The sequence below is a fragment of the Sporosarcina sp. Y1009 genome, from assembly GCF_057669865.1.
Window position 1 is genome coordinate 1 of sequence record NZ_JBYHFO010000016.1, and the last position, 57,671, is coordinate 57,671.

55 protein-coding genes, 2 pseudogenes, 1 riboswitch and 1 other annotated feature (1 of these 59 running past the window's edge) are annotated in these 57,671 nt (G+C 38.1%); of the genes and pseudogenes, 14 read left to right on the forward strand and 43 right to left on the reverse strand.

Annotated elements, in window-relative coordinates; translation table 11 throughout:
- Positions 1-167 precede the first annotated feature (167 nt).
- From AC25Y1_RS15800 to zapA, 10 genes are all read right to left on the reverse strand, one after another.
- Positions 168-1,142, reverse strand: coding sequence for an electron transfer flavoprotein subunit alpha/FixB family protein (locus tag AC25Y1_RS15800; protein ID WP_488148964.1), 975 nt, complete (start codon positions 1,140-1,142; stop codon positions 168-170).
- A gap of 35 nt (positions 1,143-1,177) precedes the next feature.
- Positions 1,178-1,951 (reverse strand): electron transfer flavoprotein subunit beta/FixA family protein, encoded by a 774-nt coding sequence (locus AC25Y1_RS15805; protein ID WP_488148965.1) that lies wholly within the window; start codon positions 1,949-1,951, stop codon positions 1,178-1,180.
- A gap of 27 nt (positions 1,952-1,978) precedes the next feature.
- The gene (locus AC25Y1_RS15810) at positions 1,979-2,752 is read right to left on the reverse strand and encodes an enoyl-CoA hydratase (protein WP_488148966.1); all 774 of its coding nucleotides are present in this window, start codon (positions 2,750-2,752) and stop codon (positions 1,979-1,981) included.
- Positions 2,753-2,778: 26 nt separating this feature from the next.
- Positions 2,779-3,360 (reverse strand): fatty acid metabolism transcriptional regulator FadR, encoded by a 582-nt coding sequence (gene fadR, locus AC25Y1_RS15815; protein WP_488149033.1) that lies wholly within the window; start codon positions 3,358-3,360, stop codon positions 2,779-2,781.
- Positions 3,361-3,455: 95 nt separating this feature from the next.
- Entirely contained in the window at positions 3,456-5,156 is a 1,701-nt protein-coding gene (locus tag AC25Y1_RS15820) for a long-chain-fatty-acid--CoA ligase (protein ID WP_488148967.1), read from the reverse strand.
- Positions 5,157-5,397: 241 nt separating this feature from the next.
- On the reverse strand, positions 5,398-5,811 hold the full coding sequence (locus AC25Y1_RS15825; RefSeq protein WP_488148968.1) for a DUF350 domain-containing protein: 414 nt from the start codon (positions 5,809-5,811) through the stop codon (positions 5,398-5,400).
- A 75-nt stretch (positions 5,812-5,886) separates the two neighbouring features.
- Positions 5,887-8,241 carry an endonuclease MutS2 gene (locus AC25Y1_RS15830; RefSeq protein WP_488148969.1) on the reverse strand — a complete coding sequence of 785 codons (2,355 nt, stop codon included), beginning with the start codon at positions 8,239-8,241 and terminating at the stop codon, positions 5,887-5,889.
- 16 nt (positions 8,242-8,257) lie between these two features.
- A complete protein-coding gene (polX, locus tag AC25Y1_RS15835) occupies positions 8,258-9,964 on the reverse strand; it encodes a DNA polymerase/3'-5' exonuclease PolX (RefSeq protein ID WP_488148970.1) in 1,707 nt (568 codons plus the stop codon).
- 56 nt (positions 9,965-10,020) lie between these two features.
- Entirely contained in the window at positions 10,021-10,560 is a 540-nt protein-coding gene (locus AC25Y1_RS15840) for a CvpA family protein (protein ID WP_488148971.1), read from the reverse strand.
- 7 nt (positions 10,561-10,567) lie between these two features.
- Positions 10,568-10,828, reverse strand: coding sequence for a cell division protein ZapA (gene zapA, locus AC25Y1_RS15845; RefSeq protein ID WP_488148972.1), 261 nt, complete (start codon positions 10,826-10,828; stop codon positions 10,568-10,570).
- Between the two features lie 88 nt (positions 10,829-10,916).
- Between zapA and rnhC the strand changes: the two genes are divergently transcribed.
- A complete protein-coding gene (rnhC, locus tag AC25Y1_RS15850) occupies positions 10,917-11,843 on the forward strand; it encodes a ribonuclease HIII (protein WP_488148973.1) in 927 nt (308 codons plus the stop codon).
- A gap of 45 nt (positions 11,844-11,888) precedes the next feature.
- Positions 11,889-12,458, forward strand: a complete 570-nt coding sequence (locus tag AC25Y1_RS15855) for a hypothetical protein (protein WP_488148974.1) — start codon at positions 11,889-11,891, stop codon at positions 12,456-12,458.
- Between the two features lie 40 nt (positions 12,459-12,498).
- Here the strand turns inward: AC25Y1_RS15855 and AC25Y1_RS15860 are convergent, their stop codons facing one another.
- From AC25Y1_RS15860 to AC25Y1_RS15870, 3 genes are all read right to left on the reverse strand, one after another.
- Positions 12,499-12,951 (reverse strand): DUF6241 domain-containing protein, encoded by a 453-nt coding sequence (locus AC25Y1_RS15860; RefSeq protein WP_488148975.1) that lies wholly within the window; start codon positions 12,949-12,951, stop codon positions 12,499-12,501.
- A gap of 258 nt (positions 12,952-13,209) precedes the next feature.
- Positions 13,210-14,670 carry an Msr family ABC-F type ribosomal protection protein gene (locus tag AC25Y1_RS15865; RefSeq protein ID WP_488148976.1) on the reverse strand — a complete coding sequence of 487 codons (1,461 nt, stop codon included), beginning with the start codon at positions 14,668-14,670 and terminating at the stop codon, positions 13,210-13,212.
- A gap of 353 nt (positions 14,671-15,023) precedes the next feature.
- Positions 15,024-15,641 (reverse strand): CPBP family intramembrane glutamic endopeptidase, encoded by a 618-nt coding sequence (locus AC25Y1_RS15870; protein WP_488148977.1) that lies wholly within the window; start codon positions 15,639-15,641, stop codon positions 15,024-15,026.
- An 86-nt stretch (positions 15,642-15,727) separates the two neighbouring features.
- On the opposite strand from AC25Y1_RS15870, the gene AC25Y1_RS15875 reads away from it, so the two are divergent.
- Complete coding sequence (locus AC25Y1_RS15875) at positions 15,728-16,000, forward strand: DUF2277 domain-containing protein (protein WP_488148978.1); 273 nt, start codon at positions 15,728-15,730, stop codon at positions 15,998-16,000.
- Between the two features lies 1 nt (position 16,001).
- Here the strand turns inward: AC25Y1_RS15875 and AC25Y1_RS15880 are convergent, their stop codons facing one another.
- From AC25Y1_RS15880 to AC25Y1_RS15920, 9 genes and pseudogenes are all read right to left on the reverse strand, one after another.
- Complete coding sequence (locus AC25Y1_RS15880) at positions 16,002-16,940, reverse strand: MBL fold metallo-hydrolase (protein ID WP_488148979.1); 939 nt, start codon at positions 16,938-16,940, stop codon at positions 16,002-16,004.
- A gap of 21 nt (positions 16,941-16,961) precedes the next feature.
- Positions 16,962-18,200, reverse strand: coding sequence for an ABC transporter permease subunit (locus AC25Y1_RS15885; RefSeq protein ID WP_488148980.1), 1,239 nt, complete (start codon positions 18,198-18,200; stop codon positions 16,962-16,964).
- A gap of 305 nt (positions 18,201-18,505) precedes the next feature.
- Positions 18,506-18,862: pseudogene (locus tag AC25Y1_RS15890) on the reverse strand (SRPBCC family protein); the annotation flags it as partial.
- 3 nt (positions 18,863-18,865) lie between these two features.
- Positions 18,866-20,047 (reverse strand): MFS transporter, encoded by a 1,182-nt coding sequence (locus AC25Y1_RS15895; protein WP_488148981.1) that lies wholly within the window; start codon positions 20,045-20,047, stop codon positions 18,866-18,868.
- Positions 20,040-20,480 (reverse strand): MarR family winged helix-turn-helix transcriptional regulator, encoded by a 441-nt coding sequence (locus AC25Y1_RS15900; protein WP_488148982.1) that lies wholly within the window; start codon positions 20,478-20,480, stop codon positions 20,040-20,042. The genes AC25Y1_RS15895 and AC25Y1_RS15900 overlap by 8 nt, the downstream gene beginning before the upstream one ends.
- A 95-nt stretch (positions 20,481-20,575) precedes the next feature.
- Positions 20,576-21,454: a DMT family transporter gene (locus AC25Y1_RS15905; RefSeq protein WP_488148983.1), complete on the reverse strand. Its 879-nt coding sequence runs from the start codon at positions 21,452-21,454 to the stop codon at positions 20,576-20,578.
- Between the two features lie 70 nt (positions 21,455-21,524).
- Positions 21,525-22,433 carry a formyltetrahydrofolate deformylase gene (gene purU / locus AC25Y1_RS15910; protein WP_488148984.1) on the reverse strand — a complete coding sequence of 303 codons (909 nt, stop codon included), beginning with the start codon at positions 22,431-22,433 and terminating at the stop codon, positions 21,525-21,527.
- Between the two features lie 105 nt (positions 22,434-22,538).
- Entirely contained in the window at positions 22,539-23,126 is a 588-nt protein-coding gene (locus AC25Y1_RS15915; protein WP_488148985.1) for a GNAT family N-acetyltransferase, read from the reverse strand.
- 34 nt (positions 23,127-23,160) lie between these two features.
- Positions 23,161-23,514: a DUF1801 domain-containing protein gene (locus tag AC25Y1_RS15920; protein WP_488148986.1), complete on the reverse strand. Its 354-nt coding sequence runs from the start codon at positions 23,512-23,514 to the stop codon at positions 23,161-23,163.
- A 221-nt stretch (positions 23,515-23,735) separates the two neighbouring features.
- Here AC25Y1_RS15920 and AC25Y1_RS15925 point away from each other — a divergent pair, with 221 nt between their 5' ends.
- On the forward strand, positions 23,736-24,197 hold the full coding sequence (locus AC25Y1_RS15925) for a DUF3888 domain-containing protein (protein ID WP_488148987.1): 462 nt from the start codon (positions 23,736-23,738) through the stop codon (positions 24,195-24,197).
- Between the two features lie 57 nt (positions 24,198-24,254).
- On the opposite strand, the gene pheT is transcribed toward AC25Y1_RS15925, so the two are convergent.
- The 4 genes from pheT to AC25Y1_RS15945 all read right to left on the reverse strand — a co-directional run bounded on the left by pheT (position 24,255) and on the right by AC25Y1_RS15945 (position 32,361).
- The gene (pheT, locus tag AC25Y1_RS15930; protein ID WP_488148988.1) at positions 24,255-26,666 is read right to left on the reverse strand and encodes a phenylalanine--tRNA ligase subunit beta; all 2,412 of its coding nucleotides are present in this window, start codon (positions 26,664-26,666) and stop codon (positions 24,255-24,257) included.
- Between the two features lie 12 nt (positions 26,667-26,678).
- Entirely contained in the window at positions 26,679-27,716 is a 1,038-nt protein-coding gene (gene pheS / locus AC25Y1_RS15935; RefSeq protein WP_488148989.1) for a phenylalanine--tRNA ligase subunit alpha, read from the reverse strand.
- A 42-nt stretch (positions 27,717-27,758) separates the two neighbouring features.
- Positions 27,759-27,996 (reverse strand) — a binding site (T-box leader).
- A gap of 399 nt (positions 27,997-28,395) precedes the next feature.
- The gene (locus AC25Y1_RS15940; RefSeq protein WP_488148990.1) at positions 28,396-31,566 is read right to left on the reverse strand and encodes an ATP-binding cassette domain-containing protein; all 3,171 of its coding nucleotides are present in this window, start codon (positions 31,564-31,566) and stop codon (positions 28,396-28,398) included.
- A gap of 30 nt (positions 31,567-31,596) precedes the next feature.
- Complete coding sequence (locus AC25Y1_RS15945) at positions 31,597-32,361, reverse strand: TrmH family RNA methyltransferase (RefSeq protein ID WP_488148991.1); 765 nt, start codon at positions 32,359-32,361, stop codon at positions 31,597-31,599.
- 91 nt (positions 32,362-32,452) lie between these two features.
- Between AC25Y1_RS15945 and sspI the strand changes: the two genes are divergently transcribed.
- A complete protein-coding gene (gene sspI / locus AC25Y1_RS15950) occupies positions 32,453-32,665 on the forward strand; it encodes a small acid-soluble spore protein SspI (protein WP_488148992.1) in 213 nt (70 codons plus the stop codon).
- 54 nt (positions 32,666-32,719) lie between these two features.
- On the opposite strand, the gene treR is transcribed toward sspI, so the two are convergent.
- The 8 genes from treR to AC25Y1_RS15990 form a co-directional block, all read right to left on the reverse strand.
- On the reverse strand, positions 32,720-33,439 hold the full coding sequence (gene treR / locus AC25Y1_RS15955) for a trehalose operon repressor (protein WP_488149034.1): 720 nt from the start codon (positions 33,437-33,439) through the stop codon (positions 32,720-32,722).
- Positions 33,440-33,446: 7 nt separating this feature from the next.
- The gene (treC, locus tag AC25Y1_RS15960; RefSeq protein WP_488148993.1) at positions 33,447-35,105 is read right to left on the reverse strand and encodes an alpha,alpha-phosphotrehalase; all 1,659 of its coding nucleotides are present in this window, start codon (positions 35,103-35,105) and stop codon (positions 33,447-33,449) included.
- A gap of 34 nt (positions 35,106-35,139) precedes the next feature.
- Positions 35,140-36,546: a PTS system trehalose-specific EIIBC component gene (gene treP / locus AC25Y1_RS15965; protein WP_488148994.1), complete on the reverse strand. Its 1,407-nt coding sequence runs from the start codon at positions 36,544-36,546 to the stop codon at positions 35,140-35,142.
- Between the two features lie 18 nt (positions 36,547-36,564).
- Positions 36,565-37,062: a PTS sugar transporter subunit IIA gene (locus AC25Y1_RS15970; RefSeq protein WP_488148995.1), complete on the reverse strand. Its 498-nt coding sequence runs from the start codon at positions 37,060-37,062 to the stop codon at positions 36,565-36,567.
- A 245-nt stretch (positions 37,063-37,307) separates the two neighbouring features.
- Positions 37,308-37,754, reverse strand: a complete 447-nt coding sequence (locus tag AC25Y1_RS15975) for a small multi-drug export protein (RefSeq protein ID WP_488148996.1) — start codon at positions 37,752-37,754, stop codon at positions 37,308-37,310.
- Positions 37,755-37,910: 156 nt separating this feature from the next.
- Positions 37,911-38,885 (reverse strand): ornithine carbamoyltransferase, encoded by a 975-nt coding sequence (gene argF, locus AC25Y1_RS15980; RefSeq protein WP_488148997.1) that lies wholly within the window; start codon positions 38,883-38,885, stop codon positions 37,911-37,913.
- 247 nt (positions 38,886-39,132) lie between these two features.
- Complete coding sequence (locus tag AC25Y1_RS15985) at positions 39,133-40,221, reverse strand: M42 family metallopeptidase (protein ID WP_488148998.1); 1,089 nt, start codon at positions 40,219-40,221, stop codon at positions 39,133-39,135.
- A gap of 233 nt (positions 40,222-40,454) precedes the next feature.
- The gene (locus tag AC25Y1_RS15990) at positions 40,455-41,441 is read right to left on the reverse strand and encodes a diaminopimelate dehydrogenase (protein ID WP_488148999.1); all 987 of its coding nucleotides are present in this window, start codon (positions 41,439-41,441) and stop codon (positions 40,455-40,457) included.
- 123 nt (positions 41,442-41,564) lie between these two features.
- On the opposite strand from AC25Y1_RS15990, the gene AC25Y1_RS15995 reads away from it, so the two are divergent.
- From AC25Y1_RS15995 to AC25Y1_RS16005, 3 genes are all read left to right on the forward strand, one after another.
- On the forward strand, positions 41,565-42,728 hold the full coding sequence (locus tag AC25Y1_RS15995; RefSeq protein WP_488149000.1) for an MFS transporter: 1,164 nt from the start codon (positions 41,565-41,567) through the stop codon (positions 42,726-42,728).
- Between the two features lie 28 nt (positions 42,729-42,756).
- A riboswitch (PreQ1 riboswitch) is annotated at positions 42,757-42,800 on the forward strand.
- Positions 42,801-42,879: 79 nt separating this feature from the next.
- Complete coding sequence (gene queF, locus AC25Y1_RS16000) at positions 42,880-43,377, forward strand: preQ(1) synthase (RefSeq protein ID WP_488149001.1); 498 nt, start codon at positions 42,880-42,882, stop codon at positions 43,375-43,377.
- Positions 43,378-43,392: 15 nt separating this feature from the next.
- On the forward strand, positions 43,393-44,034 hold the full coding sequence (locus AC25Y1_RS16005) for a queuosine precursor transporter (protein ID WP_488149002.1): 642 nt from the start codon (positions 43,393-43,395) through the stop codon (positions 44,032-44,034).
- 320 nt (positions 44,035-44,354) lie between these two features.
- Here AC25Y1_RS16005 and AC25Y1_RS16010 read toward each other — a convergent pair whose 3' ends face one another.
- From AC25Y1_RS16010 to AC25Y1_RS16030, 5 genes are all read right to left on the reverse strand, one after another.
- Positions 44,355-45,056, reverse strand: a complete 702-nt coding sequence (locus AC25Y1_RS16010; protein WP_488149003.1) for a hypothetical protein — start codon at positions 45,054-45,056, stop codon at positions 44,355-44,357.
- The gene (locus tag AC25Y1_RS16015) at positions 45,031-45,585 is read right to left on the reverse strand and encodes a sigma-70 family RNA polymerase sigma factor (protein WP_488149004.1); all 555 of its coding nucleotides are present in this window, start codon (positions 45,583-45,585) and stop codon (positions 45,031-45,033) included. Before AC25Y1_RS16015 ends, AC25Y1_RS16010 begins: the two co-directional genes overlap by 26 nt.
- Before the next feature lie 227 nt (positions 45,586-45,812).
- The gene (gene recQ, locus AC25Y1_RS16020) at positions 45,813-47,594 is read right to left on the reverse strand and encodes a DNA helicase RecQ (protein WP_488149005.1); all 1,782 of its coding nucleotides are present in this window, start codon (positions 47,592-47,594) and stop codon (positions 45,813-45,815) included.
- Positions 47,595-47,678: 84 nt separating this feature from the next.
- Entirely contained in the window at positions 47,679-48,095 is a 417-nt protein-coding gene (locus AC25Y1_RS16025; protein WP_488149006.1) for a hemerythrin domain-containing protein, read from the reverse strand.
- An 88-nt stretch (positions 48,096-48,183) separates the two neighbouring features.
- Positions 48,184-49,011, reverse strand: coding sequence for a DUF368 domain-containing protein (locus AC25Y1_RS16030; RefSeq protein WP_488149007.1), 828 nt, complete (start codon positions 49,009-49,011; stop codon positions 48,184-48,186).
- Positions 49,012-49,222: 211 nt separating this feature from the next.
- On the opposite strand from AC25Y1_RS16030, the gene AC25Y1_RS16035 reads away from it, so the two are divergent.
- Positions 49,223-49,429, forward strand: coding sequence for a helix-turn-helix transcriptional regulator (locus tag AC25Y1_RS16035; protein ID WP_488149035.1), 207 nt, complete (start codon positions 49,223-49,225; stop codon positions 49,427-49,429).
- Positions 49,426-49,908, forward strand: a complete 483-nt coding sequence (locus AC25Y1_RS16040) for a hypothetical protein (RefSeq protein ID WP_488149008.1) — start codon at positions 49,426-49,428, stop codon at positions 49,906-49,908. Before AC25Y1_RS16035 ends, AC25Y1_RS16040 begins: the two co-directional genes overlap by 4 nt.
- Positions 49,909-49,932: 24 nt before the next feature.
- On the opposite strand, the pseudogene AC25Y1_RS16045 reads toward AC25Y1_RS16040, so the two are convergent.
- Both AC25Y1_RS16045 and trhO read right to left on the reverse strand, forming a co-directional pair.
- A pseudogene (locus AC25Y1_RS16045) lies at positions 49,933-50,384 on the reverse strand (DUF1672 family protein).
- Positions 50,385-50,549: 165 nt separating this feature from the next.
- A complete protein-coding gene (trhO, locus tag AC25Y1_RS16050) occupies positions 50,550-51,524 on the reverse strand; it encodes an oxygen-dependent tRNA uridine(34) hydroxylase TrhO (RefSeq protein WP_488149009.1) in 975 nt (324 codons plus the stop codon).
- Positions 51,525-51,829: 305 nt separating this feature from the next.
- Here trhO and AC25Y1_RS16055 point away from each other — a divergent pair, with 305 nt between their 5' ends.
- From AC25Y1_RS16055 to AC25Y1_RS16065, 3 genes are all read left to right on the forward strand, one after another.
- Positions 51,830-53,350: a polysaccharide deacetylase family protein gene (locus AC25Y1_RS16055; protein WP_488149010.1), complete on the forward strand. Its 1,521-nt coding sequence runs from the start codon at positions 51,830-51,832 to the stop codon at positions 53,348-53,350.
- 104 nt (positions 53,351-53,454) lie between these two features.
- Positions 53,455-53,835, forward strand: a complete 381-nt coding sequence (locus tag AC25Y1_RS16060; protein ID WP_488149011.1) for a GntR family transcriptional regulator — start codon at positions 53,455-53,457, stop codon at positions 53,833-53,835.
- Positions 53,832-54,941, forward strand: coding sequence for a DUF1648 domain-containing protein (locus AC25Y1_RS16065; RefSeq protein WP_488149012.1), 1,110 nt, complete (start codon positions 53,832-53,834; stop codon positions 54,939-54,941). Before AC25Y1_RS16060 ends, AC25Y1_RS16065 begins: the two co-directional genes overlap by 4 nt.
- Positions 54,942-55,001: 60 nt before the next feature.
- Here AC25Y1_RS16065 and AC25Y1_RS16070 read toward each other — a convergent pair whose 3' ends face one another.
- Together AC25Y1_RS16070 and AC25Y1_RS16075 are read right to left on the reverse strand one after the other, a co-directional pair.
- Positions 55,002-55,985 carry an NAD(P)/FAD-dependent oxidoreductase gene (locus AC25Y1_RS16070; RefSeq protein WP_488149013.1) on the reverse strand — a complete coding sequence of 328 codons (984 nt, stop codon included), beginning with the start codon at positions 55,983-55,985 and terminating at the stop codon, positions 55,002-55,004.
- Between the two features lie 127 nt (positions 55,986-56,112).
- The gene (locus AC25Y1_RS16075) at positions 56,113-56,397 is read right to left on the reverse strand and encodes a DUF6509 family protein (RefSeq protein WP_488149014.1); all 285 of its coding nucleotides are present in this window, start codon (positions 56,395-56,397) and stop codon (positions 56,113-56,115) included.
- A gap of 728 nt (positions 56,398-57,125) precedes the next feature.
- Between AC25Y1_RS16075 and AC25Y1_RS16080 the strand changes: the two genes are divergently transcribed.
- Positions 57,126-57,671: the 5' end (the start) of a M3 family oligoendopeptidase gene (locus AC25Y1_RS16080; protein ID WP_488149015.1), read on the forward strand. Its footprint extends 1,152 nt past the window's final position; only the first 546 of its 1,698 coding nucleotides appear in the window; the start codon lies at positions 57,126-57,128; the stop codon falls past the right edge of the window.

Sequence of the window (57,671 nt, forward strand, 5' to 3'; positions counted from 1 at the left end):
GTTGACGCGTATGAGGGCGGCGACTCCCGCGGAATTAGCGAGACATCCGAGACCCTGGACTGAGCGTAGCGAGGGAAGCGTCCGCCCGGAACGCAAATCAACGGTCCAAAAAAACCGACTACCTGAATAAATCATCCAAGTAATCGGTCTAGTTATAGTTTACTAATTTAATTCGCTTGTAACTTCTTAACTTCTTCAATCATTAACGGAATAACTTCAAATAGGTCTCCGACAATTCCGTAGTCTGCGACTTTAAAGATTTCTGCTTCTGGATCTTTGTTTATCGCCACGATGATTTTAGAGTTGGACATACCAGCCATATGTTGAATCGCACCAGAAATTCCGACACCAATATATAGATCAGGTGTGATTACTTTACCTGTTTGACCAATTTGCAGTGAATAGTCACAGTAGTCTGCATCACATGCTCCGCGTGAAGCGCCAATTGCGCCGCCGAGTAAATTAGCAAGTTCTTGTAACGGCTCAAAACCTTCAGCACTGCGTACGCCTCGCCCGCCTGCTACAACTACTTTTGCCTCTGACATGTCAACGCCTTCAGTTGATTTTCGAACGACTTCCGCAATAATCGTGCGCAAGTCTTTAACATCAACCTCAACAGAAGAAACATCACCTGAACGGCTTTCATCTTTTTCTAGTGTGGAAACGTTGTTTGGTCTGATTGTAACAAAAAGTAGACCTTCTTTCGTTTTCACTTTTTCAAATGCTTTACCTGAATAGATCGGACGGATAAACACGGCATCGTCATCTTCACCTTCAATTGCTGTAACATCTGAAATGAGTCCCGATGCTAGTTTACTAGCGATTTTAGGAGACAAATCTTTTCCTAATGCTGTATGACCGAAGACAATTGCATCCGGACTTTCCTGTTCATATACCGCCATAAAACCTTGACTGTAGCCATCTGATGTATATTGTGTTAAATTTTCATGTTCAACTGTAACCACTCGGTCTGCACCGTAGTGGATCATTTCTGATGATAAAGATTGTACCGCATCACCTAGTAATACAGCGACAACTTCCCCGCCACCTGAAATTTGTTTTGCAGCAGCAATCGCTTCAAACGAGACATTTCGTAAAGCACCTTCGCGTGTTTCCCCAAGAACTAATACTTTTTTAGACATTTTCTTGTCCCTCCCAATTACATTATCTCTGTCAATTAAATTACTTTTGCTTCATTTTTAAGCAGATTGACTAGTTCTTTTACTTGGTCTGCAATGTCACCTTCAAGAACACGACCTGCAGCTTTTGCAGCTGGCAAGAAAATTTCAATCGTTTCTGTTTTTGCTTCAACATCATCTTCGTCGAGATCCAAGTCATCTAATTCGAGCTCTTCAAGCGGCTTTCTCTTCGCTTTCATAATCCCGGGTAGTGACGGATATCGCGGTTCGTTTAACCCTTGTTGTGCAGTCACTAAAAGTGGTAGGGCTGTTTCAAGCATTTCAGAATCCCCCTCAACGTCACGGACAATTTTAACATCTGTCCCATCGATTTCGAGTTTTGTAATTGTCGTCACATAGTTTATGTTTAACAGCTCTGCAACACGTGGCCCAATCTGTCCTGAACCGCCGTCAATTGCAACGTTTCCTGCGAGAATTAAATCGGCATCTTTATCTTTCAAATATTCAGCAATGATTGTCGCAGCTGAAAACTCATCTAAGACATCAACATCATCTTCTGTATTAATAAGTACTGCCTTATCTGCACCCATCGCTAAAGCGGTACGAAGTTGTTTCTCTGCCTCTTCATCACCGATTGTCACGACAGTTACTTCACCACCATGCTCATCACGAACCGTAATCGCTTCTTCAATTGCATATTCATCATATGGATTGATGATAAACTCTGCACCATCATCTGCAATTTCACCATTTTTAATGGTAATTCTTTCCTCTGTGTCGAATGTGCGCTTAACTAAAACAAAAATGTTCAATTGTAACGACCTCCTCAGCTTTTTTCATCATTTTCCTTTGAAAATCGGTTCTCTTTTTTCTAAAAATGCTTGAATTCCTTCTTTTGCATCGTCAGAAACAAATACTTCACCAAATGAATCCGCTTCTGCCTTTACCCCTGCATAATAGGATTCTGGCTTAGAAAACTGTAACATTTCCAATGCTGCTTTCACGGCTACTGGACTTTTCTTTGCAATTTTTTGTGCGAGTTCGATCGTCTTAGAAAGCAACTCTTCTTCTGGATATGCTTGATTGGCTAATCCATACTGTGCTGCTTCTAGACCCGATATAGGTTCGCTCGTCAGCAGCATTTCTGCTGCTTTCGGCATGCCCACATACCTCGGTAATCGCTGCGTACCCGAAAAGCCAGGTATAAGGCCAAGTTGTAGTTCCGGCAGTCCTAGTTTTGCTGTTTCTGAAACAATGCGTAGATGGCACCCCATAGCTAATTCAAGGCCTCCGCCAAGTGCCGCACCGTGAATAGCGGCAATGACCGGTTTATGAAAGCGCTCTAACCGTTCAAAAACAGCTTGCCCACTTGCAGAGAGTTTAGAAAACTCTTCACCAGAAGTCACCTCTGTAAACTCTTTAATATCCGCACCTGCCGAGAAAAATCTTCCTTCCCCGTGCAATACAATGACTCTTATTGAATCATCATCTTGAACCTGATCTAAAAGTGCATCCACTTCTAAAATCAAAGCTCGCGATAATGCATTGGCAGGTGGACGATTAATTGTAGCAACCGCAACACCATTTTCAACTTGTACTGTTAAAAACTCCATTTCTCCCATTCCCCTTTACTACAGATTTAAGCTCTCATCCCATTTAAAAGAAGTTTATGTACTTCTGAGGATAGTTTCATTAAATCATATTTTTGATCATTCATCACCCAAGAAGTAATTGTTTCATCAATTGTTCCAAACACCATTTGCCGTCCTAGACGAACATCAAGCGTGCTATCTAACTCACCATTTTTAATACCTTCTAATAAAATGACATCCAGCAAATCAAGGTATTCTTTCAGCACTTCATTGATTCGAAGGCGTAACTTTTTACCTGATTGCCTAAGTTCTAATTGAGTCACAATTGCGAGGTGGCGATCATCGTGAAGAACGCGAAAATGGTTCGTTATCATTCTCAACAGTCTTTCAGATGTATCCAAATCTTCTTCTACAATCTCTTGCAAATTTGATGTAAATATCCCCATTTTCTCCCTGAATACAGAGATTAAAATATCTTCTTTATTTTTAAAGTATAGGTAAATTGTACCGTCAGCAACGCCTGCTTCTTTCGCGATTTTTGAAACTTGGGCTTGATGGTAACCATTTTCAGCAATTACAATAACTGCAGCATCGATAATTTGTTTATATTTTGGACGATCACGTTTCACTTTTTTCATCACCACCATAAATAAAGGATATGAATGAGGATTCATTCATACCCTTATAATAATAGTTATTCTTTATTTAGTCAAGCATTACCTGGTTAACTAACTGTCTGTTCACTCATTTTTTTCTTTTCCTCTTCAATTAGCGTTCTACGCAAGATTTTTCCGACTGTTGTTTTCGGCAATTCATCACGGAACTCATAGAATTTTGGAACTTTAAATGCTGCAAGTTCTGAACGACAGAATTTGTCTAATTCCTCTTCAGTGACAGTAGCTCCCTCTTTTAAGACCACGAAAGCTTTAACAGTTTCACCTCGGTATGGATCTGGAATCCCAGCGACGACACATTCCATTACATCTTTATGCTCATATAACACTTCTTCTATTTCTCTTGGATAAATATTAAAGCCACCAGCTATAATCATATCCTTTTTTCTGTCTACAATATAGAAATATCCCTCTTCATCCATATAACCTAAATCTCCAGTTAAAAACCAACCATCACGGAATGTGTTTTCCGTATCTTCAGGCTTATTCCAATAGCCTCTCATAATTTGAGGTCCTTTTACGGCGATCTCCCCTATTTCACCTGGGGCTACTTGTTCATTTGAATCTGGACCTAAAATACATGCATCTGTGTCAGGCCATGGGACACCAACTGACCTTTTCACTCGATCTTCTTCTCTAGCCCAAACGAAATTTGCATGTGTTACAGGAGAAGTTTCCGTCAATCCATATCCTTCAACAAGTTTACCACCTGTAATTTCTTCAAACTTTTTTTGAATTTCTATAGGCAATGCTGCTGATCCACTGATACATGCCTTAATCGATGACAAGTCATACTTGGCAATATCTGGATGGTTTAATAGTCCAATATAAATTGTAGGTGCTCCTGGAAACAACGTAGGTTTTTGTTTATCAATTGTTTTCAAAGTTGAGTCAACATCAAACTTAGGCAGTAAAACCATCTTATTAGACATCATGACAGTTAAAACAAGCACTGTTGTCATTCCATAAACGTGGAAAAAGGGTAGGACGCCAAGTACAGTTTCTTCTCCTTCTTTCGAGTTATACAACCATGCTTTACACATCGTCGCATTCGCGATTAAATTTTTATGTGTCAACATAACACCTTTTGGTGGGCCGGTTGTACCACCCGTGTATTGAAGTAGCGCAACATCTTCCTTAAAATTAAACGATGTACGGATAGGGTCTGCTTTAGCGATTTTCATAATCTCCGTAAACAAATGATTAATGCCACGATGTTCAACTTTTACGACTAACCCGTATTCCTTCTTTTGAATAAATGGGTAAATGACATTTTTGGGAAATGGCAGATAATCTTTTATCCCCGTGACAATTACATGTTCTAATGATGACTCCTTTACAACATTTGAGACTCTTGGATATAAAATATCGAGCGTCAGTATTGCTTTGGCTCCTGAATCCGCCATTTGGTACTTTAGTTCTCGTTCCGTATATAGCGGATTTGTTTGGACAATCACCGCACCAATGTAGAGAATACCAAAATATGCGATGGCATTTTGAGGGCAATTCGGTAACATGATCGCTACCCGGTCTCCCTTTTCGATTCCGATTGACCGCAAATAATTAGCAAACTTTAAAGCAGAATCATTGAATTCTTTGTAGGAAATGTCTTTGCCCATAAAGTGTATGGCAGTTTTATCTGGATAATTAGTAGACGCTTTAGTCAAAAATGCCTGCAAAGGAATCTCCTCGTAATCCAAAGTCTTCGGTATTTCCGGTGGATATAATTCTAACCACGGTTTCGTTGTCATAGTAAAACCCCTTTCACTTCCTAATTTAGAATATTCCTATACTTCTTATTATAGACGTAAACGTAAGCGCTTACAAATATATTATTAGTTTCATAGTATATTAATAAAAGAAAGTGCCTTAACCTATCAATTGAAGGTTAAGGCAACGTTTATTTATAAAGCCAGAAAATCCCGACTAGGATGAATAGCACACAAGCAACCATTAAAATTTTCGAAAGTTTTTCCATGTTTTTTTAGTCTCCTATGAAATACTCGCGCCAATAACAAATGATAGGCCCACAGAAATGGTAAGAGAGATGAATCCAACCGATCGATTATCTGCTTCGATTTCCTTATCCACATTGAATTTAGGTGTTAAGAACTCAAATAGTATGTAGGCGAAAACAAGCAGTCCAAATCCGTATAATCCCCAACCTATCATTTCAAGAAGTGAATTATGTCTTGAAATAGAATAATGAAAGATGTTTGCAACACCAAAAATTTTACCACCCGTCGCAAGTGCAACGGCAATATTCCCTTTTTTTATTTCTTCCCAATTATTGTATTTCGTTACGAGTTCAAATAATACCATCGTAACAATAATACAAAGTACGACGACACTGAAATATCCAGCCGTTTCTACCAGTGGATTACTCCAGAAACCGGATTTTTGCATAGATGATGGCCCTCCTGTGTAAATGCATTACTCTCCTATACGGTCATCGTTAGAAAAAGGTTTCATTTTTATAAATTATTTTAATTCCACAACTGTAACGCCGAAACCGCCTTCTCCCGCTTCCCCGAAGCGATAGCTTTTCACACGAGAATGACTTTTCAAATATTGCTGGACGCCTTGTCTTAAAGCACCCGTTCCTTTTCCGTGAATAATAGATACTTGATGATAATTAGATAATAAAGCATCATCGATATATTTCTCCGTTTTGTAAATGGCATCTTCATACCGCTCACCTCGTAAATCTAGTTCAAGTTTTACGGCAGTTCGCCCACGAATAGATGTCGTTGTTACAGGTTGTTTTTCTTTTTTAGGCTTCACATATTCAAGACCAGCTTCTTTAATATTCATTTTCAAGATCCCAATTTGAACGATCCATTCCGTGTTCGAATTTTTTTCAAGAAGTGTCCCTTTTTGTCCGTATTGCAGCACTTGTACTTCATCCCCGACTTTCAATTGTTGTTCAACTGATTTCGTTTGGATTTTCAAGTTTTTTTGTTCTTCCGGGGTTGCATCTTCCAAACGTTTTCGGGCATTGATGAATTCATGTTCTTTCACATTCGCTTGAGCGTTCAGTTGCATCGCACGTAAATCAGAAATGACTGCTTCCGCCTCGCGTTTTGCATCTTCTACAAGTTTTCTTGCCTTTTCTTTTGCTTTTTCTTCTAGTTTTTCTTTCATTTGATCAAAATTTGCTAGCTCATCTTTTAGTTCTTTTTTTAATCGCTCTGTTTCAAGTAATATTTCATGCGTCTTATCTGCATCTTTTTCTGATCTGACACGACTTTCTTCGAGGGAAGCAATCATCGATTCGACTTCGCCGCGGTTCGTTCCCGTAAATGTTTTCGCACGCTCAATAATATGTTCACTTAGTCCGAGTCGAAGAGAAATTTCAAAAGCATTACTTCGGCCAGGCACACCTATTAGTAAGCGGTATGTCGGACTTAATGTATCAATATCAAACTCTACACTCGCATTTGCAATACCAGGACGATTATACCCGTACGCTTTTAACTCAGGGTAATGAGTGGTTGCCATAACACGCGCACCACTACCGTGTACTTCGTCTAAAATGGAAATCGCCAGTGCGGCTCCTTCTTGTGGATCAGTCCCAGAACCTAACTCATCAAATAAAATCAACGACTTATGATCATATTTCTTCAATATATCAACGATGTTTACCATTCTAGACGAGAAGGTACTTAGGCTTTGTTCAATGGATTGCTCATCGCCAATATCCGCATACACTGAATCGAAGACAGCTACTTCAGATCCGTCTAATGCTGGAATCGGTAATCCAGCCTGTGCCATTAATGTGCATAAACCAACCGTTTTTAGTGTAACTGTTTTCCCACCCGTATTCGGTCCCGTAATAACAATCGTTGTAATATCAGTACCGAATTCAATATTATTGGCCACAGCTTCTTCAACTGGAATCAGTGGATGTGTAGCTTTTGCTAGACGAATTCTACCTTCAGTATTTACTTCTGGTTTTGTGTATTTATTAACCGTTCCAAATTTCGCTTTTGCTAAAATAACATCAATTTCAGACAAAATCGCGACCAGTAAGAAAAGATCATGTGCAACTTCTTGAACAGCAAGAGATAATTCGATTAAGATCCTTTCAATTTCCTCTTGTTCTTGCATCTTAAGGTTTCTAATCTCATTATTCGCTTGCACAACTGCATCTGGTTCGATGAAAAGTGTTTGGCCAGAAGAAGACATATCATGAATGACCCCACCATAATGCGAGCGGTATTCAGATTTCACTGGAATGACGAATCGGTCATTACGAATCGTTACAATTGCGTCTGACAGCATTTTCGCTGCGTTTTTTCCTCGTGTATAGCTTTCAAGTCTTTCTCGAACACGGCTTTCCTGTGCTCTTAAACCTTGGCGAATTGTTCGAAGCTTAGTAGACGCACTATCGACAACATGTCCATTATCGTCAATTGCGTGATTAATCTGATGCTCTAACCCTGTCACGACTGGCATTGCTTCCTTTTTCGCGATAAAATGCGGAATCGTAATATCTTCATCCGCATCGACCGACTCGATAAAAGTCCGCAGAATGCGACTTGCTCGAATCGTATTAGAAATTTCCATTAATTCATAAGCACTTAGCATGCCATCCATTTGGGCACGTTTTGCATGCGGACGTATATCTTTAATACCGCCCATCGGTACATTGCCACGCACTCGAAATATTGCTAGGCCTTCATCCGTTTCTTCTAATAACTGAACAACTTTTTCATAATCACTAATAGGGACCAATTTTTCAATCTCAGATCGTCCCGCGGAAGATGTACAATGTTCAGCGACTAATTCTCTAATTTTATCGAACTCAAGTGTTTTTAAGACACGGTTTTCCAATGTCTTACACTCCCCTTCACTTATCTATTATCTCAGAAATAAATCTCTCGAGTGGCCATGTATTTACAACGTTATCTTTTTTCAACCAAGCTTTTTGTCCGTAATTCACACCGGTTTCCATAAATCTTAGCGAATCAATGGCATGTGCATCCGTATTGATAGCAATCTTTACACCGGCTTCTTGCGCTTGAATTAAATATTCTACAGCTAAGTCTAGTCGATGCGGATTTGCATTTAGTTCTAAAATTTTATTATATTTTTTTGCCCATTCAATAAGTTGACCTACGTCTGGATTATAACCATCTCGTTGTCCAATAATGCGACCCGTCGGATGTGCGATCATATCAACATGCGGATTTTTCATCGCAGTATGAAGACGTTCCATAATCTGTTCCACAGGTTGGTTGAAACTAGAATGGATTGAGGCAATCACAAAATCAAGTTCACTTAATAACTCATCATCAAAATCAAGGGTTGCATCTGGTAATATATCCATCTCAGTACCACAAAACAGCTCAATATCGTCATACTCTTTATTTAACGCGCGAATTTCCTTAATCTGTTCCCGAACTCGTTCCGGCGTTAAACCATTCGCTACACGTAAAAATTGCGTATGATCTGTAATGACAATATGTGAGTAACCCATTGCTCGGCAGGCTTCGACCATTTCACGAATAGAATGTGCCCCATCTGACCAAGTGGTGTGCATATGCAAATCTGAACGGATTTCTCCGATTGACACAAGGCCCGGTATTTCATCAATTCTATCCAATTCTTTACCATTTTGTCTTAATGTTGGTGGAATGAATGGTAAACCGAAATGTTGGAAGAATTGTTCTTCTGTTTCAAACGTCAACATATTTCCATGTTCATCTTCAACACCATACTCACTAATCTTTTGCCCTTTTGCCTTGGCTAATTTACGAAGTGCGACGTTATGATCTTTAGACCCTGTAAAATGATGGATAGCAGTTGCAAATTCTGACTCTTTCATAAAACGAAAATCAGCATCGATCGGATCTTCCACATCTAATGTGACTGATAATTTTGCATCCCCGCCAGCAATCGTTTCTAAGACTGGTAAAGAAGCGAGTAGTTTTTCACGAACAACTGACGGCGTTTCAGTCACGAGTATGAAATCGACATCGCTACTTTCCTCTTCGGTTCTGCGGTAACTTCCCGCTACTGAAAACCGTGTGATTTCTGGGATTTCAACTAACACGTCTTCAACCATTGCAACAATTCTTTCCATTTTCCAATGAGGGAATTTCCCTTGTCTCGTACCAAAGGCTTCAATTCCAGCTAAAATGTTTTCTTCCGTCTTTTTTCCAAATCCTGGAACTTTACGAATCGCACCTTCTAAACATGCTGTATGGAGTGACTCTAGTGAATCAATGCCAATGGTTTCATGAAGTTTTGCAATTCTTTTGCCACCAAGGTTCGGTATTTTCAAAAGTGGAACAAGGCCCTTAGGTACAGTTTCTTCTAATTCAATCAGAAGATCTGACTCCCCTTTTTCCATTAAATCAGTAATGACAGCTCCCGTGCCTTTTCCAATCCCTTTTAGCTTTAAAATATCGTCCATTTCAGACAAACTTCTTGGATCAAGTTCCAGAATATTTGCTGCGCGTCGAAAAGCCCCTACTTTAAAATGGTTCTCCCCTAGTAATTCCATATACAATGCAATTTTTTCAAACGTTTGAATGATTTTCTTTTTATTCACCAATATTCCTCCCGTTCCTCGAAAAAACTTCCCTCCTATATTGAAGGGGGAAGTTTTTAGCTTTTATAAATATACCACCATTTTTTTACCGTTTCTGAAAACCACGGTGTATGCTCAAACATCGTTCCTGCAAGAACCGATTTCCCAATAAAGGTTTGGATAAACTCAACAGGGATCATAATAGCTAGGTATAACACGAGGAAAATGAGAATATAAAACTCAACAAACCCTAGTACTGCTCCTAGTATTCTTGCAATGAAACCTAAGACTGGTAAAAATTTCAAAAAATCAAACATTGACGCGATAAGTTGCAAACCAAATTTTACTACGATAAAAATAAGGAAAAATGCAAGTAAGTTATAAAATGTTTGATCAAAATCTAGTTCATTTACAACAAAAGATAATTTCGAATTCGCGTTTACCTCAGGATAAGGAATCCATAAAACAAATTTTGCAGCAAGTTGTTTGTAATATTTAAATGCAATGACTAAAGCTATGATAAAGCCAGTCATATGTATTGCTTGGACGATTAATCCACGGCGAAACCCTGTAATGAGTCCCCCCAATAGGAGAAATATAATGAGTAAATCTAGCATGTAGCAGTCAACCCTTCAGCTTTTTCAATTGGACTTCCATTTGTTCAACTTGTTCTTTTAATTTAAGATAATCGTGTACACTATTAACAGCAGCTAGAACCGCAATCTTTGTGCTATCAAGATTTGGATTATGCGAACTGATTTCCCTCATTTTATCGTCTACGATTGAGGCAACTTTACGCATATGCACACTTGATTCTTTACCAACCATTTTGTACGTTTGGCCATAAATGTCAACGGCAATCCGTGTTTTTTCTTTATCTGCCAAGGACTGGACACCCCCTGTGAAACTATGTTTATAATCATACCATGAAATGCGCTTAATTGTGAATTAAGTCGAAAGGAAGTTGTGAAATATGAGCAATCAAGTGATACAACTAAATACTGATGAGATGAAGAAAGTAATCAACCATTATACAACTGTTAAGATTACACGAAATGCACCTGGCGTGATCTTTGCCGCAAAAATGCCTGACACTTCAATTACCGCTTATAAATCTGGGAAAGTATTATTCCAAGGCGCGGGTGCTGACCGAGAGGCTGCACGTTGGGGCACGCCTACTGTTACAAAACCATCGACCGCTAAAGGTGATAAGCTCCCTAGTGATTTTGCTAATCTATCTGTTCTTGGTTCTGACGAAACTGGAACGGGGGATTTTTTCGGACCCGTTACAGTAGCAGCTTGTTTTGTTCGTGCTGATCAGATTGAACTTGTGCGTGAACTCGGTGTGAAGGATTCAAAGCAACTAACTGATGATATCATGCGAAACATTGCGCCTGATTTACAAGCAACGCTGATTCATAGTGTACTTACTTTAGGCAACGAGAAGTATAATGACGTACAACAACAAGGAAACTCTCAAGGGAAAATTAAAGCACTGCTTCATAATCAAGCACTCAAGCATGTCCTTCGCAAATTGAATGGTGAAAAACCAGAATATATATTGATTGATCAATTTGCTGAACGCGGAGTTTATTATAATTATTTAAAATTAGAACCGGAAATCATTCGTGAAAATGTATTGTTATCGACAAAAGCAGAAGGACTTCATTTATCTGTCGCAGCAGCCTCTATAATTGCGCGTGTGGCGTTTCTTGAAGAAATGGACAGAATGAGTCAGCTGGCTGGCATAACCTTACCCAAAGGAGCCGGCCCACGTGTTGACGAAATTGCCGCCCGTATTTTATTGAAAGACGGTGAAGTAGCGCTGAGAAAAATGACAAAATGGCATTTTGCGAACACACGAAAAGCCCAGCAAATCGCAAACAAAAAAAGATTGTAACTTTTTTCAGAGGTAGTCGTTCTAATCTGAAAAGGGGCTGGTTTTATGAAAAAAATGATTTATATCGTTATGCTAGCATTTATATTAGTTGCATGCGGAACAACCAACAATAATAGTGGTCCGGCGATGAAGGATTCCCTTCCACCCACCGAGAATGAGGTAAAAGAAGGCGATTTTGTCTATCGTATTGCCACGGAGAAAGATGTTTATAATGAATTTGGTGATTTAGCGATTTTTGCTGAGTTAACGTATGTAGGTGATCTTGAATCGATTGATATTTATCATGCTGAATCTGCTTTTCACTTTCCATTTATTGAAAGAACTAGAGAGTTTGATGTTGGGTATGCCATGAACGAGCCACTCCTTACAACAACGCTTAAAAAAGACGAACCTTTCCGTCAAAAGTACTCGTTTGCAGGTGGATACAGCGATCAAGATTCCAAAGAATTTCAGCAGTTTGTCAATACAATCATTGATAAAGGTTTCCCTGAAGGTGAATATATTGTAAATGGTTCTGCCCAGTTTTATACGGCCGATCCATCAGCTGTCTCCGATAATGAAACTTTTCATCTAGAGGCTTCGATTGGGTTTAAAGTAGTGAAAGCTGTGAAATAGTAAGAAAAAAATCGCTTCGGCAATACACCGAAGCGATTTTTTACTTATTTTCTTCTAACCAAACATTGAGGACATCATCCTCAAAATTGTTGAGGACAAACCATCTTTCCTCTTCCGTTGTCATGATGCCATATGCTTCACCAATTGTTCCACCTTGCAGCCGCCAAATCGTGTTGTGGTCTTTATCCACTCGACTAAAGTCGCCTTCTTTCCACCGGCTCGCGATTTGCAGAAGAACATTTTTGTCTTCGAACTCACTCGCTTGAAGCAAATTAAAAATGATACCAATATTTCCTTGAACCATGGGTGTGGCTCCCCATTTTTCATTGGCTTGGATCTTTTGATGTGTCATCCGATGCATGTAAGACATCACTTCTGATTGGGGTGAGTGCTTGCTAAGAAGTAAGTCAGTCTTAGCGCCAGTTATCTTTTTCGAATGAACTGACTCCCCTTTTGCAATTTCTTCCTCACTTGCATCGACTTTTTCTATCATTTTTTCTTGCTTAAAATACCAATTCCCACCTACAGCGATTCCGCCAACAAAAAGAATTGCAGCAAATATGATTAGAAGTTTCTTACTGATGATAATTCTCCTCCGTTTACACTAAAACATTTTAGTATCCGAACTATAATCTTCGATGTTCCTTTGCAATTTCCCTTGTTAACAATAAAATTCGAAAAAATAATTTATAAATGCTGAAGCCGCCAAGTATATTTTAGCATGACTTGGCGGCTTTCGTTCAGATAGACTCTATTCGTCTATTCGTTTTAATTGTTTTTCAAAAATTTCATATTGAATGTCTGCTACATTATTTGTAAATGCTTGGTCATGAGAGACAAAAATAATCGTACCTTCATACCCTTTTATAAATTGCTCAAGTGCTTCAATTGCCTGAAGATCTAAAAAGTTATTTGGTTCGTCTAAGAGTAGAATATTGTATTCCCCTAGAAAAAGACGACAAAGCTGTAAACGAATAGCTTCTCCGCCGCTTAATGATTTTACGCGCTTTTGTAAATCGGTCCCAACAAACTGCATCGCATGCAAAACACTTCTTAAAAAACCTTCTTCATGATTAGACCTTTTTTTCACGAAATCAAAAACCGTCTCATTTTTAGTAAATTGGTAACTCATTTGCGTGAATGTACCTATTTTCGCTTTTGGTGAAATGGTTAAACCTGCTCCATTATTTACAATATGATTAAGCAACGTACTTTTTCCACTTCCATTTGCACCCGTAATGGCTATTTTTTTACCAAGTGGGAATTGGAAGCTTACTTTATCTAATAAGCTACGTGCTCCAACTTGGAGTGTCAGGTGATCTGCCATAATGGGAAACTTATTATGCAGTTCCATTGCTTTTGATTGGCGAAACACAATGGAGCGTTCTCCTTGCAGCGCTTCGACTTCCGGAAGTTTTTCAATACGCTGTTCAATTGCTTTCGCTGCACGATACACCGCTTTTTGACTTGTGCCTTTTGACTTCGTTTCAAACATACGATTAGGCTTTGCCTTCGCTTCTTTTTTAGACATGTTTCCAGCTTGGGCAATTTTTTCAGCCTTTCTCATTTTTTCCGCTGCTGCATTTTCAAGACGATTCTTCTCTTTTAGGTATTGTTCATGCGCTTCGTTTTGTTGAATGCGTTCTAGCGCTTTTTGTTCTGTATAATCGTTATAATTTCCTGCGTAGACATAAACTACACCCTCATGGACCTCCCAAATGGTCGTAACAAGCCCATCCAATACTGCACGGTCATGACTGATAATCACCAATGCCCCGTAATAATAACGTAGTTCTTCTAATAAATAGGTAATCCCTTCCTCGTCTAGATGTGTGGTGGGCTCGTCTATTAGAAGCGCTTCATAATAATGCGTGAACAATTGCGCTAGTTTCAACCTAGTTTTTTCCCCTCCACTTAATTGGTCAGAGTTTTTCGGTACTGCGAGTCTGCTAAGTAAGGCGGCATCTGCTTCTTCAACAGTTGGTGCTTCAACTTGCTCAAAATATCCACATTCCACATGCCGTTTTACCTTTCCACGAGTTGGTTGAATCTCTCCGGCAAGTAATTTTAATATCGTGCTTTTCCCTCCGCCATTTTTCCCGACAATACCGATTCGGTCAAATTGATGGACAGCTAACCGATCAATCTTGACTACTTCTTTATCTAAATAGGTCATTTCGACATTTTCTAATTCAAAACAAATTTGTTCCATTTTAACTACCCCCGAAATTTGTAATTTCGTATCGATAGCTAGGATCGATACGAGCTTCTAGTGCAAGCTCGTATCAAAAGAATAATAACATCCCCATAATATATCCCTCCAAAAATAAAAAGTGCGCAGAGTAAATTGCTCTGCGCACTAAAAATTGATATAGATATCCCGTAGAACGAACAAACTTCTACTACGATACTATCCCAAAACGCATAGACAAATAACCCCTCCTACGAGTGGCATTCCTTAAAATATGTCTATATGAATTAGTATCTTAGTAAAAACATCAGTTAATTCGCTCCTTATTAATCTAGCATAATAATAACTATCTTCCCTCTGCTTGTCAATTTAATTCACATTAATAAAAAGATATAGATTCCTGCTACATTCGCGAGAAAATGAGCTAAGGTCGTGATGTACAGATTTCTTGTTTTTAAAAATAATACACCATATAGAATACTGTCTATAAATATGAAACCTATATCATATAAAACTATCCCCGCTTGACCAGAAGATAGATGACCAACTGCAAATAAAATTGAAACTACAATTATTGCGATTCTAGGATTAATAACTTTCGATAGTTTTTCTTGTGCGAAACCACGAAATGCTAGTTCTTCCCCAAAAGCAAGTATGAGAAGCTGAGGAATGAGGATTAACATAGAACTCATTTGCAACATTGGTTTAACCCGTTCCATGACGTGTTCATTAAATGTTGGCATTGCATAATGAGCAAATACTATTTGACCAATGACTGAAACGAATGGAAGTAGAATAAGCCACCAATACTTACAAATACCTTCTTTTGTTTTATCCCAATGAAATGTTAAAACTGAAACACCATTTTTATTTTTTCGCCTCTCATATACAATATAAACGATCGAAAAAATAATCGCCAATCCGCTTAAAGGTGATAACGCCAGTATTGCAAAAATAATGAGTGGTACTAGTCCTTTTCCACTGTCCCTCATTTTCAACCCCCATGTTGAATTTCAATTTATCTATACGATATTATGTTACAATCAGAAAAATAACTTGTACAAACGAGGTGAATAATATGTGCAGAAACATTAAGACTTTGTATAACTTTGACCCAACTGCTACCGAAGATGAGATTTATGCGGCATCACTTCAATATGTGCGCAAGGTCTCTGGTTTTAATAAACCATCGCAAGCAAATGAGGATGCTTTTAATCAAGCAGTTGAGGAAATTGCCAAGTCCACACAGAAATTATTTAACACATTGACCACAAAAGCTGTCCCAAGTAATCGAGAAATTGAAGCGGAGCTTGCTCGAGCTAGGAATGAAAAAAGATTTGGGGTAAAATGAATTATTTTAGTAAATAATCAAGTATCCCCATCGCACTCACTTGCATATCCAGTTCAATCAAACTATAAACCTCATGGTCATCGCGTACATCATGCTTTCGTAGATGTTCTTTTACTCGGCCGAGCAGACGCTGTGCTAGTACTTCATGACCTTTTCGCTCTGCAATGACTAGGTCCGCTTCTACCATGAAAATATCCAGCCAGTCTTCTACTTGTCGAAGCGCTTCGTCAGGATTGTTAGTCATACCGAAATGACCGAAGTAAATACTATTTAAATCTAGTGAAGCCATGCGTTCAATCGCTTGTCGCATGGCAGCTGGATCAAATTGATTTGGTGATGTCGATGGTAAAAACAAATCGACTCCATCGCGAATCAGCTGCTCATAGCGAATCCCTACCGTATCACCGGTAAACATGCCATTACTAACTGGATCAAAAATACTGAAATGGTGTTTGGCATGTCCTGGCGTGTCCAAGAAACGTAAAGTACAATCTGGACTAATCTCTAATGTATCACCCTCATCTTTAATAAGAAGACGTTCTTCAGAAATTGCAATGACTGGCTCAAATAATTCAGAAAACCTCTCGTTATAAACCATCTTTGCTCCAGCTACCAATCTAGTAGGATCCGCCAAGTGCCTCGCTCCTCGTGGATGTACAACAACTTTAGCACTCGGACATTCTTCAAGAAGTAAGCCTGCCCCGCCTGCATGATCTAGATGGATATGTGTCACGATAATATATTTCACTTGATCCAATGAATACCCAAGTGTTTCTAACCCCTTTTTCAGGTGCTTCACCGATGGGCTTGGTCCTGTATCTACCAGTGTTAATGCTTCCTCAATAATTACATACGTTCCCGTCCTTTCTGGTACGCCTAAATCAAATCCATCAATCAAGTGGATTCTTTCATTCAATTGAATTGGATCTCTTATCATCATTATGTTCCTCCCGATTTTCCTCTAAACCCGTGTTTTATATTCAAATTTTTCCAGAATAAAAGTCAGTACCAGCAATAATAGGCTACAGACCCCTAGCACCAGCATTCCATTCTGATAATTAAAATTAAAATTCTTCAAAGATGCACTGAATTCCATTGAAACAATCTGAGAAACCGAAAAGTAATGAAATGGAATGTACTGTGCAAATTCCAATGAAATGGACTGTTTCGCCAGTTGTATGCCTAATAGAATCGTGACCAGCGTCATTCCGATTGCAGTGATTGTCCGCTTCGACAAAATAGAGAACAGGAACAGCAGAGAATAACTGAACAGCAACACCATGAAGAAAAGTGTCGCCGACTTCAAAATGAATATGCCCATTCCAATGAATTCAAAAGTGTAATCCTCACCGTAAACGAGCATCGGATAATCCCAGTCACCCAAACGATCAAAGATGACACCAAGCAATACCGATACAGTCCCAATACCTACAAGGAATAGAAAGCTTAAAAGCAGAACAGTCAGGAATTTACTGACCAAGATTCCATGCCGATTGATCGGCTGTGTCCGCATTAGATTAATCGACCCGTTATTGCCCAAGCCCTCTTTTGTGACGATATCCCCAAAAAGAAATAGGAAGAACACCACACCTCCAATACTGAAAAGAAGGTTGGCGACATGGTAGGCGGAATAGATACCCGTTGAAGAGTATTGCTTGCTATAATCTTCGACAATTTTTCTATGATATTCATCGTCTCCGCTCCCATAAATCGGATAGTGAAGGTCATATACCGTTTTCCATGACACATCCCACAACCAAAGAACAGGATCAATATCCTTTTCGATTAGCCACCTGTATTTTTCACGTCTTGTCTCCATCGTAAAGACGGTTGGGAATGACGATGTAAAATACTGCCTGTGGGCAATATTGGCATCTAGATCAACCGGAAGCTTGTCAATCTCATGGTTCAGCACAGCTTCCCAATCTTTATTTTTATATGCATTCGCTTCGTATCTTTGTTTTTCAAACACATTTTGAATAATCTCGGAATCCAAAGTCCCTTCTTCTGCATCTACTATCTCTTGCTCTATTCGATCCAATGTATTTTCAAGATTAGTAACCACTTCATCTAAGCGTGTCGTGTTTATATAAACAAATATATAAAAGGCTAAGAGAAAGAGCAAAAGGATGAGTGACAGCATCCTAAAGTATTTTGTTTTAAGGATTTTACTCACTTCAAATTGGAGTAATCTAAACAACAAGAAGTTCCCCCTTCTTAATCTATTTTTTCTTAGACAAAGCAAACCGTGAAAGTTTGAACAACAAAGAATAGATTTCATCTCTTTTCAATGTCTTAATATCATAGTTCGACATCTAAAGTCGCTCTCCCTCTTTTTAAAGAATAGATTATTACACATTTTTCAGAATATAGTAATATGGAAGGTACCAAATTATAAGGCGCCACATTCACACTTCAATTAAGTGATTCAATTACATGATAAAAATAAACACCAAAAAAGGGACTTCCAAATCATTGGAGTCCCTCTTCATCATTACTATATTTTCACCCTGTATAGCTGACTTTCCCTGTTTCAGTCAATTCCTTCAAGCCCATAAACATATAATGCCATCCTTGTTCTGTGCTATCACGAAACTCTTTTAGCGCTTTTTCGATATCCTCGCTTGTCCAATTTTCTTCATGTGGAACAATGATTGCTTGTGAAAATGTCATTTCACAACCTTCAGGAAGTTCTTTTAACTCGACCCGAATCATATCTACTGTATCGCCAAACTGCGGCATTTTAAACGTAAACACCAATTTTTTCGAAGGACTAATCTCAACATACTCACCAATCGCTCGGTAGTCTTTTCCTTCACGACGGTCAACGATTTCCCATGTTCCGCCTACTTCAGGGGTATTTACTTATTCCGTCAAGTAAAGCTCCTTATCTTTACGCCCATGAAGAACGTAATATAAAGGCATCACTAGAATAATTAAGGCCACCATCGATAAATACAAACCGCCGTAACCCATTAATGGGACTAAATATCCGAGTATGAAAGGTCCTAATCCAAGTCCAAGCTCAAGGAAAATAAAATACGTTGAGTTTGCTAATCCCATTCGATGTGGCGGTGTTACTTTTATAGCAATAGCTTGTGTACTTGATTGGAAATTTCCATAACCTAATCCGATAATCGCTGCAGCAAGTAAAAAGACAAGACTTGTTTGAGCTTGACTAAGTACTAGCATACCAATCGCGAAAAGGACAAGGCCAGGATACACAACACTATTACCACCTCTTAAATCCATTAATCGACCAGTAAATGGTCGGGAAATTAAGATGACAATTGCATAAACCAAGAAGTAAAAACCACCTGCTTGCACTAGATTGATTTCCTTTGCATAAGCCGCTATAAATGAAAGGATACCTGAATAGGCAAATGCGCCAACTAATATAACTGTCGCAATTGGCAATGCTCTCTTCTCGAAGTAATTTGATAGTTTAAATCCTTTATTATCAGGATTTGGTTTGTATTTGATTTTGGGCGGTTTAATCGGAAGTGCTATGAGCAGACTCACAATCCCCATAACCAATGTAAAAACAAAGATACTCGAATAACCAACATAGTTGATCAAAGCAATCCCGATTAACGGTCCAACCGCTGTTGACAGGACCGCGCTGAGACTAAAATAACCTATCCCCTCGCCGTTTCTACTAGATGGAATTACGTGGGCTGCAATTGTACCCGTTGCGGTTGTCGCAAATCCAACGCCTATTCCATGAAAAAAACGAATCGCCATTAAACCGTAAATATTGGTTGGCAGAAAATATAACAATGAAACGAGTATAAAAAATATAGTGCCGCCTAGTAATATTTTCCGGCTACCTATTTTTTCCATTTGTCGACCTGCAAAAAATCGACCCGATAAAGCCCCTATAATAAAAATACTAGCAACTAAACCTGCAGTACTAGAAGAAGCACTAAATTCTTCAGTCGCATACGTTGCCATGGTGACTAATAATAAGTACATCGACAACATCAGAAAGAAGTTGACGACTGATATTGATATAAATTCCTTTGTCCATAATTTTTCTTTACTCATACATGCCATCCTCTTGCGTATTAATTTTCGCTGATATTTTTCTTAAGACATTCGCTGCTACTAATTGATCTTCTTCAGGTACATCTTCCAATAAATAACACTGGTAGACGCTTAATTTTTCCTGTACTTGTTCACACACTTCTTTACCTCTGTCAGATAATCTTATAAACTTCATGCGCTTGTCTGTTCCAGATTGCGCTTCAACATAGTCGTTTTCAATCAATTTCTGCACCAATTTTGTTACTGTCGGCCTTTCAACATTCTGATAGGTTGAAATATCACTAATTGTATGTTCTCCATTATGTAATATAAAATGCAAAATTGCCCACAGCGAACTAGTAAGCTTAAATGGGGATAGCTGTGCATTTAACTGATTTAAATAAGGTCGATACAAACCCGAATAGGCATAGAAAAGTTGCTTATGTGATTTCAAAATAATTACCACTTCCATTTAGTTAGTTTGTGAAACTAACTAATAGTATACGATATTTAAAATCACATATCAAATTGGACAGCTCACAACGATTGTTATTCAACAACTTCTTTCTCTTGTCTAATAATCGTATAAACAATCCCACCGAAAACAAGAAGAATTCCAATAGTTTGTAGCATTGAAGGCTTGAAGTCTAATAAGATTATATCCAGAAGAATTGCGACAACTGGATCCACAAAAACCAGTGCCGATATGACAACAGTTGATAATTTACGTAAGCTATTGAAAAATAAATAATAAACAAATCCCGTATGTATCAGACCTGTGCCAATTATATAAAACCAATTTGAATCCGTTAATCCGATAAATACACTGAAATTCATAAATGGAAATAACATAAGAATCCCAATCGATGTTTGTACAAATGTCATCGCATATGCACTAAGCTGGGTCACCCCTTTACCAAGTAGCATTGTCATGGCAAAACAAATCGCTGATAATATGGCCCAACCGAAACCCGAACTAACAAAATCGGATACTGAATTGATGTTTTGGATGCCGATTATGAGAATACTTCCCAAGAAGCAAGTCACAATTGCCAGTATTGAGGTCAATGTCATCTTCTCTTTTAGAAACAAACTACCGATAATGAGTACAAAAATCGGAGCTAAATTATAGAGCGTAATTGTTATTGTAATGGACATCACTTCAAATGCTTTGAATAAAAACACCCAGTTCAGCACCAAAAAGACTCCACACACGATTGTTTGTATGATTTCCCGCTTTTGCCAAACTTCTACCTTGTGTAAACCAGTCATTAACCAAACTGCGCCTAAAAATATTGTGGCACAAATACAGCGAACGAAAACTAATTCAACAGCTGGAATGCCTGTCTTGATCGTAAAAAAACCGATTGAGCCAAATATCGCCATTGCAATCGTCATTTGTAACATCGGCACCTTGTTCACACACATCACATCCTCAGTTAAGAATTAATAAAAACACCAGCGTCTAAAAGCACTGATGTTCGGTGTACAGATTTTTTTAGTGAAACACAATCGTTTTATTGTTTTCAACAATAACTCGATTTTCAAGATGCCATTTTACAGCTTTCACTAGAACGCGACGCTCGATTTGTCGTCCAATCTTTTTCAAGGCAATCACATGATCACGATGATCTACTCGTTCCACATCCTGCTCAATAATTGGCCCCTCGTCAAGATCATTTGTTACATAGTGAGAGGTTGCTCCAATCAATTTTACCCCACGATCATAAGCCCGTTCATACGGCCCGGCTCCGATAAAGGCTGGTAAGAATGAATGATGAATATTAATAATCCGATTCTCAAAATGACTGACGAAATCGGGTGTCAATATTTGCATATAACGCGCTAGAATGAGTAAATCAACTTTATATTCTTCCATTAAGCGAATTTGCTCGGCTTCGACTTCTTTACGAATCTCTTTGTTTGCTGGAATATAATAAAAAGGAATGCCCAATGCTTCTACAATATCTCTTGCATCTTCATGATTACTAATAACAACTACAATATCAGTCTCCAAATCACCATTTTGCCATTCCCATAAAAGCTCCATTAAACAGTGCGGTTCTCTTGAAACAAAAATAGCTGAACGTTGTCGTTCATTTCCATATGTAAAATGGTATTCCATCGAATGGCCGTTGGCAATTCCCGCAAAATCCTTTTCAATCTGCACAGACTTTTCTAGCAGATTCTCCGTATGAAACTGGATGCGTATGAAAAACATGCCATCCTCAGGGTTGCTGGAATACTGACTCGATTCAATAATATTAGAATCATGATTATGTAAAAATGTCGATAAGGCCGAAACAATTCCCGGTTTGTCGGGACATTTTACTAATAGCCTTCCCTGGTTTTCTAGTTTATTTTGTTGTTTGTTCGGTAGTAGTTCGAGATTCGTTCTAATAGACATTGCAAGTATCCCCTATTCGTATAGATATCATTTTCCTATTATGCAACATCTTAAGCAACTTCTCAATGATTAGCTGATTCCCATAGATGATAGTCAATTTTTCATCTATTCTAAAATAAGATTACTTTTTCTACTCGATATTTCCGAATTAATCAGATCTCCCTTAATGATTGAATACATATACAGATCATCGAATTTACCACAAGTGAATTCATAATGTCTCAGTAAGCCTTCTCTGATAAACCTTTGCTTTTCTACTAGTTTTTGTGACCGTAGATTAGCAGGTTCGATTAATGCTTCAATTCTTTCTAATTGATAGTGATGAAAACCATATTTAACGACGGCTTCCAAAGCTTCACTCGCTATCCCTTTTCCCCAATGTTCTTGATGCAATTCATACCCAATTTCAGCCCGATGATGTTTAGTATGCATATTGAGAAAACCACAACTTCCGATAACTATACCAGAGTCTTTTAGTGTAATTCCCCATCTAATTCCTGTACCTTCATCACAGATAGTTTTGTACCAACTAATTTCATCCCACACGTCTTTTTCAGTTTGGAATGGCGCTAGTCCCATTGGTGCCACTACTTCTTTATCAGACAGATACTTTAGCATATCACTAGCATCTTCATTTGTTATTTTCCGTAAAATTAACCTGCTTGTTTCAATAATCGGAAATTCTTTTTTCATTTGAATCTCCTCCTTCTTTAGCCTTTTAATTAGTTCAAGCTTTAAATTCAATTGCTGATTGAATTAACGCTCTAATTTTTTCGGGTTGAATCTCGTCTACTTTTTTGATTCTAATATGACGCATTTGTTTGCCTGTCCCTTCAAGTAGATTGTCTTTATCTGTGAGGCTTGCCCCAATATAGAACCCTAAATTGACGTGATTTTTGGATGCTTGTAGATAACAAATATTGCGATCTATGCCATAAGACGGCTTACCCCACTTGATTTCCTCTATAAAGTTATCGGAGGTTTCAAAAATTAAGTTGCGTAAACAGGTTGTTATTTCTTGGATATTCTTTGATAACGCTTCAATGAGTTGATCCACTTTCTCGCTTTTGTTAGGTTTCATTTCAATACACTCCTCAATTTTGTTTTCATTCGTATTTCATTATTACCTTCATAATCGTAAAACAATATAGCGGCACTACCGTTTAAAACTATACTAATAATAAGATACTTAATAGTCTACTTTCCGCTTCCAGCTATCATCATTTTTCTTCAGAAAACCAAATATTTTCGTATGAAAAATACTTTTCCGGCCAAAATATAAAATGAAAGTTGGTGTTAACATTGAGAAAGAAGATTATTGTTCCTGCTATCTTTATTATAATATTAATGGTTTCAATACCATCTTATGCCAAACAAGATACTTATCAACCTGCTGAAAAATCTAAAGAAGAACTTATGATGGACTTATTTTTCTCATTAATGTCACCGACTATCGATGAGGTTGTTTGGGGTTATTATGCTAACTTCCTTAATGAACGTCCTGGAGTGTATCCTTATCAAATAAGTATTATCAATATGGAAAGAATCGGTGAATATCGTTCTTTTGAATTTTTAATCACCATTGAGGTTACGCCTGTAGTTGGCCCACATATTGAAGTTGGTAAAGACCATTTAACATTTTATATTACGCCTAGTAACGTAAAAATTAGAAAGTTTGAGCATATTGAAACGTACAAACTTCCTCCCAATTGGCAACATATCATAAAGGATAGACTGGGTGATCCTGGATTGGAGACATATTGATTTAAAAAGAACTAACCGCCCCACTTCAAAGTGAAATGGGACGGTTAGTTCTAATTTTTACCCGCGAAGCTGTGCGCCTGCTTCACTTGTCAATGCTGCTAATACTTTTTCATGTGCTTTGACGACTTCATCGTCTGTTAATGTACGTTCAGGATCTTGATATTTCAAAGAGAATGCGACTGATTTTGTGCCGCTTTCAACGTTGTCCCCTTCGTACAGGTCAAACAATTTAACGCCAGTTAATAATTTCCCTCCAGCGCGTCGAATGACATCTTCTAGCGTTCCAGATGACGTATCACTTGAAACAACTAGTGCGATGTCTCTTGAGATGGATGGGTGACGTGGAACTGGAACATAAAGTAACGCTTCAGTCTCGATGGAAAGGATTTTATCGAGATTCATTTCCATGACATATGTTTCTTTTAAATCACGCTTATTTTGTTCTGTTGGATGAATTTGGCCGATGAAACCAATCCGTTTATTGTCGTGATAAATATTTGCTGTTCTTCCCGGGTGCATGCCTTCGAGTACTGCCTGTTCGAATGTCAATCCTTCGACGAGACCAAGACTATCCATTAGCCCTTCGACAATGCCTTTCAATACGAAGAAATCGACTTTTTTCGTATCTGCTTGCCATGCATGATCTACCCAGTTCCCAGTGATGACTGCGGCAACGTGCGCCGTTTCTTTTGGAAGACCATCTTCCTCTTCATCAAGGAATACTGAACTTACTTCATAAAATCCTACAGATTCATTACGACGCGCAACATTATACGTAGCTACCTCGAGTAAATGAGGAATGATACTTTGACGCAGCGTGCTTCGCTCTTCACTAATCGGCATAAGCAAGTTTGTAACAGGTGCTGTTTCAAGCGCATAGGTTTGTGCTTCTTTCGCTGATGTTAGTGAATACGTTAAAGTTTCATATAACCCTGCACCTTCTAGAAACGCTTTTACAGTTCTGCGTTTTTGTTGGTAAGGTGTAAGTCCTCCTGGGTTAGATTCGGTAATAGGAAGTGTCATTGGGATATTGTCATATCCATACATTCTAGCAATTTCTTCAATGATATCTTCTTTAATACGGATATCTTGTCTACGCGTAGGCGCATCGATTACAAGATTTCCATTAATCGCTTCGGTTGGAAACTTCAATCTTTCCAAAATCGAAAGCATATCTTCTAGTGAAATTTTCATACCGAGTCGGCTGTTAATGTAATCCGGTGAAATCGTAATTTGTACTGGCGTTTTGTCGAGTTCGTCAATAATGACGGAACCTGAGAGCACTTCCCCGTCCGCAAGGTCTGCGATGAGTTGTGCCGCACGTTCAGCCGCTGCAACAACGCGCTCGGGATCTACACCTTTTTCAAAACGTGTACTCGCATCGCTATGAAGGCCATGTTCTTTAGACGTTCTACGCACAGTTGACGGTGCAAAGTATGCAGATTCGATGACAACTGTCGTCGTACCATCGTGTACTTCTGAATTCGCCCCGCCCATTACACCTGCAATGGCTACTGGCTCTGCACCGTTTGTGATGACAAGTTGGTGTGATTTCAACGTTCGTTCTGCTTCATCCAGTGTCGTAATTTTTTCGCCTTCTTCCGCAAGTCGCACGACAATTTCGCCTGTTTCGAGTCGATCATAATCGAAAGCATGAAGCGGTTGACCGTATTCGAGTAGAATAAAGTTCGTAATGTCAACGACGTTATTATGTGGACGAATGCCTGAAGCCATTAAGCGATTTTGGAGCCATAATGGAGATTCAGCAATTTTAACGTTTTTTATAACTTTTGCTACGTACATTGGATTTTCTTCTTTCGCATCAATGCGAAGTTTAAGAATATCCTCTGCTTTTTCAGTAGATTCTTCATATGCAATCTCCGGCTGTTTTACTTCTTTAGATAAGATTGCACCCACTTCATAGGCGACTCCAAGCATACTTAATGCATCTGACCGGTTTGGCGTTAAATCGAATTCAAGGACTGTATCATCTAATCCAAGAATTTTAAGCGCATTTGATCCAACAATTGCATCTTCCGGAAGCACGTAAATTCCTTCAGCATATTCTTTAGGGACAAGTCTTCCTTCAATCGCAAGTTCTTGAAGTGAACAAATCATACCGTTTGAATCTTCGCCGCGAAGTTTTGCTTTTTTAATTTCAAATCCGCCTGGGAGAACTGCGCCAGGTTTTGCAACGATAACTTTTTGCCCTTTGGCAACGTTTGGTGCGCCACAGACGATTTGAGTCGTTTCCATTCCGATGTCAACTTGACAAACATTTAATTTGTCTGCATCTGGATGCTGAACACAATCTAGCACTTGGCCTACAACAACGTTTGTCATTCCCTGTGAACGATCAATAATCGCGTCCACTTCAATCCCAGAACGTGTAATACTTTCCGCCAACTCAGTCACGGGAATTCCATCTATATTTACATACTCTTTTAGCCATTTCGTAGATACTAACATGTTTTTTCCTCCTTATGCTTCTGTCCGGTGAAATTGCGATACAAAACGCACGTCATTCGTATAGAAATGACGAATATCTTCCACACCGTATTTCAACATTGCAATTCGCTCAGGTCCCATTCCAAATGCAAAACCTGTTACGACAGATGGATCATAGCCTGCCATTTCCAATACATTTGGATGTACCATTCCAGCACCTAAAATTTCGATCCATCCTGTTTTTTTACAAATATTACAGCCATCGCCGCCACATTTGAAACAAGAAATATCCATCTCAACGGATGGTTCCGTAAACGGGAAGAAGCTTGGGCGCAAACGAATTTCACGATCATCACCGAACATTTTCTTAGCAAATAAAGAAAGGGTTCCTTTTAAATCACTCATACGAATATCATCGCCAATGACGAGCCCTTCAATTTGTGTAAACTGGTGGGAGTGCGTCGCATCATCGCTGTCACGACGGTATACTTTCCCTGGGCAAATGATTTTGATTGGTGCCCCGCCTTTTGCTTCCATCGTGCGTGCTTGAACTGGCGATGTATGCGTACGAAGGAGAATGTCCTCTGAAATGTAGAACGAATCTTGCATGTCACGCGCTGGATGCCCTTTCGGCAAGTTGAGTGCTTCGAAGTTATAATAATCTTTCTCAACTTCAGGCCCTTCTGCAATTTCATAACCCATGCTGATAAAGAAATCTTCAATTTCCTCGACTACACGAGTCAACGGATGGTGATTCCCAGTACGTGCCGGTCTACCAGGTAATGTAACGTCAATAGATTCCTTTTCAAGTTGTTCGTTAATCGCGTCTTCTTCTAGTTTCGCCATACGTTCTTCAAGCACTTCAGTTACAGAAGCTCGAATGACGTTAACAAGCGCACCCATTTTAGGACGTTCTTCGGCTGGTAGTTTACCCATACCTTTTAAAGCATCTGTAATCGGTCCTTTTCTTCCTAAATAAGCAATACGGACCTCGTTCAATTCTTTTACATTTGTCGCTTCTTGAATTTTTGCTAGTGCTTGTTCTTTTAATTCATTCAATTGTTGTTCCATTTGCTGATGCTCCTTTCCAAAATAAAAAGCCCCCGCCCCTATAAAAGGGACGAGGACGTAAATTCGCGGTACCACCCTGATTACCATACGATTAAAAATCCGTATGATCTCTCAAATCGGATAACGGTCCGGTGCCGGCACGCCTTTATAGATTTCTCTAGTCCCGGCGGCAGCTCATGGGGTGAACATAAACAAATAAAACCGATTTGCACTTTCAGTCAAGGTGCAAACTTCCTTTTGGTTCTTTCTATTGTTTACTTTTCCCAATCAATGCTTTTTATTTCAATTATTATTTAGTATACCCGATTAATCAAATATCTTCAACAAAGTAACTAGAAAAACTCTAGAAGTCCTTTTAACAAATGATAACTAGACATACCTGTTTATGGTTGTAAATTGTTGTAACTGTTTCTAATTAATCACTTTTGCATTCTAATTGATTGGAGTGCAGATTGGCGACTCCAGCGGGAACAGCGCGAGCCGAAGACCCTGGACTGAGCGTAGCGAGGGAAGCGGCAGGGAAAGATTGAACTATATCTTTCCGCACTTCCCGGCCGTGCCCGCGGAAAGCGTCCAATCGGAACGGAAATCAATGATGATGTAAGACTTTTTTAATTATCTACATTCATTTTTTACCCCAGCACTAGAAAATTTGACAGCATGCTATTTTTGACATAGATTATTTGTTTTCCTCTAGACATTGATAAACCGCCATCAAATCTCGTTTATTCAATTCACGAATACGATTAAATATCGGAATGTCTGCTACAGCCTCAGTATATGAGTCTTCTGCAACAACGTCACTGACCAAACCATTAAGCCATATTTTCACTTCTACGTTTTCGACAACTTCTCCGAGTCCTACATCATTGATACCACTAGCATTACAACTCACGCAAGGTATCGTTAATTTATTTACGCCGTCATGTAGATTCTCTTCTGCAATGGCTTTCTTCCCTTTACAAAATGGACATGGATGGCTTTTTCTAATTTTATTAATTTGAGTCACTAATTTCTTGTAACCAAATGATTCATAAACATAGGTGAGTTTTTTGTATTTACCATTTGTGAAATAATTATCGATAATTGCTTCTCTTGTTTCATAGATACCAGGAAAATCAGAGATGGTCACTTGATTATTTTTGCTAATGGATTCGAGGCTAGCTTCGATTGAGTCCCAGAACGGTAAGACGTTTTGTAAGACCATTTCATAACTCGAAAAGCTGGCTTGTTCCAGTTCAAACATTTTCAGCGCGACTTGCGTTTCCCTGGGCAGCTCGGAGACGTCTTCCGTCAAAGTCATTTCTCCGCCAACAACAGCTTTTAGTTTTACCAATTGCGGTAACGGCCCTACTGTCTTCAATACTTGATCAATCGGTTGCTGTATAATTTCTCGAATGTCCCTACCGTCAAATTCAAGCTTTTTATGATGATTTAGCACAGATCCTTCGCAAATCGGACATGTCACCCACTCTTTAGAGGCTTTCATATGCTCTTTGATAATCGATTTCGATATAAACATATACATCCCAATAATGTTCATAAAGCCTTGCCATGTTCTCCGCGCTTTGCCTGCTTTGTCATAGAACGACTTTTCCCAGTATCCGTACAGAAAGGTATGCTTTTCGCTGTCGGTCAACTCATTATAGCTTTTACTCAAATCGTGACCAAGCTCATTCTTTATCTCATTAAAAAGGAATTCCAATTTCGGATATTGATAATACTTTAATACTTCCATAACATCTGGATGCAACATACCATCCCAGAAAGGAACGGTTTTGTCCTGAATAACCACATCTATATCAAATGTTTCAATCCCGCGCCGTCCAGAACAGTATGGACAATGATTTTGCTGATGATAGAAATCAAAGCTCTTTGTATCTTTATTGGTCGGATGTGCTGCCACAATATGATTAATCAAACCGCCACTTTCATAAAGAAAGCTGTGCTGGCTATACAAATGTCTTTCAAAATCAATGGCGATGACGGGAGCAATTACGTCAGATTCGTATTCACCATAAATTAGACGCGCCATGGATGATAAGCTTTTTAAGATGCCGCCTTTATAGACGTTTTCAGCGTTCTTAAAATAGTCGATATGATTTTCATTCAAGTAGTGAATACCATTCTTTGATTGTAGTGCTGAGGAAATTTGGAACGGCGCAACTTCTTCGGTATTTTTATTTTCCCCAAAATACTCATCATGACTAACAACTCCTAGATGTTCTACCGGTTCCTGTTTTCTTTCACCAAAATCGACAATGAAATCCGAGTTTTTCAGCATATAGGCATTATGTTCAATCATGATAATCGAGACAGATTCATCTTGAAGAATAGCCCCGATACTATCTATAAATTGATTTAATATATTTTGTGATAAACCTTTTGAAGGCTCATCAAAAATAAACAACGTATTTGGATTTCTTGAGTTACCAAAAAGCTCTGAAACCAAGTGAACGCATTGAAATTCGCCTGTCGACAAAGTCTGCGTTTTTCTTTCCAATGTTAAATAACCGAGCCCTAGTTTGATTAGTAGGCTCAAGCGTTTATGAGCGATGTCTTCAGTTGGAAGTTCATCAATAATATCTTCAATTGAACGTTCGAAAATAGCATCAATTTCGTCACTGTATTTGTTTAGTTTCTGTTTGACATCAAGAAACGTTGCAACAGTTGATCGGCTGGTAATCGATTGGTTTCGGTCCTGTCCTACCATGACCAGTTTATCTTTTGGATATCTTTTCAGAAAATCCTTGGAGATACACTCGTTTACAAGGGTCGACTTACCACATCCAGATTCACCTGTAATGGTTACGAGTCGATTTTTGGGAATCTGAATCTCAGCCATTTGAATATTACGGCAGAAAAGATCTTTAAATTGATAGTATTCTGTTGGCTGTTCGTGATTCTGTTCCTGATAAATCGGTTTTGGTCGCGGTGATTCTTCAACTATTTTCCCGCCGTATTTACCACTGCCTGGCCCAAAGAACACTTGATCATCAGTTGTATCTAAAACCGTATCAGAATGATCAATAAGCCAAATTTGATTCTTATAGCCCAATTGTTTAATCTGTTCTAGTATTTTTAGTAAGGTCTGGTGATCAAGTCCAACTGAAATTTCATCGATAATGATCACAGTATTTTCACTCGCTGCCATGAATTCTGCCAAGTAAAGCCGTGTCAATTCCCCACCTGACAATGTTCCCATGATCCGATTCATTGTTAAATAGCCAATATTCATATTGATAATGTTTTTAAGAATAAGTTGTTTCGCTTCACTTATATGTAATTCCTTTGAAAGAGAATGGATCGATTCAATACTTAAGTTGTTGATATCTGAAATACTATGTGGCTTATTCCATAAGTCGAGTTTATATTGCTCAACTTCCGGATTATAACGTTTTCCCTCACACTTTTTACATTCAACCTTTTTGGTCGTACCTCGCCCTTTACATGTAGGACACCAACCTAAAGCATTATTAAAGGAAAACACTTCTGGAGAAAGATTAAATTCTTCTGCAATCCGAACACGGAGTTCTTTAAAAATACCAGTATGAGTACCAATCGTTGAACGTGGATTGGAAGAAATCGATGATCTCCCTAGAAACAGCACTAAAGGCATTTCCTCCATCTTGATGGCACTAAAATTCGTTTCCATGATAGCTGGAAACAAATATTGATATTCAGATTTAGGCAATAAGGAAACAAGACGCTTTTTAGATTCTTCACCAATCGTTTGAGAAAATGTGGTTTTACCAGATCCAGACAAACCGGCAATGCCAATCGATTGTTCTTCCGGTAATACGGTATCCAAACGGTCTATATTATTGGCAATTAATTGCTTTATTTTCAACGGATAACCTCCCATTAACTATTAAATCATTTATTGTTTTGTGTAAGCATATAAAAGTATGCCTGTTGCGACAGCAACGTTTAAAGATTCAGCTTTTCCGTATAACGGAATCTTAACAACTTGGTCTGCAGTAGCTAATAAATCAGGACTTACTCCGCTACCTTCATTTCCCATAATAATCGCAAACTTGTCGTTGATCTCGACATCAGAATAATTCGATGCATTTGTCAATCCTGTACCGAGCACACGGATATCTGCAGATTTCAAATTCTGAACCCACTGAATCAGGTCACCTCTAATAACAGGAATATTAAAAGTAGAGCCCTGGGCAGAACGTACAGTTTTCGGGTTAAATGGATCAGCAGTTCCTTGTCCCAGAATAACTGCATCGATACCAGCAGCATCCGCTGTCCGAATCATTGTTCCGACATTGCCTGGATCCTGTACAGAATCTACAAGTAATAATTTTGTCCAAGAGGTATACAGTTCTTCCTTATATTCTGGTTGACGACAATGTGCAAAAATTCCTTGCGATTGTTCAGTTTCTGTAATTTCTTTTGCGACTGCGTGATTAATTTCAACTATATGTATGTTTTCAGTATTCCAAGTATCAGGTATTTCAATACCTTCGCGAATAATCAAGGAAAGAACGCCATTTTCCGATTTTATCGCTTCTTCGACTAAGTGGAAGCCTTCGACTAGGAATTCTTTAGATTTATCTCGTTCTTTTCTTGTTAATACGAGTTTTTTCCAATGTTTCACGAGTGAGTTTTGGATTGATTCAATGCGCTTCATAAATAGTTATCCACCTTTTTCTTTTCAGTGTATCAAATGACCGTATAATTGGCGATCAATGTGTGCAAAATGATAGCGGGAGGCTGATGCTATGGATTTTCAAATTAGGGATGCAATTTCAGCAAACATGACAAACAACTCAGCAGAAGATATACGCGGAGTTGTCGAAGATGCCATCAAGCGAGGCGAGGAACATTTGCTACCTGGACTTGGAGTCTTTTTTGAAAAACTCTGGAATAGTTCAGGTGAACAAGAGAAATCACAAATGACGAACGAACTCGCGAAAGTATTTCAGGCAGGTTAAGAACACAAAAGTCCATTTCATCAATTGAACGTAAATTGACAAAATGGACTTTTTTCAATTCTGCGTTCTTCGCGCAAAATCAACGAATTGAAATTTATCGGGACGGTGGCGCGATTCTGTGTATTGGAATAGGGTCGTATCATCTAAATAAACCATACTCTTTATGATAACGATATTTGAGTGGCCTTCTAAATCCAATAATTCACGATCTTCTTCCGTTGGTACTTCAACCGTAATTTTCTTCTTCGCGTAGCTAATATTCAAGTTCAAGTCGTTTTCTAGATATTCATAAATGGAGTTTTCACATGTCTCTTTCGTTAAATTCGGTATGATGTCTTTATTGAAATAATCTTTGTCTAGGATGATTTTATCCCCAGCAATTTCCCGAATGCGCGCTACTTTCCACACGACCTCTTTTGGCTTTATATCTAATTTAACTTGTAAATTTTCGTCGGCTTCAATGAGTGATAATTCATGGACAATTGTTTTGGTTGGGATTTGTAAATTTGTTGCTAACTCTTTGAAGCTAACGATTCCTGAGACAGGAAAATCGAATTTATTTACATTCAGAATAACTGAACCTTTGCCGCGCACTTTTTGAATATAGCCGTTATGCGCCAGTAAATCGAGTGCTTTTCGTATCGTTTCTCGTGACACACCATATTCCACCGTTAAACTATTTTCGGAAGGAAGCATCGTCGCTTCCCCCCAAGCGTTACTTTTCGTTTTCTCAGCTAAATCATGGTAAATTGCCAGATACTTTTTCAATTGAATAACCTCATTATTTTATTAGATACACGATTGACTCATAAGGCCTAAGTGTCAGACGATCAAGTGTCAGTTCAGAGCCTTCATAATTTGAAATCAGTATCTCAATATTATCTTGAGTTCCCATGTCAAAATTAACTGTGACCTCTTCATCGTAAAAATTGTTAACGACGAGAATTGTTTCGTTTTCCCAATGTCTCGAGTACGCAAACACATTACTATGGTCTTCTAATTGCATTTGGAAATCACCGTGGACAATAATCGGGTGTTTCTTTCTGAGTTCAATCACCTGTTTATAATAATTATATATTGAATCTGGCTCGATTACAGCTTTTTCTGCATTAATGTCCTCGTAATTATCTGCAACTGAAATCCACGGTGTGTCAGTAGTGAATCCTGCATTTTGTTCATTGGACCACTGCATGGGTGTTCTTGCATTATCTCTTGATTTTTGCTGTAGAATATCAATGATTTCTTGGTTTGACTTACCTTCGTTTTTCATTAATTCATAAGCATTTAATGATTCAACATCACGGTATTCACTAATGTCCGTGAAGTTCGGGTTCGTCATGCCGATTTCTTCACCTTGATAAATATATGGCGTTCCATTCATCATATGAATCGTTGTCGCAAGCATTTTTGCTGATTCAGCATGATATTTCTGGTCATCGCCCAATCTTGAAACGATCCGAGGTTGGTCGTGATTGCACCAAAACAATGCATTCCAGCCATTTCCTTTATGCATGCCCACTTGCCAATGCGCAAGGATCTCTTTTAATTGAATAAAATCAAATGGTGCTTTTGTCCATTTTTCTCCATCCGTATAATCCACTTTCAGATGATGGAATTGGAATGTCATATCCAGTTCTTTACGTTCTTCTTGTGTATATAGTATACAACTTTCGAGTGTTGTCGAAGACATCTCGCCAACAGTCATGAGCTGATTCGGAGAAAGAACTGCCTCATTCATTTCTTGTAAAAATTCGTGAATTCGAGGTCCATCTGTATAAAAACGACGGCCATCCCCACTATCATCATTCGGAAAATCTTGATTTTTAGAAATTAAATTGATGACATCTAAACGGAAACCGTCAATTCCTTTGTCTGCCCAGAATTGAATCATTTCATAGAGCTTTTTGCGAACCGTTTCGTTTTCCCAATTTAAATCGGCTTGCGTCTTGTCGAATAGATGTAAATAGTATTGTTCAGTATTTTCATCATATCCCCAAGCAGATCCGCCAAATTTAGACTGCCAGTTATTCGGTTCTTGACCGTCGACCGGATCCTTCCAAATATAAAAGTCGCGGTATTCATTGTCCTTGGAACTCGCAGCTTGTTTAAACCAATCATGTTCTGTTGATGTGTGGTTAATGACGAGATCCATAATGAGTTTCATGCCTCGTTTATGGGTCTCTGCTAGTAGTTCTTCAAAATCTGTCATCGTACCAAAGGATTCATCAATCGAATAATAATCACTAATGTCATAGCCATTATCATTTTGTGGAGATTGATAGACAGGTGTTAACCAAATGACATCTACCCCTAATTCTTTAAGGTAATCTAACTTAGTCGTGATGCCCTTAATATCACCCGTCCCGCTTCCAGTTGTATCCATAAAACTTTTCGGATAAATTTGATATACGACTGCTTCTTTCCACCATGTATTGCTCATTTACATACACCTCAATAATCTAGTTGTCTCTATATTAGTCTTTATTCCGTTTAGCAATTAAAAATGTAATAACGAATGGTACGATGATTACGATCACCATTCCAATGATAAATGACGTCCATCCACTTGGGACAATGGAGAATATTCCTGGTACGCCACCTACACCAATTGATGTTGCAAGTACTTTTTGGAACGTGATAAAAGCTGCAGCGATTGCAGAACCAATAATTGCTGCGATAAACGGATATTTAAATCGTAAGTTTACACCGAACATCGCCGGTTCCGTAATCCCAAGCCACGCTGAAATTCCAGATGTCCCAGAGAGACCCCGTAGTTTTTCATCTCTCGTTGCAAGCATCATGGCAAAAGCCGCTGATCCTTGTGCAATATTTGATAATGCAAGGATTGGCCATAAGAATGTAGTACCAGTACTTCCTATTAATTGTAAATCTACTGCCAGGAACGTATGGTGCATCCCTGTAATTACTAATGGCGCATAAATCGCACCATATACTAATCCACCCACAAGCGCAAACGAATCAAAGACAGCAACTAAACCGTCTGTTACGAGATTACCTAGGGCAAAAGTGATTGGCCCAATAATAATGAATGTTAAAACACCTGTAACTAATAAGGCAATCGGTGCAACTACTAATAATTGTAGCGAATCCATGACTCGTTTCCGTAGTCCAATTTCAATTTTTGCTAATAACCACGAGGCGAATAATACAGGTAGGACTTGACCTTGATAACCGATCTTACTAACTTCCAATCCAAATAGGTTCCAAGTTGGAATACTGCCATCAGCCAATGCTGCACCGTACGCCCAAGCATTGAGTAGGTCAGGGTGAACGAGAATAAGTCCTAGCACTACCCCTAATATCTCACTTCCGCCAAATCGTTTAACGGCCGACCATCCAATTAAAGCAGGTAAAAAGACAAAGGCAGTATTTGCGATGATATTAATAATATCCGCTACACCAACCCATTGCGTATGAACTTCGATAATTGACTGTGTATCATAGAAAATTCCTGGATTTGTAAGAATATTGTTAATCCCCATCAATAGACCAGCTGTTACAATTGCCGGCAAAATTGGGATGAAAATATCTGCCAATGTTTTAATGGCACGTTGAAGTGGATTTTGTTTTTGAGCAGCTGCATCTTTCACTTCATCTTTTGTCGATTCGCCAATTCCCGTTTCTTCTGACATGGCTGCATATACTTTATCGACCGTTCCCTGGCCAATAACTACTTGGAACTGTCCGTTTGCAGAAAATGTACCTTTAACAATTTTCAAGTCTTCTAATGCAGCTGAATCTACGATTGACTCGTCTTTTAACGCAAAACGCAACCGTGTGACACAATGTGTAACGGCAGCAATATTTTCTTTTCCCCCAACAGCATCGACAATTTGTCTAGCGTCTTTCGAATATTCCACATTAACCCCTCCAACTCTTTATTTTAGTTTTACTTGGATGAGCACTGTTTCTCCAGCAGTGACAGGAGATTCTTCGCTCACTGTAAAGGACTCGACAACTTCACCATTCGTTAATGTGATGGGCGTTACAATACTGTTCGCTTTTTCACCCACAAATGTCATGTCAAATGTGACGAGTTTATCGCCGGCCTTTACATGATCTCCTTGCTGAACAAATGATTCAAATCCTTCTCCGTTCAATGCGACAGTCTCCAATCCAATGTGTATGAGAACCTCTAGTCCAGATTTACCGCGCAATCCAATGGCATGTTTCGTAGGAAATACTTGAACAATTTCCGCGTCAAACGGAGCAACTACTGTACCGTCAGTTGGCATAATCGCAATACCATCCCCTAACATTTTTTCCGAAAATACGGGATCTGGAACATCCGTAAGCTGTACTACCGATCCAGTAAGTGGTGCTAAAATTGTTTCTTCCTTCAAAACCTCTTTTTTCCCAAATAACTTCTTCAACATTTGACCATCTCCTTCACTTGTCTATACATGTATTGCAATTAGTATAACTTGTATATACACGTTATGCAATCGCTTTCAGAAATATACCAATTCCTCTCTCTACTAACTCTATTCACCATTAACATTCTTCTTAAACAAACATAGCCGTAACAAGACCTGAAGTCAGTATTATTCTTATATAATAAAAAAATAGCACTGCAAAATGCAGTGCTAAACATTTAAATTCTATACTAATTTATCGCTGTTTAATAATTCCGAACGAATAAATCTACACCAAGTGCAGTAGCAATTCCAAAAATGAGTGACCAAAGTCCGATGCTAATTATCATCCAGACAGTTGTATTCGTTTTATTGGCACCGAAAAGTAAACCAATGAATGCTGCGATATGTGTTCCAATTAAGATCGGACCAAGAAGTGCTACACCTGGCATTCCGTATCTATTCCAAATACGTTTTCCCCGCTCTGTTCGTTTTGACGCTTCTTTACCATTTTTACGCCTTCTCGCCTCCAGCCATTCTTTTACTTTTTCGAAACCGATAATAACAATAAGAACAGTCAACAAATTCCCTATGAATGCCGTTAAAATGACCCACACCGGGGATAAGCCACTTATAATGCCAAGTGGTATCACCAGGGCGATTTCCAACCAGGGTATTGCTGCGGCTATAAATACTAATAAATACTCATACATAATTTTCCTCCCACAACAAACTTTCTAATCTCTGTATGATAAGTCCAATTTCGAACAATTGCAACATAAAAAACAATCTTAGTACTAGCAATGACCAAGTAGAATGTACAAACAAAAAAAGTCTAGGCAATTCACCTAGACTCTTCCATGAATCTATTAGAGCAATGTAGCTAGTACAGCTTTTTGAGCGTGTAGACGATTACCCGCTTGTTGGAAAACGTAAGAATTCGGTCCGTCAATGACTGATGTGGAGACCTCTTCCTCACGGTGAGCAGGTAAACAATGTAAAAATATATAATCCTTTTTTGCGTGTGCTACCAATTCGTCGTTAATTTGAAATTCTTTAAATGCTACGAGACGCTGTGCCGCCTCTTCCTCTTGCCCCATACTGGTCCAAACATCTGTATAAATCACATCGACGTCAGTCACTGCTTCAATCGGATTCGTCGTTTCTTTGACGCTGCCACCGTTTAATTTTGCTAATTTCTTTGCCTCTACAAGTACCCCGGGGTCGCATGTATACTCTTTTGGTGTGCCAATCGTCACATGCATTCCCGCATGAGCTGCTGCAATTACTAAAGAGTGGGCAACATTATTCCCATCACCAATATAAGCTAACTTCTTTCCTTTCAATGAACCCTTCACTTCCACTATCGTAAGAAGGTCTGCCAGCGCTTGACAAGGATGAAATATATCCGTCAATCCATTGATCACTGGAACGGATGTATGTTCCGCTAATTCTTTGACCATAGCGTGTGAATTTGCACGAATCATGACACCATCCAAGTACTCAGAAAAGACTTTCCCTGTATCTGAAACAGATTCCCCGCGACCGATTTGTAAATCACGTGCATTCATAAATATTGCATGCCCACCTAATTGGATCATGCCCACTTCAAATGAAATTCTCGTTCTTGTTGAATGTTTCTCAAAAATCATTCCTAGTGTCTTCCCTGCCAAAATCGGTTTAAGTTTGCCTTCAGCTGTATCTTTTTTAAGTTTAATCGCTTTTTCAATCAAATATAAAACTTCTTCACTTGTATAATCCAACAAACTAAGAAGGTCACGTCCTTTTAATCCAGCCTCAATATCTTTCACTTTATCAACGTTTGTTTCAACTAACTTAATCATAAAAAATCAACACCCTTCCCTAATTATTAATGTATGTCTTAGTATATGTATGTATAATTATTAAGTCAAGTGTATTATTATAATTAATTAGAAAGTTAGGTATACGTAGATGAACAAAATTCAAGCTGAAATTATTCAAGCTAAAATCGCGCGAGAACCCGTTGCGGGAGCAATGCGGTGAGATACGGGAGCAAACAAAAAAACCTTGTCATCCCATTTCGGAATAACAAGGTCTAAGATTTCATCATCAATCAAACGTAATTTTGTTTACTGTGTCACGATCTAATTTTTTAATGACCTCAATGATAAGTTTAACAGTGTTTTCATAATCATCACGGTGCAAGATTCCTGCGTGCGAATGAATATAGCGTGTCGGGATACAAATCGCTAATGACGGTACACCGTTTCCTGAAATATGAATGGAGCCTGCATCTGTCCCGCCCCCAGGAATTGTTTCAAACTGATACGGAATGCCATTTTCTTCAGCTGTATCAACAACAAGATCACGTAAGCCTTTATGTGAGACCATCGATGCATCGAAGAGCAAGATTTGAGGACCATCACCCATTTTCCCGGTTGCCTCTTTTGATGTAATGCCAGGTGTATCACCTGCAATCCCAACGTCTACCGCAAATCCGATGTCTGGCTGGATTTTTGTAGCTGCTGTACGTGCACCACGAAGGCCAATCTCTTCCTGTACTGCGCCAACACCAAATACAATGTTTGGATGGTTTTCATCTTTCAACCCTTTTAGAACATCGATTGCAATCGCAATACCAATGCGGTTATCCCAAGCTTTGGCGAGCAATAGTTTTTCATTATTCATCACGGTGAATTCAAAATAAGGGACGACCATATCGCCTGGTAGAATTCCCCATTCCATCGCTTCTTTTTTAGAAGTTGCACCAATGTCGATAAACATATCCTTAATATCCACTGGTTTCTTTCTCGCTTCAGGAGAGAGGATATGTGGCGGTTTTGAACCGATGACACCTGTTACTGTGTCTCCGCTACGTGTAACAATTGTGACGCGTTGTGCAAGCATCACTTGTGACCACCAGCCGCCAACTGTTTGAAATGAGAGGAAGCCTTTATCGTCAATCTTTGAAATCATAAAACCGACTTCATCAAGATGACCTGCAACCATAATTTTCGGGCCATTCTCATCGCCAACTTTCGATGCAATTAGCGATCCTAGTCCGTCTTGCTCAATTTTATCACTAAACGGTTCGATATATTTTTTCATAACATCCCTAGGTTCACGCTCATTCCCTGGAATACCTTTCGCATCTGTTAATTCTTTAAGCATCGTTAATGTCTCGTCAAGTTTCGTCAATTACTTCGACCTCCTAAATAAAATGAAAACTCAATCCGCGGGAGGGTTCCTCATCCCCCACGGATTGTTAGTTGAACCAATCGGGCTTTTACGGGCAGTTATCGCCCATTTCTACTTCTACTTCGCATTTAACTTACGTCTTGAGATTGAAACCTTACTGCCCGTTAAAGCGGGATAACTCATACAAGACCAAGTATATTCTAATTGATAGTATTTTTCAAAACATTATAGATTTAAAGCAATTCTTTTCGTAAATCTGCTGCGGATTTCTTTGACAATAATCCAGGTGCAATGTCTAAAACAGTTTTCGCACCATATTCGCCATTTTTGTTCAATCGGTAAGCTGCGCGTGCATATGCAACTAAGACGCTTGAAGTAAATTCGGGATTACTATCCAATTTCAGAGAATACTCCATCACTTGGTTAGTGCCGTCACCTGTTTTTCCACTGCGAATGACAAAACCACCATGTGGCATAGCTGCATGATTTTTATGTAACTCTTCTTCTGAAATGAATGTGACTGTTGTATCATGATTAGTAAAGTAATTTGGCATTGTCACAATAGCTTCTTCGACTTCAGAAGCATTCGCACCTTCTTCAAGTACCACATAACATTCGCGTGTATGTTGCTCGCGCGTTGTTAATTCTGGTAGTTCTCCACTTCGAACTCGGTTTACGGCATCTGGATTTGGAATTGTATATTGCACAGCTCCCTTTACGCCTGGTACTCTTCTCACTGCATCTGAATGACCTTGACTAAGGCCTTTCCCCCAAAATGTATACGTCGTACCTTCCGCCAATACTGCCTCCCCGAATAAGCGATTAAGAGAGAATAAGCCTGGGTCCCACCCAACTGATATAATTGATGTGTTTTGATTAGGTTTTGCTGATTGGTCTACGGCTTCAAAATAATTTGGAATTTCAGCATGTGTGTCAAAGCTGTCAATAGTAGAAAAATGTTTTGATAGTTCAGGCCCTTGTTCCGGCAAATCATTTTTCGAGCCACCACATAAGATTAAAACATCAATACTTTCTTTGAACTCCAAAATTGAATCGTGTTTATATACAGGTACTGTATCGTTGAGTAACGTAAGATCTTTAGGGTTTCTTCTAGTAAAAACACCTACTAATTCCATGTCAGCATTTTGTGAAATGGCTGATTCCACACCTCTTCCTAAATTTCCATATCCAGCAATTCCAACTCTAATTTTCTTGGTCATAAAATATCTCGCCATCCTTCTTATGTAATTGTCATAAATTGTTCACATCAAAAGCTTACACCCTTTAGTATAAACAATGATAAAGTAAAAGTATTGTTTATTAATCTGAAATGAGGCATTCAAATGCGAAATTTTGTCTATTTAATCATATTCATCTCTTTTTTCGATTTGTTTTCTCAACTACCAATAATGAGTCCTTATGCTGATTCATTAAATGCGACGCCGTTTGTCATTGGATTGGTTGTTGGGATTTATTCGTTTTCAAATATGTTTGGTAATATCATTTCTGGTTTTATGACAGACAAACGTGGGCCCTTTCTAATATTAGTGTTTGGATTATTCGCGGCATCGATCTCACTTCTATTATATTATGCAATTACCGATCCTATCAGTCTACTTGCTGTTCGGTTCGTCCATGGGTTTATGGAAGGTTTAATCGTTCCAGCAGCTTTTACCTTTTTAGCGAATCGGACAGAAGGTTCTAAGCGCGGGAAAAACGTAGCCATTTCCGGTGCATTTGTTGGTTTAGCAGCCATCATCGGTCCAGCATACGGCGGCATTGTCGCAGCAAAAACTAGCCCTGCATTCGTTATGGCCATTAATGGGGTCTTGATGTTCATTATTGCGATTATTGCTTTCTTTGTACTTCGCACATTCAAATTTGTTCCGAAGAAGAATGCTTCCAAAAACGAAGCGCGTGTTAGAAATCTATTCCAATCGCCTAAGATGATTCGCTCGTTTGCTGGTGCTTTCTTCTTGATGTTCTCGCAAGGGGTTTTAGCACTAGTGTTACCACTAAAAGTTGTTTCACTCGGTTTTGATGCGAAGTCAAGTGGGATGTTACTCAGTATCTTTGGTATAACTGCTGTGCTCATCTTTTTACTTCCGATTAACCGGATATTTGACCACATCCGTCCAATTATCACACTAGCATTCGGGATGTCAATGATGGGCTTGAGCATGCTACTCTTAAGTCAAATTGAAGTGTTAAACTTTTTATATATTGCCATGGTCTTATATGGTATAGGTTTTGCATTTCTATTCCCATCTATTAATTCTTTGCTGATTGACGCGTCCTCACCTGAATTTCGTGGAAAAGCTTACGGTTACTTTTATGGATTCTTCTCAATTGGAACCGTCGCAGGATCAAGTGTTATCGGATTCTTAGATTTAGAGTTCTCGAGTTCTTTCATGTTGACGGGTATTATTTTAATCGTGGTTGCTCTTATTTCTCTAATTGGAAATACCAAAAAAGATTCATTTGACAATGCACCTTCTATCCGCTAATGTTTTAGAAGGTAAGATATATAACTGTTCGAGAGAGGTTCATAGCGACCCTCTATAAAAAACTATGGATGATGAAAAATGATTTCTGTTCGATTTCATTTTCTTACATTTATGGACCTCCCTCGACAATAATAATGGGAGGTTTTTTTAATTGGCTGGAAGAGATGAATCTACATTAACTGATTTAACATTATTGGGAAATCAAAATACGGTGTACAAAGACACCTATAACCCCGGCGTTCTAGAAGCGATTGAAAACTTACACACAAAACGTGATTATTTCGTGAAGTTTAACTGTCCAGAATTTACGTCCTTATGTCCTCAAACGGGTCAACCAGATTTTGCGACAATGTACATAAGTTTTATACCCGATAAAAAACTCGTTGAGAGTAAAGCACTTAAACTATATTTGTTCAGTTTTAGAAATCATGGCGATTTTCATGAAGACTGCGTCAATATCATTATGAATGATCTAATCGATCTGATTGATCCAAGGTACATCGAAGTTTGGGGTAAGTTCACGCCGCGTGGTGGTCTTTCTATTGATCCATACTGCAATTACGGGAAAGCTGGAACGAAATACGAGCATATGGCTGAGCACCGAATGATGAACCATGATATGAATCCGGAAAAAATTGATAATCGATAATGGAGGACTAAAACAATGTTATATTATTTAAACGGTCTTTTTGTTGGATTATTAATTCTTTCCAATGTATTAGCAGTTAAACTATTCAGTATCGGTGATTGGGTGGTGTTACCTGCTGCCGTCATTATTTATGTCTTCACCTATCCGATTCTTGATGTTATTACAGAAGCATATGGAAAAGAAGCTGCTCGGCGAACCGTGTTAACAGGATTTTTGGCACAAATTTTAGCGATTGGATTCATCTGGATTGCTATAAAACTGCCTGCTGCGCCGTACTATGAAAACCAACAATCATTCGAAGTAATCTTTACAGCAGGTTTCCGTGTCACAGTCGCAAGTCTTATTGCTTATCTTGTCAGTCAAAACTTGGATGTAACGATTTTTGACAAACTTAAAAAAAGACATGGCAAAAAGAAATTGTGGATTAGAAATAACCTTTCCACGATGGCTAGTCAACTTGTCGATACAGCTATTTTTATCTCTATTGCTTTTTATGGTACATTGCCTTTAGGTGTACTCATCGGAATGATTTTCAGTCAATATATTTTCAAGTTCATTGTTGCCATATTGGATACGCCAATTGTCTATGCACTTGTTGCCATATGCAGAAGAACAGAGAAAAAAGAAGTTATGGATACAGCAACTGCTCGTGTATAATGTTTGGCCCTCCCTCTTTTCAGGAATTACTGAAAGAGGGAGGTTTTTTTATGGACATTTATACAATTGGTCATTCAACGCATACAAAGGAAGAATTTTTTACAAATGCTACATGAATCAAATATTGGATCCCTAGTCGATGTTCGAGCGTTTCCAAAGATTCGTAATTTCCCCATTTTCATAAAGACCGCATGAGTATTTGCTTATCTGACCAGTCGATCCAAATAAATTAAGTGACCCAATTAATTTAGGTGCCAGGTTCTCTTAAGATTACGAATTATTCCGGAAACTGGCGCTAAAAAACGTTCAGGTTGAAAGGTTTATTGGATAGGCATAAAAGCTACCTGCCAGATTCCATTATCATTCTTTATCATAGAAAAACCAGACGTTACATCATCATTGTCGGTTGGAGTGAATTCGATATAGCCTCCATATTCACTAGTTTGTATAAAAGTGCCTTTATCGATGTTTTTATACATTTCAATTATTTGTTCCTGGTTGCCACGATGAGCAATAGGTATATTTTTATCTTCTTCGGCACTCCATTGAATATGCCCCTCTCTATCCGTGTAAAGTGCATACTGCAGCCCATAATCTTGAGAATAACCAGCGTAAATATATAATTTAGCAATACTAATTGGCTCTAAACTAACTAACTCTTTCGGGTCGAAATTTATTTTGAAATTATTATAAACCTGCTCTTCTAACTCGGTGAGTTCAAAAAGTTTGTTTCCATTCTCTTCTAACGGTTGCGTGTCAATTGGCTGATTTCGCCCCATTGAAACGAGCGTGTTTCCGTCAGTGAATAATTCTTTACCATAATAAACTCCTATCGATCCCATTATGGCCACAAACAAACAGCTGATTAACATTGGCAGTATATAAATTTCTCTACGTTTTTGAGTAATCTTCGCAAACACAGCTTGCTTATTTTCTTTAGTGAACTTTGTTTCTTTAAATACTGTAGTTTCAAATGACTTTTTAATATTCATATTTTCATTCAAAATAATCACTTCCTTCAAGATTTTTTTCTAATATATCCCTTCCTCTTTTTAACCGTGTTTTAATTGTATTTTGATTTGTGCTTAATACATAACTGATTTCTTGGACAGATAAGTCCTCGTAATAAAACAATAAAATAACCTCTTTGTATTTAACAGGGAGTTTAAGTACATTTTCGGCTAGCTTTTCATTTTCGGTTTTATTAAGAACTATCATTTCTGGCAACAACTCATTAGATCTGCGAAAATGAAATATGTCACTATTGATGATGACTTTCTTTATCCAAGAAGTCCTTAAAACATCTTTACAGCGATTAACTGTTACGCGGTAAATCCATGACTCCACTGATTTTAATTCAAGCATATGATTCCGTTTCTTATAGCATGTTAAAAAAACATCTTGAACAACTTCCTGTGCCCTCCCCCAGTCTTTCAAATAACTAAATGCTAATTTGGTTAAACGGTCTCCGAATGTTTCCATTAATTCTTCTAACCACTGTTCCGCTTTGGATTCTTGTAAAGTTTTCTTTCCAGTTATTTTTAGCAACACCGCGCGTTCTCACCCTCTCTTGTTTAATGAATTATTTTGTTTATCAAATATAAGACGTGCTTAGGAAAGGATTGGGTTTCATTTTTGTATCTATAACTTAATAAAAAGGTTTTGGAAATCAATGGTATTGAAGAAAAATACCGAGTACATGAACAAAAAACATTCAAGTACTCGGTAAAGTAATAATCATTCAGTTTTCTACATCAATTTATGTTCCCGTGAATCCTTCATGGCGTTTCAACTTGCTCTTGTTGAAACGAACGAATCTCTTTCAAAAACGGTTCTCCATAACGCTCCATTTTTGCCAGTCCTACACCATTCACTTCAAGGAATTCTTCCTCTGTAACAGGCATTTTACTAATCATATCTTGCAATGTTTTATCTGAGAACACAACAAACGGTGGAACCCCAGCCTCTTGTGCTAGTTCCATTCGAAGTGCTCGTAGTTGCTCGAATAATGGATTGTCTTTTGTAATTTGTTTGGTAACAACCGAGACCTTTCGGAACACTTGCACTTTCCCGGTTAAAACGTCCTTGCCCTGTTCACTGACATAAATAATTGGGAATTGGCCGTTTTCAACGCCTAAATAGTTTTCCGAAATAATAAATTCAATGAAATCTGAGACTTCTTTGGCACTCTGATTTTTCATAATGCCATAAGTTGTTAATTTTTCGAAACCGAAATCTTTCATTTTCTTGTTTCGAGATCCCGTTAATACTTGTGCAATCATTGTTTTCCCAAAACGTTGCCCCATTCTAATGACACATGACAATACTTTTTGAACATCGGTTGTGACATCCGAACTTTCGCGTGTATCCGTACAGTTGGCACAGTGTCCACAATCTTTTGTTTCCAATTCACCAAAATACGTTATGATAAACTTTTGAAGACAAGTTTCTGTATGGCAATAGTCGATCATTGACTGTAATTTTTCAAGTTCCATCGGGATGCGTGTTTCGTCTTGTGAAAGGTCTATTAAAAATCGTTGTGTTTGAACATCTTGAGATGAAAATAATAATGTACAATCACTGTCAAGACCATCACGACCAGCACGACCTGCTTCTTGGTAATAGCTTTCCATTGTCCTTGGCATTTGATAATGGATGACATAACGAATATTTGATTTGTCGATCCCCATTCCAAATGCGTTTGTAGCAACCATTACTGAAATTTCATCATTTAAAAACTTTTCTTGTCCGATGCTTCGCTCTGTGTCTGATAATCCAGCATGATATTTAGCGACTAGCACGCCTTTTTTCTTCAAGGTCTCATAGACTTGGTCAACCGCTTTTCGAGTAGCTGCATAAATAATTCCGGCTTCTTCCTTATTCTTTTCCACATAATCGACGACAAACTTCTCTCGGTTCTGTCCTTTCACAACAGAAAAAGTTAAGTTTTCTCTTTCAAAGCCAGTCATCACTGTATTATCTTCAGTAATCCCGAGTTGTTGACAAATATCTTCACGAACTGCCGGTGTTGCTGTAGCAGTTAACGCCAGAACGACTGGTTTATCATGAAACAATGAAATCATATGCCGGATATTTCGATAACTTGGTCTAAAGTCATGGCCCCACTGCGAAATACAATGCGCTTCATCGATTGCCACCATTGGAACATTCATCAGTTGTAAACGATTTGTAAATGACGGTGAATCAAGTCGTTCTGGTGCGATGTATAAAAGATTATATTCGCCTCGAATTGTCGCGTCCATTGTCATCTGGTATTCTTCATTTGTCATCGTACTATTTATATATGCTGCTGAAATACCAGCTTCATGGAGCGCATCAACTTGATCTTTCATTAAAGAAATAAGCGGTGAAATTACAATGACAGTGCCTTCCATCACAAGTGCTGGAACTTGGTAACATACCGACTTTCCTCCACCGGTTGGCATGACACATAATGAATCCTTACGTTGTAGAACATTTCCAATAACATTTTCTTGGCCTGTTCGGAATGAGTCATATCCAAAGTAATCCCTTAAAACAGCTGTTGCTTCAGTCAGCAAACTTATTCCCCCTATCAAATAAAAAACGCCTAGTCGTAGGCGTTTTCTTTTTTAGTACTCGTCCATCAAATCGAACCCATACCTTTATTCTCTAAACAACAAACGCTCTTCATCACGGCTGTGAATTTCGTTGACAACTTTTAAAGCATGAAATTTATGTAAAACTTTTGGGCTTAACCCCTCACCTACACGGAGTTCTTCGATATCTTTCACAATAATTCGAAGTAGATCATGATCACGAGTTAACATAGTTATCGCTTCTTGGAGTTGGGGGTTCTCTTCAGCAATTTCCTTATAAAAGCCACTTTCTTCTGCATCGGCATGGCTAATCACACGTGTTTTCCAATAATCTAGTAAATCATCAGCTGCTAGGTTAGCAGTTTCAAGCTCACCTTGTCGTAGATAATCCATCATGTCTCTAGTCTTCGTAACTGCTCCTGATAATCCACCTTCGTGAATTGCTCTGTGTGCTTGAAGTTGTCGCAACGCCGGTCCTGACATATAAATCATCCTTTCTCGTTGTCCTTCTAGCTATAAGAATACCAGATTGGTCTACTTTTTGAAATGAAATACAGTTCTTTTTTATTTGTTAATCGTTAATAATTGTTGCTTTTCCGGGTGAACTAAATAGGCTTGCTACGAGTAAACCAATGAAAAATGTAAGAATACTCATCACTAGAAAGCTTCCATCCTTCGGGAATCCCGGATACATTACAAATACCGAGCCAATAATCAATCCAATAATGACTGCAAAAGTGATATATGTAAAATGAGTAAGTAAATAACTAATTATTTTACTGCTCACTATAAATCCAACGATGACACCTGCGCCAATCACTGCAATAATTGGTAAATTTAAATTTGATAATGCTCCGATGGCTGTTGAATAGACGCCTAGTAATAATAAAACAAAAGAGCCACTTATTCCGGGTAACAACATCGCCATACTTCCAGCCCATCCTGCTAAAAATAATCCAATTATGTTGGTGGCTGTTAATGTTGTTATTGCCGTATTATCTTGTGGACTTACAAATGCCAATGATGCAAGTGCTGCACCAACGATTAAAACCACTAGAAAATGTCCTATTTTAAAGTTCTTTTTTACATTTGCCTGTCTTGCAATAAACGGCAACACACCTATTACTAACCCTAAAAAGAAAAATTGAGTCTGTGCATGATAGTTTTTAAGTAAATACTCGATTACTCTACTTAATAAAAGTAACGCTGTCACTATTCCAATCGCGAGAGGCGCTAAAAACCCTATATGTTTTTTCCAATCACGACTAAAAAACCCGCTAATCGACGCTAACAATTCATCATAAATCCCAAGGATGAATGCGATTGTTCCCCCGCTTACTCCTGGTATAAGATCGCTAATTCCGATAAAGAAACCACGATATAAATTTCTCCATTGCATAAAATTTGTTCCTCCATTTAAAGTTGAATGTCTATAGTATACCATCTTATATCTCCATATTTCGTATAGAAAGTGACGGTTTTATAAAGGTTGCTGATTTACCATGCATTTCAATTAAAATAGTAAAGTTAATTAAACGAAATGTATAATCAACTTTACAAAATGACTGGTTGACTGTACAATTAAAATAAGAAATGAGTTAGGAGGACCTATTTTGCTAACAAATCGAGTAAAAGAGCTTCGAGCGCGTTTTAATTTCACCCAAGACGAGTTGGCCAAAAGGGTCGGTGTAACTAGGCAAACAATCGTGTCCTTGGAAAAAGGGAGCTATACGCCTTCCCTACTCCTAGCGATGAATATTGCCGAAGAATTTGAAATGCCAATCGAGGAGATTTTTTCAAAGGGGGATGAAAATTGAAGATCTATATCGCGGTTTTTTTAAGGATAATGCTTTTTGTATCACTTGCCTTTATGGTTTTTGAATATTTGAGTGTTGAACAATTACTTATTCAAATGGAGCGGGGAGTTATTAACGAGGTTTACGTTGGAATGATTAAATGGCCAGTATATGTATTTGTCAGTGTCGTTGTTCTATTGATTGTCAATGAGATCATGCAATTCCTTCAAGTTAGAAAAAATAAAAACGCTGTATTAAGTGCTTATTTAACCCCTGAATTTGACGTTTCAGATGAACGTGCTGTTGAAAATACGCATAAGGCAGTTAGTTTAGCATTTGTTGTGATCCTCACCTACTCATTTTTCATGATTGCATCCTACTTTTTTATTCCAAATTATTTCATAGACCATATTTGGTACCCAATGTTTACGACAGCCTCTATTCCAATTGTCGGTCTGCTTACGTATTTAATTACTTATAAAGGTTTGGCGAATAATTAATCCTTAGAAAACCGGACTTAATGATTATTCCTTGATAATTAAGTCCGGATTTCCTCTATCTATTGAGTTTTCTTTATTTCCACTTCCTGATGTTTTATCAACATAGTTATCATGGATGTAAATTACATACTTGGCACGTGGTAAGCCATCCATTTTCTCGATATCGCTAGCTATTTTTCCAGTAAGTTCGCATCTGGTTCAAACTCTTTTTCTACCATGAATAATTCAATTGCTATAATGAGTTTTTCTGGATCGTACGAAAGATTTTCACTATGCAATTTCCACTCTTCTTTTGATAGATTTGGATTTTCTAAAGCTTCATTTCCTCTTTCCGTTGGTTTAACTTCTTTGGCTCCGTTCTTCCCGTCAATTAACTCATAATCCGAATGATCTTTTCTCGTATTCAAATTGGAACACCCCATCAATAATACTGAGACACTCAAAATGATTAATGCAAACCTTCTTAAATAGTTCATGGAATACCTCCAATGAGATTTCTACATGTTATGTCTATATTAATGCATTTGGAAGGAATTGACATTTGAGTTGTGACAATCATCTAGTCTATTTCTAGCGACCGTGACAAATTCACCAGAGAAATGAAAAAGCTCGAACAGTTATTTATACTGTCCGAGCTTTTATTATCCTACATATGATTCATTTCGAAACTTTTCAATAGCAGCCATTCGTTCATCAAACTCTGCCACTGTCATCTCGTGTTCGGTGAAATAACGGTTGCGAGGGTGAACACGACATTCATCCGTACAGCTACGCATATAAAAATGCTCATTTTCTTCTGAGCACAAGATTTGAGCGTTACAAACCGGATTTGCACAGTTGACATAGCGTTCACATGGTTCGCCGTCAAAATGGTCACGTCCTACAATAACGTGCTCAACTTGATTTATCGGAACTGCCAAACGCTCATCGAATACATAACATTGTCCATCCCAAAGCTGACCTTTTGCAACTGGATCTTTCCCGTAAGAAACAATCCCGCCATCTAGTTGTCCAACATCTTCAAACCCTTCACGTACAAGCCAACCAGAGAATTTTTCGCAACGAATTCCACCTGTACAATAGGTAAGAACTTTTTTACCTTCTAATATATCTTTGTTTTCCTTAATCCACTGAGGTAAATCACGAAACGTACGAATATCTGGACGAATTGCACCGCGGAAATGGCCGATGTCGTATTCGTAATCATTTCTCGCATCAATCACTACAGTATTTTCTTCTTGCATTTGTCTTAGAAATTCTTCTGGGCTTAAGTAGTTCCCTGTCAATTCGTTTGGATCGATGTCTTTGTCCAAGCTTAAGTTGACAATTTGCTCACGTACTCGAATATGCATTTTTTTAAATACATGACTTGCTGCATCATCCACTTTATAGACGATGTCCTTAAATCTTTCATCTTTTTGCATCATTGCAATATAAGTATCAGTTTGTTCGATTGTTCCTGAACATGTTCCATTTATACCTTCAGTTCCGATGAAAATCCGGCCTTTTAATCCAATATCCTTACATGCTTTTAAATGCTCTGCAACTAAAGTTTCTGGATCCTCGATATGAACATATTTATAAAATAAAAGAACCCGATAACGACCCTTTTCCATTACTTCCAACCACCTTGTTTTATTTGTACCATTTGTTTTTTCAAAGCAAAGATGTAGTTAGTATATCATAAAAACCGTTTTGCAAAAACCGTTTTGCAATAAGATTTTTGTTAATGCTTACTGACTTCATTTTTTCTGCTATTTTTTTATGTAAGTCTTTTTTACTACTAGTCTTACTTTGCCCAATCCTATATACTTAAAATATATATTAAAATGTAAAACTCAGTAGAAAAACAGACTATCTTGTCACCAAACTGTGCTTGAATACGTCTACTAGATTAGATGCTAGAAAGGAGTTAATCAAATTGAGAAAAACACATAGAAAACGACGTACTCCCTGGGTTGAAATACTATTTTCAACCATTATATTTTCATTTATATTAGTCGCAATCACTATGATTTTCATTCCGAACAAAAGAGTTACGTCTTCCCCTTCTAATCATTCTTTGGATGACGATAAATTTCCAATCATATCCGATATAATAGATTCAAATTACCCAGGAATCAAGATCATTACAAAAATATCAAATGATCCTAAAGCACCTTACGCACTTCAATTTCCACAAAGTCTTCATAATTCCTTTAACAAGAAAGTAAAAAACTATATTACAAATACTGAAAATCATTATTTAGCAGAAATCACAAACTACAAAGCCAATGGCGGTGAACAGTCCGGAGAATTAAATATATCTTTTGAAACTTTTACGCATCATACAGATCTTTACTCTTTTGTCCTACTTAACTCGACTTATTTAGGTGGCGACAATGGTTATACAGATATCATGACGTTTCGCTATCATCCAAAAACAGGTCACGAAATTACTGTAGAAGACCTCTTCAACAGTGATACAAACCGACTATTTGAGGTATCAAAAATTGTACGCGAGATTTTATTCACTGATGAATCATATAAGGATAAACTACTTTTAGATGAAGCAAATTTACATACAGAGCCGAACTGGGATAATTATGAAAACTTTGCACTTACAAATGATGCCATCATTTTCTATTTCAATGAATACGAAATTGTACCTAATACAGCTGGTATTCCAATCGTCTCCGTCCCGTTAAATCAACTCAACAATCTTCTGTCTAAGCAATTCCAACTTGACAATGAAACAAGTGATATTCATCAGCAGCCAGAATCAGCAGATAAAGATAAAGCCTACCCGGAATATCCAGATATAAATGAGGAAAAATCAGTTCCAAATTCAGACCATGACAAGGCAGATGAGAACGATGAAAGTCTAGATAATGATAAAGAACCTCATGTGAAAAAAGTGGCACTTACCTTTGATGATGGGCCAGATCCCAAAGTGACAACAAAAATTTTAGCTACCTTAAAAAAGTACGATGCAAAAGCTACGTTTTTCATGCTTGGAAGCCGTGTTGAATATTATCCTGAGATTGCGAAAGATGTCTCGATTGCAGGCCATGAAATTGGAAATCATACATGGACACATCCTGATTTAACAAAAGCTAGCGTTAAAAAGATAAATAGTGAGCTTATTAGAACCTCTATCATTATTGAGGAAGTAACAGGAGAAAAAGCAGGTGTGTTCCGTCCACCTTATGGATCCATCAATAAATTAGTTCGACAACAAACTGGTTTGCCTGTGATTTTGTGGGACGTAGATACACTTGATTGGAAGCATCGAAATGCCAACCAATTACTTGCAAATGTTAAAAAGCGTACAAAAGATGGTAGTATTATTCTTATGCATGATATTCATCAATCCACTGCCGATGGTCTCGACGCAGTGCTCGCCTATCTGACAAGTGAAGGTTATAGTTTTGTGACCGTTTCTGAATTGAATGAAGAATGATAGGGTCCCCATCAACAATATTTTATTGTTGATGGGGACTTTTGTTATAGACATTATAGAGCAAACTTGTTATACTTAATATAGAACAAAAAGGAGAGATTCGCATGTTCATTAAACTTGTAATGGATTCCGATATTCCAATTTACACACAATTAGCGAACGCCTTAATCGAAGGTGTCGCCAATCAATCTTTACAACCCGGTGATTCCTTACCTTCTGTTCGTTCACTTGCCAGCGACCTAGGCATCAATATGCATACTGTGAATAAAGCATACCGTGAACTAGATAACAAAGGTATTATTCGTATCATTCCAAAATCCGGTGCAGTCGTTAACGACCTATCCTCAAATGACGTTTCCCAATTACGAGTTGAAACCTTAATGAGACCCGTCATTGCCGAAGCGATGGCAATTGGATTATCAGAAAGCCAGATAGTTACTATGTCGAAAAAACTCATCTGGAATATTAAGGAGGAGAAACAATGACAACATTTCTAATGATTGGGCTCTTAATTTTCATCATTGCCATTCAAGCTGCTATCCCCTACTTACTGAAACCAACAATCGTTTTTGGCGTTACTATTCCGGATACAAATACAAAGAATTCAACACTATTATCTTTTAAGCGAATTTATACTAACCTCGTCGTAGGTTTTGGAGCAATTGCCCTTATCGGTTTTTTAATTTGGCAAGCTATATCAACGCCAAATGAAGAAAGCATTGTATTATTCGCTGTTGCCTCACAGATGGCACTACTTTTTTTCTCTATGATTCTCTATTTTATTTTTCACGCCAAAACATCCCGATTAAAACAAGAACAGCAATGGGGAATGAATTTGAAGCAAGTTCGCATTACAGATCTTGCCATTCGATCAGCAGATGAAATGCTCCCTTGGTATCTTTATATTGTGCCGATAGTTATTACGATAGGCTTACTCGCATATACAGCCATCCAATATGATAATTTACCGAGCTTAATTCCTACACATTGGGGAATTGATGGCCAACCGGATGCTTTTAGTGAGAAAACAATTCTATCAGCTATAGCGCTTCCTTTAATTCTCCTAATTATGCAAGGCATGATGCTAGGGATTAACGAAATGACAAAGAAATCCGGCATTAAAATCAGTGCAACGAACAGAAAAAAGTCTCGTGCTCAGCAATTATCATTCAGAAAATATACGAGTTGGTTGTTATTTGCGACGACTAGTTTCGTAACGATCTTATTAGCATTTCTACAGTTGGCCATCATACATGAAGAGATTGGAAAACCAACAGTTCTATTCGCGCTCCCGATCGGATTTCTAATTCTTATCTTTATCATGACTGGAATTTATGCCTTCAAAGTAGGTCAAAGTGGCTCAAGACTTGAGGTAGAGGTCATTGATGAGGATGATGTGGAAGGTATTACAAACTACGATGATGACCAATACTGGAAACTCGGTATTTTCTATGTCAATAAAAATGACCCTTCTATCTTCGTAGAAAAACGATTTGGCGTTGGTTGGTCGATCAACTTCGGCAATCCTACAGGCTATTTTATCTTGTTTGTTCCAATTTTATTAATTTCGATTATCACTTTTCTTTTATGAGAAAAGGAAAGGCAACTAACAGAGCTAATCACAATGAGCTCTGTTAGTTGCCTCTTTTAATTAATTAAAAACACTCGTACTATGCAGTGGTTGTAATCTTGCTTTAGGGTCTATATGGGCTTTCGCATGGTTGACTGCGATCGGTGCTTCACCAAGTCCTACGGCAATGAGTTTAACTTTACCGTCGTAAGTCGTAACGTCTCCAGCAGCATAAATTCCTTCAACATTTGTTTCCATGCGACTATTAACAACAATCGAGTTGCGCTCCATGTCAACGCCCCACTCTTTCAAAGGTCCCAATGAGGAAATATTCCCGTAGTTTACGATTAAGTGATCTACGGCAAGACGCTCTTCATTGCCATCTTTAGCTGCAAGGATTAGTTCTTCAACATTACCGTCCTTGCCCTCTATCGATTTCACATTGAGCGACGTCTTCACTTCTACTTTCGATGCCAGCAATTGATTGACGCTTGTCTCATGCGCTGTAAAACGTTCTCTACGGTGGACGAGCGTTACATTTGAAGCAATATCTTCTAGCATCAATGCCCAGTCAACTGCTGAGTCTCCGCCGCCACAAACAACGACTTTTTTATCTTTAAAAATAGAAAGATCTTTTATCCCATAATGTAAGGTCTTTTCTTCAAATTCTACTTCTTCTTTTAAACCAATTTTTCTTGGACGAAATGCGCCAATTCCAGCTGTTAACACAATCGTACGTGTTAAATGAACACCTTTATCTGTTTTCAGTATAAAATGATCTCCATCACGTTCAACTGCAAGTGCAGTTTCACCCAGCAAAATCTCAGGTTTGGAATAATGTGCTTGCGTCACTAAATTTGCAACAAAATCTTTAGCAAGAATTTTTGGGAATCCACCAACATCATATATATACTTATCAGGATAGAGTTCGATTAACTGCCCACCAAGCTGTGGTAAGCTATCGATGATTTTCACAGACATCTCTCGCATCCCTGCATAAAACGAAGCGAAGAGACCTGTTGGTCCGCCTCCGATGATTGTAATATCAACAATTTCACTTTTCATAAATTAACACTCCAATTAGAATAGTAAGACGAAATACGTATACTTAATTTGTCTCATATATACATTATCTACTAATAGAACGATAAAGACACATATTTTGTTTCCATTTTCTATAGCGTATAACGCTTTACTCTTGATAATTCAGCTTGCAAAATTGCTCGACTTCAACAAGCTCGTCCTCATCTAATTCAAAATCAATGAAAGCATCCGTTTCTCGTTCGAAAAAGTGAGCAACGACAACACGTTCACCTTCATCATTCACTACAAAAATTGCGCGAATGCCAATACCAGCTTCTGTATATAATTCGTCGTCCTCTTCAAGCGTTATATATAATCGGAATTCATAGCGATCACCCGGTAATACGCCTGTTGGATCAACAAGTTGTTCAACAATAAATTCATTTATTTCCATTTAAAAATCATCCTCACATTCAACTATCTATTCTAACACGAATCACTTCTCTTACATACTACATTGACACTTTTTAAAGACAATCCAAATTGCTAGTAAATTAATTCTAAATATAGAAATAACCTTTGCATTTTTCTTAACTTTCATTAACAATAGTAATTGTAGCCATTATTTTTTTTCGGGGGATGGTTTAAATTTTCTTAAACCTTAGTGCAATTTTTTTTGGGTTACTATTTTGGTGGTTAATTTTTCTGCTGTTTTTAAGACTAGTACATCGATACCCAAAAGTTACTCAGGAAAATACTTGGAAAAAAGATATTATAATTTCATTTATTCAGTTGATTGTAGTTATATTCATTTGGATAATAGCTCAGAAACTTTTTTAGCCCATTTATTATTGATTTTCTTAAAAAATGGAAGACGTGCCGAAAGCCTGAAAGATTTCCGCTTTCGGTATCCTCAAGTCCGTATATGGACCTTTACCATGATAAAGTCTACAACACACCTGCTTTGGCCTTCCTAAACATCGATATGAAACTCCCCGTATACTGCCTTTATATAACCTCCTCTTTCTAGCTTTACCCCTTATTTATACGCTTACATTATATAGCCTACTAAACAACTTTCAAAAATCGGAAAATTTCCTTTGCTTTTTTTATGAATATAATGAAGAATAGTAATAGTATAGTATTTTACTTTACTTTACTTATCACTAGGAGGTAGTTTATTTGTTGAAATTTGAAGACTTTCAATATGCTAGACCTGACATGAACGACATTAAAAATGACTTTGCAATTCTTCTTGAAGAATTCCGAAATGCAAACTCTTTTGAGCAACAAAACGAAGTGATTGAAAAAATCAATGCCATTGGAAATGAATTTTCTACTCAAGCCAATCTCGTCTATATTCGTGCTTCGATTAACACGAATGATGAGTTTTACCAAACAGAACGGGATTATTTTGATGAAATTGAACCTGAATATCAAGAACTACAAACTGCATACTACAAAGAACTTGTAAGTACTCCATTTAGAGAACAGCTTGAAGAAAAATGGGGATCACAATTATTTGCACTTGCGGAGAATGCGATTAAATCTTTTTCACCCGAAGTTTTACCGCTTTTACAACAGGAAAACAAATTAACATCTGATTACTCAAAACTCGTTGCTTCGGCTCAAATCGAGTTTGACGGTAAAACACTTACACTGGCACAACTTGGACCATACGCTGAGTCAACTGATCGTGCTGTACGGAAAGCAGCGATGGAAGCAAAT

Bases quoted from the DNA above. Each gene is read 5' to 3' on its own strand.
- pheT (WP_488148988.1), bottom strand. From the start codon at position 26,666: ATGTTAGTATCTACGAAATGGCTAAAAGAGTATGTAAATATAGATGGA.
- AC25Y1_RS16030 (WP_488149007.1), bottom strand. From the start codon at position 49,011: ATGCAATGGAGAAATTTATATCGTGGTTTCTTTATCGGAATTAGCGAT.
- AC25Y1_RS15895 (WP_488148981.1), bottom strand. From the start codon at position 20,047: ATGAGTAAAGAAAAATTATGGACAAAGGAATTTATATCAATATCAGTC.
- AC25Y1_RS15970 (WP_488148995.1), bottom strand. From the start codon at position 37,062: ATGTTGAAGAAGTTATTTGGGAAAAAAGAGGTTTTGAAGGAAGAAACA.
- AC25Y1_RS15905 (WP_488148983.1), bottom strand. From the start codon at position 21,454: ATGTGTGTGAACAAGGTGCCGATGTTACAAATGACGATTGCAATGGCG.
- purU (WP_488148984.1), bottom strand. From the start codon at position 22,433: ATGTCTATTAGAACGAATCTCGAACTACTACCGAACAAACAACAAAAT.
- AC25Y1_RS16060 (WP_488149011.1), top strand. From the start codon at position 53,455: ATGTTCATTAAACTTGTAATGGATTCCGATATTCCAATTTACACACAA.
- AC25Y1_RS15820 (WP_488148967.1), bottom strand. From the start codon at position 5,156: ATGACAACGAAACCGTGGTTAGAATTATATCCACCGGAAATACCGAAG.
- AC25Y1_RS15825 (WP_488148968.1), bottom strand. From the start codon at position 5,811: ATGCAAAAATCCGGTTTCTGGAGTAATCCACTGGTAGAAACGGCTGGA.
- AC25Y1_RS15855 (WP_488148974.1), top strand. From the start codon at position 11,889: ATGAAAAAAATGATTTATATCGTTATGCTAGCATTTATATTAGTTGCA.
- AC25Y1_RS15875 (WP_488148978.1), top strand. From the start codon at position 15,728: ATGTGCAGAAACATTAAGACTTTGTATAACTTTGACCCAACTGCTACC.
- AC25Y1_RS15990 (WP_488148999.1), bottom strand. From the start codon at position 41,441: ATGACCAAGAAAATTAGAGTTGGAATTGCTGGATATGGAAATTTAGGA.
- AC25Y1_RS15975 (WP_488148996.1), bottom strand. From the start codon at position 37,754: ATGTATGAGTATTTATTAGTATTTATAGCCGCAGCAATACCCTGGTTG.
- AC25Y1_RS16075 (WP_488149014.1), bottom strand. From the start codon at position 56,397: ATGGAAATAAATGAATTTATTGTTGAACAACTTGTTGATCCAACAGGC.
- AC25Y1_RS15880 (WP_488148979.1), bottom strand. From the start codon at position 16,940: ATGATGATAAGAGATCCAATTCAATTGAATGAAAGAATCCACTTGATT.
- treC (WP_488148993.1), bottom strand. From the start codon at position 35,105: ATGAGCAATACATGGTGGAAAGAAGCAGTCGTATATCAAATTTATCCG.
- AC25Y1_RS15945 (WP_488148991.1), bottom strand. From the start codon at position 32,361: ATGAAGCGCATTGAATCAATCCAAAACTCACTCGTGAAACATTGGAAA.
- AC25Y1_RS15915 (WP_488148985.1), bottom strand. From the start codon at position 23,126: ATGAAAAAAGAATTTCCGATTATTGAAACAAGCAGGTTAATTTTACGG.
- AC25Y1_RS15865 (WP_488148976.1), bottom strand. From the start codon at position 14,670: ATGGAACAAATTTGTTTTGAATTAGAAAATGTCGAAATGACCTATTTA.
- AC25Y1_RS15860 (WP_488148975.1), bottom strand. From the start codon at position 12,951: ATGATAGAAAAAGTCGATGCAAGTGAGGAAGAAATTGCAAAAGGGGAG.
- AC25Y1_RS15840 (WP_488148971.1), bottom strand. From the start codon at position 10,560: ATGCTAGATTTACTCATTATATTTCTCCTATTGGGGGGACTCATTACA.
- AC25Y1_RS15800 (WP_488148964.1), bottom strand. From the start codon at position 1,142: ATGTCTAAAAAAGTATTAGTTCTTGGGGAAACACGCGAAGGTGCTTTA.
- AC25Y1_RS15920 (WP_488148986.1), bottom strand. From the start codon at position 23,514: ATGAAACCTAACAAAAGCGAGAAAGTGGATCAACTCATTGAAGCGTTA.
- AC25Y1_RS16005 (WP_488149002.1), top strand. From the start codon at position 43,393: ATGTTATATTATTTAAACGGTCTTTTTGTTGGATTATTAATTCTTTCC.
- rnhC (WP_488148973.1), top strand. From the start codon at position 10,917: ATGAGCAATCAAGTGATACAACTAAATACTGATGAGATGAAGAAAGTA.
- AC25Y1_RS16070 (WP_488149013.1), bottom strand. From the start codon at position 55,985: ATGAAAAGTGAAATTGTTGATATTACAATCATCGGAGGCGGACCAACA.
- argF (WP_488148997.1), bottom strand. From the start codon at position 38,885: ATGATTAAGTTAGTTGAAACAAACGTTGATAAAGTGAAAGATATTGAG.
- AC25Y1_RS16065 (WP_488149012.1), top strand. From the start codon at position 53,832: ATGACAACATTTCTAATGATTGGGCTCTTAATTTTCATCATTGCCATT.
- pheS (WP_488148989.1), bottom strand. From the start codon at position 27,716: ATGGAACAACAATTGAATGAATTAAAAGAACAAGCACTAGCAAAAATT.
- AC25Y1_RS16025 (WP_488149006.1), bottom strand. From the start codon at position 48,095: ATGTCAGGACCGGCGTTGCGACAACTTCAAGCACACAGAGCAATTCAC.
- AC25Y1_RS15995 (WP_488149000.1), top strand. From the start codon at position 41,565: ATGCGAAATTTTGTCTATTTAATCATATTCATCTCTTTTTTCGATTTG.
- AC25Y1_RS15870 (WP_488148977.1), bottom strand. From the start codon at position 15,641: ATGAGGGACAGTGGAAAAGGACTAGTACCACTCATTATTTTTGCAATA.
- trhO (WP_488149009.1), bottom strand. From the start codon at position 51,524: ATGGAAAAGGGTCGTTATCGGGTTCTTTTATTTTATAAATATGTTCAT.
- sspI (WP_488148992.1), top strand. From the start codon at position 32,453: ATGGATTTTCAAATTAGGGATGCAATTTCAGCAAACATGACAAACAAC.
- AC25Y1_RS15810 (WP_488148966.1), bottom strand. From the start codon at position 2,752: ATGGAGTTTTTAACAGTACAAGTTGAAAATGGTGTTGCGGTTGCTACA.